Origin of the sequence: Rhodococcus sp. ARP2 (assembly GCF_001029585.1) — a bacterium.
Classification (GTDB): Bacteria; Actinomycetota; Actinomycetes; order Mycobacteriales; family Mycobacteriaceae; genus Rhodococcus_F; species Rhodococcus_F erythropolis.
The window spans coordinates 1-57,671 of record NZ_LEKE01000022.1; the positions used below are offsets into that span (position 1 = coordinate 1).

Annotated in this window: 52 protein-coding genes (1 of these 52 running past the window's edge); 29 read left to right on the plus strand and 23 right to left on the minus strand. The window is 61.8% G+C overall.

Annotation, left to right across the window (positions count from 1 at the left end):
* Positions 1 to 349, plus strand: a 349-nt coding sequence (locus tag ABX74_RS03340; protein ID WP_047888235.1) for a chloride channel protein, incomplete at its 5' end; no start/stop codon positions are given.
* Between the two features lie 165 nt (positions 350 to 514).
* Positions 515 to 661 carry a hypothetical protein gene (locus ABX74_RS30890; RefSeq protein ID WP_411269022.1) on the plus strand — a complete coding sequence of 49 codons (147 nt, stop codon included), beginning with the start codon at positions 515 to 517 and terminating at the stop codon, positions 659 to 661.
* 29 nt (positions 662 to 690) lie between these two features.
* On the opposite strand, the gene ABX74_RS03350 is transcribed toward ABX74_RS30890, so the two are convergent.
* The 3 genes from ABX74_RS03350 to ABX74_RS03360 all read right to left on the minus strand — a co-directional run bounded on the left by ABX74_RS03350 (position 691) and on the right by ABX74_RS03360 (position 4,177).
* Positions 691 to 1,878, minus strand: coding sequence for a 4-hydroxybenzoate 3-monooxygenase (locus ABX74_RS03350; RefSeq protein WP_020971147.1), 1,188 nt, complete (start codon positions 1,876 to 1,878; stop codon positions 691 to 693).
* 99 nt (positions 1,879 to 1,977) lie between these two features.
* Positions 1,978 to 2,730: an IclR family transcriptional regulator gene (locus tag ABX74_RS03355; protein WP_019745792.1), complete on the minus strand. Its 753-nt coding sequence runs from the start codon at positions 2,728 to 2,730 to the stop codon at positions 1,978 to 1,980.
* A gap of 79 nt (positions 2,731 to 2,809) precedes the next feature.
* Positions 2,810 to 4,177 carry an NAD(P)/FAD-dependent oxidoreductase gene (locus ABX74_RS03360; protein ID WP_019745793.1) on the minus strand — a complete coding sequence of 456 codons (1,368 nt, stop codon included), beginning with the start codon at positions 4,175 to 4,177 and terminating at the stop codon, positions 2,810 to 2,812.
* A gap of 123 nt (positions 4,178 to 4,300) precedes the next feature.
* On the opposite strand from ABX74_RS03360, the gene ABX74_RS03365 reads away from it, so the two are divergent.
* The 5 genes from ABX74_RS03365 to ABX74_RS03385 all read left to right on the plus strand — a co-directional run bounded on the left by ABX74_RS03365 (position 4,301) and on the right by ABX74_RS03385 (position 9,454).
* Positions 4,301 to 5,191 carry a LysR family transcriptional regulator gene (locus ABX74_RS03365; RefSeq protein WP_003943104.1) on the plus strand — a complete coding sequence of 297 codons (891 nt, stop codon included), beginning with the start codon at positions 4,301 to 4,303 and terminating at the stop codon, positions 5,189 to 5,191.
* 92 nt (positions 5,192 to 5,283) lie between these two features.
* Positions 5,284 to 6,747, plus strand: a complete 1,464-nt coding sequence (locus ABX74_RS03370) for a benzaldehyde dehydrogenase (protein ID WP_047888275.1) — start codon at positions 5,284 to 5,286, stop codon at positions 6,745 to 6,747.
* A gap of 132 nt (positions 6,748 to 6,879) precedes the next feature.
* The gene (locus ABX74_RS03375; protein ID WP_223257817.1) at positions 6,880 to 8,397 is read left to right on the plus strand and encodes an MFS transporter; all 1,518 of its coding nucleotides are present in this window, start codon (positions 6,880 to 6,882) and stop codon (positions 8,395 to 8,397) included.
* Positions 8,398 to 8,442: 45 nt separating this feature from the next.
* Positions 8,443 to 8,790: a hypothetical protein gene (locus tag ABX74_RS03380; protein ID WP_019745797.1), complete on the plus strand. Its 348-nt coding sequence runs from the start codon at positions 8,443 to 8,445 to the stop codon at positions 8,788 to 8,790.
* Positions 8,783 to 9,454: a Dabb family protein gene (locus ABX74_RS03385; RefSeq protein ID WP_047888237.1), complete on the plus strand. Its 672-nt coding sequence runs from the start codon at positions 8,783 to 8,785 to the stop codon at positions 9,452 to 9,454. Before ABX74_RS03380 ends, ABX74_RS03385 begins: the two co-directional genes overlap by 8 nt.
* Here the strand turns inward: ABX74_RS03385 and ABX74_RS03390 are convergent.
* Positions 9,437 to 10,366: an alpha/beta hydrolase gene (locus ABX74_RS03390; RefSeq protein WP_020971152.1), complete on the minus strand. Its 930-nt coding sequence runs from the start codon at positions 10,364 to 10,366 to the stop codon at positions 9,437 to 9,439. The genes ABX74_RS03385 and ABX74_RS03390 overlap by 18 nt on opposite strands.
* A 176-nt stretch (positions 10,367 to 10,542) precedes the next feature.
* Positions 10,543 to 11,628 (minus strand): TerC family protein, encoded by a 1,086-nt coding sequence (locus ABX74_RS03395; RefSeq protein WP_019745800.1) that lies wholly within the window; start codon positions 11,626 to 11,628, stop codon positions 10,543 to 10,545.
* 225 nt (positions 11,629 to 11,853) lie between these two features.
* Here ABX74_RS03395 and ABX74_RS03400 point away from each other — a divergent pair, with 225 nt between their 5' ends.
* Positions 11,854 to 12,201, plus strand: a complete 348-nt coding sequence (locus ABX74_RS03400; protein WP_047888238.1) for a hypothetical protein — start codon at positions 11,854 to 11,856, stop codon at positions 12,199 to 12,201.
* Positions 12,202 to 12,205: 4 nt separating this feature from the next.
* Here ABX74_RS03400 and ABX74_RS03405 read toward each other — a convergent pair whose 3' ends face one another.
* Positions 12,206 to 13,438 carry a PucR family transcriptional regulator gene (locus ABX74_RS03405; RefSeq protein ID WP_047888239.1) on the minus strand — a complete coding sequence of 411 codons (1,233 nt, stop codon included), beginning with the start codon at positions 13,436 to 13,438 and terminating at the stop codon, positions 12,206 to 12,208.
* A 171-nt stretch (positions 13,439 to 13,609) separates the two neighbouring features.
* On the opposite strand from ABX74_RS03405, the gene ABX74_RS03410 reads away from it, so the two are divergent.
* Positions 13,610 to 14,437: an SDR family oxidoreductase gene (locus ABX74_RS03410; RefSeq protein ID WP_047888240.1), complete on the plus strand. Its 828-nt coding sequence runs from the start codon at positions 13,610 to 13,612 to the stop codon at positions 14,435 to 14,437.
* Here the strand turns inward: ABX74_RS03410 and ABX74_RS03415 are convergent, their stop codons facing one another.
* The 5 genes from ABX74_RS03415 to ABX74_RS03435 form a co-directional block, all read right to left on the minus strand.
* Positions 14,438 to 15,649, minus strand: a complete 1,212-nt coding sequence (locus ABX74_RS03415) for a PucR family transcriptional regulator (protein ID WP_047888241.1) — start codon at positions 15,647 to 15,649, stop codon at positions 14,438 to 14,440. It abuts the gene before it with no gap.
* Between the two features lie 37 nt (positions 15,650 to 15,686).
* Positions 15,687 to 17,240, minus strand: a complete 1,554-nt coding sequence (locus ABX74_RS03420; protein WP_020909516.1) for an acetyl-CoA hydrolase/transferase family protein — start codon at positions 17,238 to 17,240, stop codon at positions 15,687 to 15,689.
* An 82-nt stretch (positions 17,241 to 17,322) separates the two neighbouring features.
* Complete coding sequence (locus ABX74_RS03425) at positions 17,323 to 18,966, minus strand: AMP-binding protein (RefSeq protein ID WP_047888242.1); 1,644 nt, start codon at positions 18,964 to 18,966, stop codon at positions 17,323 to 17,325.
* The gene (locus ABX74_RS03430; protein WP_047888243.1) at positions 18,963 to 19,862 is read right to left on the minus strand and encodes a crotonase/enoyl-CoA hydratase family protein; all 900 of its coding nucleotides are present in this window, start codon (positions 19,860 to 19,862) and stop codon (positions 18,963 to 18,965) included. Before ABX74_RS03430 ends, ABX74_RS03425 begins: the two co-directional genes overlap by 4 nt.
* A 42-nt stretch (positions 19,863 to 19,904) precedes the next feature.
* Positions 19,905 to 20,504 carry a TetR/AcrR family transcriptional regulator gene (locus tag ABX74_RS03435; protein ID WP_223257818.1) on the minus strand — a complete coding sequence of 200 codons (600 nt, stop codon included), beginning with the start codon at positions 20,502 to 20,504 and terminating at the stop codon, positions 19,905 to 19,907.
* A gap of 117 nt (positions 20,505 to 20,621) precedes the next feature.
* On the opposite strand from ABX74_RS03435, the gene ABX74_RS03440 reads away from it, so the two are divergent.
* A complete protein-coding gene (locus tag ABX74_RS03440) occupies positions 20,622 to 21,263 on the plus strand; it encodes a nucleoside/nucleotide kinase family protein (protein WP_047888244.1) in 642 nt (213 codons plus the stop codon).
* Positions 21,264 to 21,440: 177 nt separating this feature from the next.
* Here the strand turns inward: ABX74_RS03440 and ABX74_RS03445 are convergent, their stop codons facing one another.
* The gene (locus tag ABX74_RS03445) at positions 21,441 to 23,075 is read right to left on the minus strand and encodes a N,N-dimethylformamidase beta subunit family domain-containing protein (RefSeq protein ID WP_047888245.1); all 1,635 of its coding nucleotides are present in this window, start codon (positions 23,073 to 23,075) and stop codon (positions 21,441 to 21,443) included.
* A 254-nt stretch (positions 23,076 to 23,329) separates the two neighbouring features.
* Between ABX74_RS03445 and ABX74_RS03450 the strand changes: the two genes are divergently transcribed.
* The 3 genes from ABX74_RS03450 to ABX74_RS03460 all read left to right on the plus strand — a co-directional run bounded on the left by ABX74_RS03450 (position 23,330) and on the right by ABX74_RS03460 (position 26,039).
* Complete coding sequence (locus ABX74_RS03450; protein WP_047888246.1) at positions 23,330 to 24,376, plus strand: LacI family DNA-binding transcriptional regulator; 1,047 nt, start codon at positions 23,330 to 23,332, stop codon at positions 24,374 to 24,376.
* 90 nt (positions 24,377 to 24,466) lie between these two features.
* Positions 24,467 to 25,333 carry an alpha/beta hydrolase family protein gene (locus ABX74_RS03455; RefSeq protein ID WP_047888247.1) on the plus strand — a complete coding sequence of 289 codons (867 nt, stop codon included), beginning with the start codon at positions 24,467 to 24,469 and terminating at the stop codon, positions 25,331 to 25,333.
* A 172-nt stretch (positions 25,334 to 25,505) separates the two neighbouring features.
* Entirely contained in the window at positions 25,506 to 26,039 is a 534-nt protein-coding gene (locus ABX74_RS03460) for an ANTAR domain-containing protein (protein ID WP_223257819.1), read from the plus strand.
* 83 nt (positions 26,040 to 26,122) lie between these two features.
* Here ABX74_RS03460 and ABX74_RS03465 read toward each other — a convergent pair whose 3' ends face one another.
* Positions 26,123 to 27,457 (minus strand): MFS transporter, encoded by a 1,335-nt coding sequence (locus ABX74_RS03465; protein WP_047888248.1) that lies wholly within the window; start codon positions 27,455 to 27,457, stop codon positions 26,123 to 26,125.
* A complete protein-coding gene (locus tag ABX74_RS03470; protein ID WP_047888249.1) occupies positions 27,457 to 29,172 on the minus strand; it encodes an amidohydrolase in 1,716 nt (571 codons plus the stop codon). The genes ABX74_RS03465 and ABX74_RS03470 overlap by 1 nt, the downstream gene beginning before the upstream one ends.
* Positions 29,173 to 29,396: 224 nt before the next feature.
* Between ABX74_RS03470 and ABX74_RS03475 the strand changes: the two genes are divergently transcribed.
* The 7 genes from ABX74_RS03475 to ABX74_RS03505 all read left to right on the plus strand — a co-directional run bounded on the left by ABX74_RS03475 (position 29,397) and on the right by ABX74_RS03505 (position 35,664).
* Positions 29,397 to 30,299, plus strand: a complete 903-nt coding sequence (locus tag ABX74_RS03475) for an Lrp/AsnC family transcriptional regulator (RefSeq protein ID WP_019745816.1) — start codon at positions 29,397 to 29,399, stop codon at positions 30,297 to 30,299.
* 79 nt (positions 30,300 to 30,378) lie between these two features.
* On the plus strand, positions 30,379 to 31,035 hold the full coding sequence (locus ABX74_RS03480) for a FadR/GntR family transcriptional regulator (RefSeq protein WP_019745817.1): 657 nt from the start codon (positions 30,379 to 30,381) through the stop codon (positions 31,033 to 31,035).
* Positions 31,032 to 31,835 carry a class I SAM-dependent methyltransferase gene (locus ABX74_RS03485; protein ID WP_047888250.1) on the plus strand — a complete coding sequence of 268 codons (804 nt, stop codon included), beginning with the start codon at positions 31,032 to 31,034 and terminating at the stop codon, positions 31,833 to 31,835. The genes ABX74_RS03480 and ABX74_RS03485 overlap by 4 nt, the downstream gene beginning before the upstream one ends.
* 125 nt (positions 31,836 to 31,960) lie before the next feature.
* The gene (locus ABX74_RS03490) at positions 31,961 to 32,443 is read left to right on the plus strand and encodes an acyl-CoA thioesterase (RefSeq protein ID WP_029256546.1); all 483 of its coding nucleotides are present in this window, start codon (positions 31,961 to 31,963) and stop codon (positions 32,441 to 32,443) included.
* Positions 32,444 to 32,488: 45 nt separating this feature from the next.
* Entirely contained in the window at positions 32,489 to 33,769 is a 1,281-nt protein-coding gene (locus ABX74_RS03495; protein ID WP_020971174.1) for an NAD(P)/FAD-dependent oxidoreductase, read from the plus strand.
* Between the two features lie 69 nt (positions 33,770 to 33,838).
* Positions 33,839 to 34,162: a DUF6292 family protein gene (locus ABX74_RS03500; RefSeq protein ID WP_019745820.1), complete on the plus strand. Its 324-nt coding sequence runs from the start codon at positions 33,839 to 33,841 to the stop codon at positions 34,160 to 34,162.
* An 80-nt stretch (positions 34,163 to 34,242) separates the two neighbouring features.
* The gene (locus ABX74_RS03505; protein WP_019745821.1) at positions 34,243 to 35,664 is read left to right on the plus strand and encodes a DUF2252 domain-containing protein; all 1,422 of its coding nucleotides are present in this window, start codon (positions 34,243 to 34,245) and stop codon (positions 35,662 to 35,664) included.
* Positions 35,665 to 35,668: 4 nt separating this feature from the next.
* Here ABX74_RS03505 and ABX74_RS03510 read toward each other — a convergent pair whose 3' ends face one another.
* Both ABX74_RS03510 and ABX74_RS03515 read right to left on the minus strand, forming a co-directional pair.
* Positions 35,669 to 35,926: a WhiB family transcriptional regulator gene (locus ABX74_RS03510; protein WP_003943196.1), complete on the minus strand. Its 258-nt coding sequence runs from the start codon at positions 35,924 to 35,926 to the stop codon at positions 35,669 to 35,671.
* 19 nt (positions 35,927 to 35,945) lie between these two features.
* Positions 35,946 to 36,485 carry an HNH endonuclease gene (locus tag ABX74_RS03515; RefSeq protein ID WP_020971175.1) on the minus strand — a complete coding sequence of 180 codons (540 nt, stop codon included), beginning with the start codon at positions 36,483 to 36,485 and terminating at the stop codon, positions 35,946 to 35,948.
* 334 nt (positions 36,486 to 36,819) lie between these two features.
* On the opposite strand from ABX74_RS03515, the gene ABX74_RS03520 reads away from it, so the two are divergent.
* Complete coding sequence (locus tag ABX74_RS03520) at positions 36,820 to 37,830, plus strand: threonine aldolase family protein (protein ID WP_019745824.1); 1,011 nt, start codon at positions 36,820 to 36,822, stop codon at positions 37,828 to 37,830.
* Position 37,831: 1 nt separating this feature from the next.
* Here the strand turns inward: ABX74_RS03520 and ABX74_RS03525 are convergent, their stop codons facing one another.
* Positions 37,832 to 38,686 carry an LLM class flavin-dependent oxidoreductase gene (locus ABX74_RS03525; protein WP_020971177.1) on the minus strand — a complete coding sequence of 285 codons (855 nt, stop codon included), beginning with the start codon at positions 38,684 to 38,686 and terminating at the stop codon, positions 37,832 to 37,834.
* On the minus strand, positions 38,683 to 39,546 hold the full coding sequence (locus tag ABX74_RS03530; RefSeq protein WP_047888251.1) for a patatin-like phospholipase family protein: 864 nt from the start codon (positions 39,544 to 39,546) through the stop codon (positions 38,683 to 38,685). The genes ABX74_RS03525 and ABX74_RS03530 overlap by 4 nt, the downstream gene beginning before the upstream one ends.
* Positions 39,547 to 39,600: 54 nt before the next feature.
* Between ABX74_RS03530 and ABX74_RS03535 the strand changes: the two genes are divergently transcribed.
* Positions 39,601 to 41,286: a dihydroxyacetone kinase family protein gene (locus ABX74_RS03535; RefSeq protein ID WP_047888252.1), complete on the plus strand. Its 1,686-nt coding sequence runs from the start codon at positions 39,601 to 39,603 to the stop codon at positions 41,284 to 41,286.
* Between the two features lie 101 nt (positions 41,287 to 41,387).
* The gene (locus ABX74_RS03540) at positions 41,388 to 43,010 is read left to right on the plus strand and encodes a long-chain fatty acid--CoA ligase (protein ID WP_019745828.1); all 1,623 of its coding nucleotides are present in this window, start codon (positions 41,388 to 41,390) and stop codon (positions 43,008 to 43,010) included.
* An 87-nt stretch (positions 43,011 to 43,097) separates the two neighbouring features.
* Here ABX74_RS03540 and ABX74_RS03545 read toward each other — a convergent pair whose 3' ends face one another.
* From ABX74_RS03545 to ABX74_RS03555, 3 genes are read right to left on the minus strand one after another with little or no spacing between them, the layout of a single operon-like run.
* Positions 43,098 to 43,724 (minus strand): TetR/AcrR family transcriptional regulator, encoded by a 627-nt coding sequence (locus ABX74_RS03545; RefSeq protein WP_047888253.1) that lies wholly within the window; start codon positions 43,722 to 43,724, stop codon positions 43,098 to 43,100.
* A gap of 12 nt (positions 43,725 to 43,736) precedes the next feature.
* On the minus strand, positions 43,737 to 44,498 hold the full coding sequence (locus ABX74_RS03550; protein WP_003942978.1) for a 3-hydroxyacyl-CoA dehydrogenase: 762 nt from the start codon (positions 44,496 to 44,498) through the stop codon (positions 43,737 to 43,739).
* A gap of 28 nt (positions 44,499 to 44,526) precedes the next feature.
* Positions 44,527 to 45,720 carry a thiolase family protein gene (locus tag ABX74_RS03555; RefSeq protein WP_046379506.1) on the minus strand — a complete coding sequence of 398 codons (1,194 nt, stop codon included), beginning with the start codon at positions 45,718 to 45,720 and terminating at the stop codon, positions 44,527 to 44,529.
* Positions 45,721 to 46,086: 366 nt separating this feature from the next.
* On the opposite strand from ABX74_RS03555, the gene lanKC reads away from it, so the two are divergent.
* Positions 46,087 to 48,669, plus strand: coding sequence for a class III lanthionine synthetase LanKC (lanKC, locus tag ABX74_RS03560; RefSeq protein ID WP_047888254.1), 2,583 nt, complete (start codon positions 46,087 to 46,089; stop codon positions 48,667 to 48,669).
* A gap of 943 nt (positions 48,670 to 49,612) precedes the next feature.
* On the opposite strand, the gene ABX74_RS30555 is transcribed toward lanKC, so the two are convergent.
* Positions 49,613 to 49,924, minus strand: coding sequence for a hypothetical protein (locus ABX74_RS30555; protein WP_223257820.1), 312 nt, complete (start codon positions 49,922 to 49,924; stop codon positions 49,613 to 49,615).
* A gap of 1,138 nt (positions 49,925 to 51,062) precedes the next feature.
* Here ABX74_RS30555 and ABX74_RS03575 point away from each other — a divergent pair.
* Positions 51,063 to 52,301, plus strand: a complete 1,239-nt coding sequence (locus ABX74_RS03575) for an HNH endonuclease signature motif containing protein (protein WP_047888256.1) — start codon at positions 51,063 to 51,065, stop codon at positions 52,299 to 52,301.
* 111 nt (positions 52,302 to 52,412) lie between these two features.
* On the opposite strand, the gene ABX74_RS03580 is transcribed toward ABX74_RS03575, so the two are convergent.
* The gene (locus ABX74_RS03580) at positions 52,413 to 53,300 is read right to left on the minus strand and encodes an SDR family oxidoreductase (RefSeq protein WP_082148449.1); all 888 of its coding nucleotides are present in this window, start codon (positions 53,298 to 53,300) and stop codon (positions 52,413 to 52,415) included.
* A gap of 232 nt (positions 53,301 to 53,532) precedes the next feature.
* Between ABX74_RS03580 and ABX74_RS03585 the strand changes: the two genes are divergently transcribed.
* The 4 genes from ABX74_RS03585 to ABX74_RS03600 all read left to right on the plus strand — a co-directional run.
* The gene (locus ABX74_RS03585; RefSeq protein WP_003943163.1) at positions 53,533 to 54,540 is read left to right on the plus strand and encodes an AurF N-oxygenase family protein; all 1,008 of its coding nucleotides are present in this window, start codon (positions 53,533 to 53,535) and stop codon (positions 54,538 to 54,540) included.
* Between the two features lie 33 nt (positions 54,541 to 54,573).
* Positions 54,574 to 56,301 (plus strand): FAD-dependent oxidoreductase, encoded by a 1,728-nt coding sequence (locus ABX74_RS03590; protein WP_047888257.1) that lies wholly within the window; start codon positions 54,574 to 54,576, stop codon positions 56,299 to 56,301.
* A gap of 212 nt (positions 56,302 to 56,513) precedes the next feature.
* On the plus strand, positions 56,514 to 56,990 hold the full coding sequence (locus tag ABX74_RS03595) for a Zn-ribbon domain-containing OB-fold protein (RefSeq protein WP_019745839.1): 477 nt from the start codon (positions 56,514 to 56,516) through the stop codon (positions 56,988 to 56,990).
* Positions 56,987 to 57,671 carry the 5' portion of a lipid-transfer protein gene (locus ABX74_RS03600; protein ID WP_020909545.1) on the plus strand. 506 nt of this gene lie beyond the right edge of the window, so only the first 685 of its 1,191 coding nucleotides appear in the window; it begins with the start codon at positions 56,987 to 56,989; its stop codon lies off the right edge, out of view. The genes ABX74_RS03595 and ABX74_RS03600 overlap by 4 nt, the downstream gene beginning before the upstream one ends.

Genomic DNA, 57,671 nt, shown 5'->3' on the forward strand with positions numbered 1-57,671 from the left:
CTCGTATGCCGCTGGAACCCCCGGCGGACTGTTCGCTCCCTTACTTGCACTCGGTGCACTCTGGGGGTCGATCTTTACCGGACTGTCGAGCTTCGTGCCCGGAGTGGACGCCGGGCTCACGGTCACCATGGCCACCATCGGCATGGCTGCATTCTTCGGCGCTGTAGTGCGCGCACCGTTCACCGGCATCGTGATCGTGGTCGAGATGACAGCGGTGACGTCGACGCTAATTCCGATGCTCGCTGCCACTGCGGCAGCGGTATTCGTCGCCACCGCGGCAGGGTCGGCACCTATCTACGACAGTCTCCGAGAACGGATGTTGGAAACTCGACACCCACCTCTGCGATGATCACGATCGACATCGTGCCCGACCTATGAGTAGGCAGAGGAGCATTCATGACCCCACAAAGTCTTCACCGAGATAGGTGCGTCGGGTAGCGTCCGGGACCTACCGTCGACCGTTGAATCACTGCGAAACGAACCCATCGACGGTGACGGCATCGAAGTTCACAACTTGACCGGTCGAATCATCGACGACGGATACGTCCTGGCACAGTGGGATTCACTCCGTGGCGTGCGTCGTGCGCGGCGCACATCCCTGTGGGGCCGCGCCCCGATCGGATGGCAACTGGTACACCATCAAGGCACCCCGCTCCACTGATTACGCACCGCAAAATCTGCGACAACTCTCTAGATCAAGGGTGTTCCGACGTAGTTCTCGGCGATCAGCGTTCGTCCGGCGACCGAACGCGTGACCATGTCCAACTCGGCCAATTGACGGCGATGCCCGAAACCGCTGTCGTCTGGCAAGCGATGGAGCATCGACGACATCCACCACGAGAAGTGCTGCGTCCGCCACACACGCGGCAGCACCGTTTCGGTGTACCCGTCCAACATCTTTCGGTCGGACGAGGTGAAGAAACTGTCCATTGCCTTCGCCAGAGCGTAAACGTCGGCGATCGCGAGATTCATACCCTTCGCACCGGTCGGCGGCACGGTGTGCGCCGCATCTCCGGCAAGAAACAGGTTGCCGTGCTGCATCGGTTCACAAACGAAGCTGCGGAACTGAAGGATCGATTTCTGAAAGATCCTGCCGTCCTTGATCTCTGCGCCCTCGCCGTCGACGCGCATGTGCAGCTCGTCCCAGATTCTATCGTCGGACCAGTTGTCCACGGAGTCGTCCGGATCGACCTGAAGATAATGACGCTGCACCTCGGGCGTCCGCGTGCTGATCAGTGCAAACCCACGCTCATGGTTGGCGTAGATCAATTCTTCCGATGACGGCGGAGCCTCGGCCAGGATGCCGAACCACGCGAAGGGATACTGGCGGAAATGATCCGTTCGGATCGACGGTTCGGGAATCAGCTTTCGCGTTTGCGTACGTGATCCGTCGCAACCGGCCACCAGGGCGCACTCGAGCTTCTGGTCGTTTCCGTCCGAGTCGACAAAAGTGATGCTCGGGCGATCCGATTCGTGATCGTGCACTTTCGCGTCGGACACTCCGAACCGAATGTCCCCGCCGTCAGCGAGACGTCGCGCGATCAGATCCTTGAGCACCTCGTGCTGCGGATAGACCGTGACGGCGCGCCCGTCGGTCAGTTCGTCGAACGCGATTCGGTGCCCTCGCCCGCCGAATCGCAGCTCGATTCCGTGATGTTCGAGGCCCTCCCGCTTCAGTCGATCACCGAGTCCGGTCTCGACCATGAGATCAACCGTGTTTTGTTCGAGCACGCCGGCACGAATTGTGCCTTCTACCTCTTCACGGGTGCGACATTCCAGGACCACCGAATCGATTCCCTTCAGATGCAACAGATGCGAGAGCATCAACCCGGCGGGACCACCACCGACGATTCCGACCTGGGTGCGCGAAGAAGACATACAGAGAACTCCTGAGGTGAGTGACGATTGCGACCACCATCGACCACGATCACGCCCCTGAACAGCTGCAATTTCACTCAGTGAAAGACCGAATACGAGCTATCCAAGTCCGCCGCCACCGAGCCCGCGTGAAATTCCACGGGCGGCCGCGACCAAGGCCGGCAGTAACGGAGCCGGATCCTGCTCCACCGGAACAACTGTCGAGACCGCTGCGACGACATTGCCGCCGGCTTCGCGGACCGGAGCGGCGACGGCAAGGGTTCCGACGTTCAGATACTCACGGCAGACGACAAATCCGGTGCGTCTGATCTCGTCGAGAGTTGCTCGCAAAATCCGCTCGGACGTAATGGTTTTGGGAGTGAACGACTCGAGACCGGCCTGGAGGACGTCGTCGAGAAGCTCGGTTCCGCCGTGCGCGAGGAGAATCAATCCACCGCTGGACGCGTGCAACGGCAATCTTCCCCCGGCCCGACCGACAACGGTGACAGCACTACGCGAGGACAAGCGCTCGAGGTACAGCGCCTCGGTACCCTCACGAACGACCAACTGCACATTCTCCCGGGTGACCTCGTACAGGTCCTCGAGGAACGGCAACGCCACCTGCCGCAGGCCGTGAGCGCCGGGAGCAAGAGCGCCGATCTCCCACAACCGCACTCCGACCTGGTACTTGCCGTCACTCCGACGCTCGAGTGCGCCCTCAGCCACCAACTGCCCACACAGCCGATGAACGGTGGGCAGAGGTAAACCGCTGCGACGACTGATCTCCGACTGCGTCAACCGCGGCGATTTCGCGTCGAAGGCACCGAGCACGATAAATGCCCGGCCGATCAACGAACGGTCGCCTGATGCCATTCACACAGTGTGACAGGGCAGTGCCACTAAGAATCCACTGTGACTGGCATCAGGCGAAACGTGTTCAGGCGGTGCGGAGCTACGCGGAGTGCGCCAATTCCGGTTCGCGTTCGGTCACCGGCGGCGCGGCCTCGATCTTCATCGGTTCCTGCGCGTAGTGGAAGTGCGGACGACGGTGACCGATGAACGAACCGAACCACGACATCACAGCGACGTACCGGTTGCGGAAGCCCACCAGATACATCACGTGCACGGCCAGCCACATGAACCAGGCGATCGTGCCCTTGAACTCGACCTTGCGGACGCGACATACAGCGCTGAATCTGCTGATGATCGACATGCTGCCCTTGTCGAAGTACTTGAAAGGCGTTCCGGCCTTGACCTTTCCGTTCACAGTCTTCGCGGCGTGACGGCCACCCTGCATCGCAACGGGCGACTGACCGGGCAGACCGTTGAGCGAAGTCATGTCGCCGATGGCAAAGACGTTGGCGAACCCGCCGACGGTCAAGTCCGGATTGATGAGCAGACGACCTGCGCGGTCACTCTCACAACCGGTTGCCTCTCCGAGCACTGCGGCGAAGTCGTTGGCGCGTACACCGGCCGACCAGATGACGGTCTCGGCATCGATGCGCTTCTCTTCCTTGGTCTTTGCCGAAGAAACGGTGACACCGTGCTCGTCGATGGCGGTGACCATGGTGTTGAGGACTACCTCGACACCCGACTTCTCGAGCGAGGCCTGCGTGTACTCACTGAGCTTGCCGCCGAAGGCCGGAAGCGCAACGCCGGCGCCTTCGACCATGGTGACCGTGACCTCGTCGGCACTGATGTTGTTGATGGCCTTCGCAAAGTAGCGACGCGCCAGTTCCTTGATCTGTCCGGCGAGCTCGACGCCGGTCGCGCCGGCACCCACGACAACGAAGCTGAGCAGGTTACGGCGAACCAGCGCGTCGTTGGTGGTGTGCGCTTCCTCGAAGCAACGCAGGATCTGCTTACGCAGTACCTCGGCGTCCTCGACGGTCTTGAGCTTGTAGGTGACCTTTTCGAACTCGTCATGCCCGAAGTACGCCTGCGTGGCACCGGTGGCTGCAATGAGCGAGCGGTACCCGAGCGTGTGGCGGGTGCCCGAGGCTTCGTAGACGACGGTGTTCTCTTCAGCGTTGACCTCGACGACGCGGCCGAGACGGACGTCGGCGTTGGGGTACTTCTGCAGGATCGTGCGGATGGGCGGAGCAACTTCGCCGGCCGACAGGACACCCGTCGCCACCTGGTAGAGCAACGGCTGGAAGAGGTGCTCGGTGGTGGCGGAGATGAGAACGAACGGCGTCTTGGACTTCGCGAGGGTCTTGGCCGCGGCGAGGGCTCCGAATCCCGAACCGACGATCACAACCTGAGTCTTCTCGTGTCCAGTCGCGTCGATGTCGGCGCGACCCGCAGCTGTTCTATCCACAACGAACTCCTCAACCAAATTGAAAGTATGACTATTACGGTATGGACTGATCATGGGTCGGGTCCAGCTAGCTGGAGTATTCGCAAGACTGTTATCTCGATTGCTCATAAGTAAGCTGTCCTCATGGACTTCCGCCAACTCAAGTACTTTCTCGTCGTGAGCGAGGAACTGAGCTTCAGTCGCGCCGCCGAACGCTGCTTCATCTCGCAGTCGGCGATCAGCCATCAGGTCGCACGACTGGAGAAGGAGCTCGGGGCGACACTCTTCGAGCGCTCGACCCGGGCGGTTCGCCTGGCCCCGGCAGGATCGCGACTGGTGCCCATCGCGCAGCAAGTCCTCAGCCTCGAAACGATGGCGTACTCCGTCGCACGAGACCCGAGAGCCCGGATCCGAATCACGGGAAACATGAGCTTTGCCGCTCAGACGCTGGACGCCATCGCACACGTGCGCGAACTTCATCCGGACCTGGACGTCGAGTTCGTCATCAAGAGCTTTGCCCACCGCATGGATGCTGTGGCCTCCGGTGACGCGGACATCGCCCTGATTCGCGGCGGCGTCGACCGCCCCGGACTCGAACCCTTGGACCTCGGCGTCGAAGATCTTCTCGTCGTCATGTCGAGCCGACACCCCCTAGCCGGCCAGCAAAGCGTCGACCTCAATGATCTGGCCGCATATCCCCTGCTCCTGCCGCCGCGCCAAAGTCAGGTGCTCATTCACAAGGTGGTCGAGGACGCATTCCGCGAGATCGATCGACGCGTCCAACTGGGCCCCGCAATTCCGAGCGATCACACAGCCACGCTGGACGTGATCACCAACCCGCGCGCCTGGACCCTGCTCTATTCGATCACCGCAGGCGAATCTCCACGCGCTGGAATCAGCTTCATGCGAGAATCGCACGGCCGCTTGCGCATTCCCGTCTCGGGAGTGACCCGCAGCGGCGCTACCCACTCCACCGAGTTCGCCGATCTGATCCAAGCACTCAAGGACGCCATGAATCCGTCTTTCACTGAGTGAAAGTGTGATGGCGATCGACCCCCTCACAGAGCAACGTGGTGGGCAACCATGTGATGCGGCGCGCGGTTGCATCCCTTTACCGAGGAGCGGCCATGACGCGTTTGCTGAGCGACCCTGTGTGGGAATCGAAGATCTTCGACGGCGAATGGGTTCGCGGTAGCGCCGACGATCGTATTGTCGTCGAGCCGGCCACCGGCAAGCAGTTGACGACGGTCGGCATGGCAACACCCGACGACGTGGCAGCCGCTGCAACAAAAGCTACTGCAGCTCAGAAGGATTGGGCGGCAAGACCATACACTGAACGAGCCGCCGTTCTACGCCGCGCCGGTCAACTGTTCGAGCAGTACGCCGACGAAATCGGCGAATGGGTAATCCGCGAGGCCGGCAGCATCCCGGCCAAGGCCGGGCTGGAAACCCATACAGCTGCCGAAGAGTGCTACAACGCAGCAGCTTTGGCCGCACACCCTGTCGGCGAGGTTCTGCGCTCGGAGCAACCTCGGCTGAGCTTCTCTCGTCGCGTACCCGTCGGAACCGTCGGCGTCATCGCGCCGTTCAACTTCCCCATCATTTTGTCGATCCGTGCAGTCGCTCCCGCACTGGCGCTGGGCAATTCGGTGATTCTCAAGCCTGACCCGCGCACGGCGATCTGCGGCGGTGTGGTTCTCGCTCGCATCTTCGAAGAAGCAGGCTTGCCCGCGGGAGTGTTCAGCATGCTGCCGGGCGGCGCTGACGCCGGTGAGGCAATCGTGGTTCATCCGAGCGTTCGCGTCATCGCATTCACCGGGTCGACCCGAGCTGGACGCGCGGTCGGCGAACTGGCGGGCCGCCATCTCAAGCGCGCTCATCTTGAACTCGGCGGCAACAATGCGCTGATCGTCATGGATGACGTCGACCTCGAAAAGGCCGCATCTGTCGGCGCTTTCGGATCGTTCATGCACCAGGGACAGATCTGCATGACCACCGGCCGCCAACTGGTCCACGAAAGTATCGCCGCCGACTACACCACACTCCTTGCCGAACACGCCGACAAGCTTCCGGTAGGCGACCCGTTCACCGGTCAGGTCGCACTCGGACCCATCATCGACGCCAAACAACGCGACCACATCCACTCTCTGGTCAACGGAAGCATCGCGGCCGGAGCAAAACTGGCTGCCGGCGGCACCTACGAGGATCTCTTCTACCGGCCCACCGTGCTGGCCGACACCCCACTCACCGCGCCTGCCTTCGCCGACGAGGTCTTCGGGCCGGTCGCACCGGTGACCTCCTTCGCCACCGTCGAACAAGCCGTCGCCATAGCCAACGATTCCGAGTACGGGTTGTCGCTGGGCATTCTGACCTCCGACGCGATGCGCGGACTCGAACTCGCCCAACAGATTCCCACCGGCCTGGTCCACATCAACGATCAGACGGTCGGCGACGAAGCAGTCATCCCGTTCGGCGGCATGGCGTCTTCGGGTAACGGCGGCCGTGTCGGCGGTATCGGTGCAAACCTCGATGCCTTCACGGAAACACAATGGGTGACGGCGCAAAGTGCACTCCCGGTCTACCCCTTCTAGAACGAATTCACAGGGCATGTCCCACTCGGTCGCTGACCAGCATTGACGGGATCGATCTCGCGGACTTACCATCCAGAGAAAATTACTTCGCCACATTAAGCATTTTCTCTTGTTGTTCCCGAGAAGGACCCGTTGACGAACACAGTTACGACGAGCAGTGCCGCGAGCCCCAGCGCTACGCCAACTGCCACCGATTCCCCGGACCAGTCCGTAGCAAGATCGCCGCGCCGGGAGGCCGTGATCATCGGCGCTTTGAGCCTGGCAGCGATGATCGTCTCGATGATGCAGACGCTGCCGGTTCCGATCCTGGGACGGATTCAGTCCGACCTCGGAGCCTCGTCCGCCGGCGTCAGTTGGGTGACGACGGCGACCCTGCTTTCCGCTGCCGTCTTCACTCCCCTGCTGGGGCGCTACGGCGATCAGCACGGCAAGAAGCGCACCTTGGTCGGCGTCCTCGTCGTCATGGTGATCGGTTCGATTGTCGCGGCATTGGCGCACAATCTGCCACTGCTGATCCTCGGCCGTGTACTCCAGGGAACAGCCACCGCGATCTTCCCTCTCGCACTCTCTGTCTTGCGCGAAGAGATACGACCACAGAAGCTTCCCGGCGCCATGGCCCTGGTCAGCGGAACTCTCGCATTCGGCAGCGGTCTCGCCCTCGTGGCCACCGGTCTGCTCACATCGGCTCCGGATGCCGACTACCGCAACGCCTTCTGGATGGCCACCGGATTCGCAGTGCTGGCCTTCATTGCCGTCGCCACGCTGGTCCCGCCCACCACGCACAAAAGCGGTGGGCGCGTGGACCTCATCGGTGCGCTGAGTCTGGGCGCGGCACTACTTCTGCTTCTTCTGGCGATTTCTCAAGGCCACCAATGGGGGTGGTTGTCGCCCTTGACCGTCGGTGTTTTTGTGGCCTCGATCGTGATGTTCGCAGTCTGGGTGTGGATCGAGAAGATCGTCGACGAGCCGCTTGTCGACATGCGGATGTTCGTCCACCGCCCGGTGATGATGGCAAATCTTGCCGGCGTCGTGGTGGGCTTCGGCATGTTCGCGAACTTCCTCGGGATCTCGTATCTCGCACAACTTCCCCGCGATCTCACCGGATACGGCTTCGACGCGAGCATTCTGCGTGCGTCGGTCGAATTCCTGCTGCCTGGCGCGATAGTTTCGCTGATCGCCGCCCCGATCGGCGGTCGTCTCATCAGACTCCGTGGGCCGCGATTCGTTCTGGGACTCACTGCGATCCTGGGCGCGGTGCCGTTTGCGTGGCTCGCGTTCGACCACACGCACACCGCGTCGGTCATCGGTGCGGGCATGGTGATCGGCGCCGCCCTCAGCCTCGGCTATGCAGCCATGCCCGCCATCATCATGTCCAATGTGCCGCATCATCAGAGCGGCATCGCCAACGGCATCAACTCGATCTCACGTTCCACCGGCAGCGCCATCGGCAGCGCAGTAGTGACAACGATTCTGGCGTCGATGACAATCGCGAACCTCCCCGAAGGTGTTCCGGCGATGCCAAGCGAATCTGCCTTCACCGTCACGTTCGCGACCGCGGGCGTTGCCTTCGTTCTGGTGGGACTGGTGGGGTGGCTGGGGCTGCGACCGGCGCACTCCCCTTCCGCTTCCGAACAACCTCCCGCTGCGTGAGATCGGTAGTACCGCAGAGACTTAGACGGAACGTAGCCTGCGCACATGGCAGGTGAGACTCTCTACGTGATCGACCGGATCGTCACGAATCCCGGATGCGGGCAGAAGTTCGTCGACGAATGGCGTGCAGGCTACCTGCCGAACGCCCGGCGACGCAGCCTGACCCTCGACAACATACTTGTCAGTCCGCCGTTGTGGTCCGAGTACGAACCCAACGTCGTGACTATCACGTGGACCGTCGACGGAGCCTCCGGTTGGTGGGCAATGACTCGTCTGAGTCGCGGCGACACCACGCTTCGGCAGTGGTGGGATGCCATGGAACCACTCATCTGCGAACGTAGCCGCACCATGGCTGCTGCTGCCGACGACGTCGAGGCACTGGCCGATGTATAACGTCACTAGGGTTGTTTTTGCTCCCGACAGCACGGACTCGGACGGCTGGGCGAATGCGGTGAACACCATTGCAGCAGTGGCAGAATCGTCGGGCGCAGTTCGCCATCTCGTCACCGCTACTCTGCCCGGCGCCATCAACGGCGGAGATCTGATCGTTCATCTTCAGTTCGCGAATGAAGCCGCGTGGCGAGCCGTTAGCGATTCCGTCGACGCAGAACTTCACCACGATGCCATCGAACGCTTTCACGGCGCCGAGTACGTTTCCGGAACCGAGGGTCGCTCGCGCGCCACCGGCCCGAACGGGGTGTACCGAGCGCTGCTGATTCGCGTTGAACCCACTACCTCCGAGGACGAAATCGAACAGTTCGAAAGTGACCTGCTGAAGATGCCCGGGCATATCTCCTCGATCGCTGCCTGGCGACTCAGTCGGGTGAGTGCGGCGACCGGCGCAACACCTGCATGTGACGAAGCACCGTGGACCCATGTGTGGGAGCAGGAGTTCACCGACCTCGAATCACTGCAGACCCAATACCTCGATCATCCGATCCACTGGGGCGTCGTTGATCGATGGTTCGATCCCGAATGCACCGAAGCCATTGTGCGGGAAAGAATCTGCCATACCTTCGGTGAACTGGGCGACGAGATCCTATCGAGCGGCGGCTGATACCTCGCGGATCATCGCCCAAACTTTCTGGCGTGCCGGCTCTGTGAGCGACAATGACGGAATAGTGAGGAACCCGTGAAACAACCCGTCGAAGCGATGATGCTGCACGGGGACGCCGGCCGAGGCAAGCAGTTTCGCGTACTCGTCACCGGACGAGCACGGCGGATCCAGCTCGGCTGTCACGACAACAGCCGCGGGAAGATCGGCGAACGACTCTGTCCGAGTGGGTATCACCCGCACGTCATCTCGGCGTTCGGGAGCATATTGGTCCCAGTACCACTTCATGGCCGTGGTCGTGTTGTAGTGGTCGGTACCGTAGAGACGGTAGGACTCGGTGTCGAAATCGTCGTCGATCACCGGATAGATGAGAACCTGCGCCGCAACCGCCGGCCCCCCACGATCGCGAGCGGCGATGGCTACTGTCGCAGCAAGATTGCCGCCCGCGCTGTCGCCGGCAAGGACTATCTTGCTCGGGTCTGCGCCGTACTGTGCCGCGTGTTTCGTCGCCCACTCCAATGCGGCGTAGACGTCGTCGTGTGCTGCCGGCGCGGGGTACTCAGGGGCCAGACGATAATCGACGGAGACGACGACGGCGCCAACCCCTTCCGCCATGGACCGGCAGAATTCGTCATGGCTGTCCAGGTCACAGAACACGAAGCCTCCGCCATGAGCGAAGACGACCAGCGGTCCGGCGTCGGAGGAAGTGTGCGGGCGGTAGACGCGGATCGCCAGATCTCCACCGGGGCCCTCGATTGCGAGATCTTCGACCGTACGCAAATCGGGAAGCCGCTCCAACGGGGCGCGTCGATTCCGAAGCAGAGCGCGCAACTCCGACGGCTCGAAGCTGGTGACATCCGGAAATGCGGCGTTGAGCGTGGCCAGCATGGTGATGACTTCCGCGTGAATTGTCATGTGCACTCCTGATCTCGGACGTCGGGCATCCGCCAAGGTAGATCGCGCGCGGCCGAGTGAGAACACACCTTCCCGATCAGTGGTCTGTTTGGTTACGAGAAGTCGTGAGAAACGAAAAGGGAGACCACACCTCGTTGTGTGGTCTCCCTTTTCGATTCGGTTCAGCCGATCAGGCGTCAGCTCCTACTGCGAGCATCCACCTTGTCGTCATCGTCGTCGTGCTCGCCGGCAGCAAGCGCGATGTCGGAAGACTCGACGCCCCCATTCGGGCCTGTCTTCTCGAGGTCGACCGGTGCATCACCGGACGCAACCTCTTCGGCCTCAGGCTCTTGCGGTAGCGGTTTCTTGAGGCTCAGGATGATCGAGCCTGCCAAGACCACGATGATCACCGCGAGGCTGACCAGCGAGGGGATCTCGGGGATCGACGTGCTGATCACCTTGTGGCTGGCCTGCATGATCAGCTTCACGCCGATGAAGGCGAGGATGATCGACAGACCCTTGGAGAGGTAGTGGAACTTCTCGAGCAGACCCGAGAGCAGGAAGTACAGGGCACGCAGACCCAGGATCGCAAACGCGTTACTGGAGTACACGATGAACGGGTCGTCGCTCACTGCCAGGACTGCCGGGACGCTGTCGACTGCGAACACGAGGTCGGCGGCTTCGATGGCGACGACGACGGCGAACAGCGGTGTTGCGACGCGCTTTCCGGCTTCCTTGACGAAGAACTTGGTTCCCGCGTATTCCTCGCGAACCGGCATGATCTTGCGCAGCAGACGAACTGCCAGCGACGTACCCGGATCGAAGCTCTCGTCGTCGTCCTTGAGCAGCTTGTAAGCGCTGTAGAGCAGGATGGCGGCGAAGACGAACAGCACGGCCGTGAACTTGCTGACCACGGCAACGCCGGCAGCGAGGAAGATTCCGCGGAAGATCAGGGCGCCGATGACACCGAAGAACAGCACACGGTGCTGGTACTCACGGGGCACCTTGAAGTAACCGAAGATCAGGGCGAACACGAAGAGGTTGTCGACCGAGAGGCTCTTCTCCAACAGCCAGGCTGTTGTGAATTCGACGCCCGAGTTCACCCCCAAGGTCAGGGTGACAACCACCGCGAACACGAGAGACAAACCGACCCAGAGTGCACTCCACCAGGCCGCTTCCTTGAAGCCGATGACATGCGCGCCGCGGTGGGCGAGCAAGTCGATGAGCAACATGACGACGATGACTGCGGCGAACGCGGCCCACGCCCACATGGGAACGTTCATCGCTGACCACCTACCCGAATGGCACTGATGACTGCGGTCACGGGGAGCTCCTTCACTGGGTTCGGACGGCCGTCTCGCCGTCTTCTCCAGTGTTCCTTGCCGACTTCTATCCATCCCCGTCGAAATATCGACGACTTTTGTATCTAAAGTTGCCGAGATCATGCAATCTAAAGGTGTTGCATCCGAAACCGCCGTTGGAAGGCAACTTGTTCTAGCCTGGCAAACATGAGCACCTCGTTGTACTACTCCGCCGTCCGCTCCACACCGCTGACCGACGACGAGAAGGCCGAAGTCGACCGACTCATCGCCGTCCACAACGACGAATTTCCGTTCGACTACGAGGTCCTGGACCTCTACCCGTCGGATATCCCCAACACTCTGCTCAACGGCTCGACCAAGATCTCGAGCGATCCGACCGAGGTGATTCCGTCACTCGTCTACTGGTTCAACGCCCTGACCGAACTCCGGCGAGCGGTGCCCGACGCCGACTGGGACGTTTCACTCGACGACACCCCCGCAGATTGGGATGACAACTCCGGCTACTCGCTCCCCGGTCTCGATGGCATGCAGTAGCGAATCACGGCGCCGGCGCGATGGTGGCTCCGTAGCTCTCCAGTGCGATGAGGGCCAACTCCGTCGGCAGCCGACGCTGGTCGACGCTGCGACCCAGTAGCTTTTCGGCCTGATCGAGTCGATACCGCACGGTGTTCTTGTGCAGGCCGAGGGCTGCGGCAGTAGCGGCCGCGGTGCAGTTGTTCTCGTAGTAGACCCGGACGGTGTCACGGATGCGCGTCGTGACGCCGTCCGCGCCGGCCAAGCCTTTCAGTTCCCGAGCCACCAACTCACGCAGTTCGCCCAGATCTTCGGTGAGCAGACAGGGAACCTGAACATCCTCGTATACGGTGATACCCGGCGAGCCCCCGGAACGGACCGCCACGCGCTGCGCGGCGAGCGCCTCGCGATGACTGCGAGCGAATCCTTCCATTCCGTAACCGCTCGCTCCCACTGCAACGCGAAGATCCGAATGCCGGGCATCAACATGTGACGCCCACTCCCGGCCGTCGAAATGCGCGACCCACGACCACAGCTCACGCGCGCCCGAAGGCAAAGTCAGAACACGCTCGCCATTGGACTCGTCCACAAAGGTACGGGCGTACGAGTCCAACCGCGCCAATACGTCTGCAGCCGGGTCGGTGTCGTCCGTCCAGAGAACAAACGCCGTGTGGTGGCGCCGCATCGGATAGTCCAGGATCCGGGACGCTTCGTCGGAGTGAAGGGCTTCGCCCGCGACAATCGCGTGCACCGTCTCGGACCGACGCGCAAAAGCGCCGCGCGCCAAGCTCTCCCGCTCCTTCGCGTACGTCGCGACCAACAATTCGGTGGTCACTTCCAGCCATCTCATCGCCGAACCCCACACTCGAACGAGAAGTGCGCGTTTGAGTTCCGGACCGATCGGGAGTGCCTCTATCGACTCGTCGACGAAACCCAGCATCGCGAGGCGTCCGGCGCCGTAGATCTTGAGCAGGACCCGAAGATCCATACCGCGCCGAGCGACGGTGAGTGCAAGCGCAACCGACTCCGCCGGCGGCGTGACCTCCTGGGAACCGCCCGCGATCGCCGCCACGATGACGCGGAGCTGCGCCGCGGTGCTCGCATCCACATCGCGTCGTAGCTCCCGATCAGCCGCTACCTCGGGATTGGCCTCGGCAATGGCGTCGTCGATGCGTTGGACGAAACCGTCGATCACCTCCGGCTGGAGATAGATGGGCGCGAGATTCGCAATCCAGCCGTCCAACTCCGATGTTTCCATGACGCCTCCCCGAATTGTGACTTAGTCATAAATCTATCGCCTTGGTTCGGCCAACAAGCCCTATCTACCCAACTTCAACTGGTCCACAATCACATCTCACTGCAGTTTCACGTCGCTGCAGATTTACGTCACTGCTATCCCATCCCTCTAGTTTTTGGAGACGCTCGCGATATGAACAAGCCTTTCGACGGTCAGGTAGTGGTCATCACCGGTGGCGCCAGGGGCATCGGATACGCCACCGCGAAACGGCTCATCAGCCTGGGCGCGAGGGTCGCGATCGGCGACATCGACGAAGCCACTCTCGCGCAGGCTGCAAAAGATTTGGGCATCCGTACGTTCGGGCGTCTCGACGTCACCGACCCCGCGTCGTTCTTCGACTTCCTCGACGCCGTCGAAGGTGAACTCGGCCCGATCGACGTACTGGTCAACAATGCGGGCATCATGCCGGTCGGACGGATCGTCGACGAGGACGACACCGTGACCAGACGAATCATCGAGATCGACGTCCTCGGCGTGATCACGGGAACCAAACTCGCACTGCGACGGATGCTTCCACGCGGACGTGGACACGTCATCAACATCGCTTCGCTTGCCGGCGAACTCCCGTGCCCCGGTTTGTCGACGTACTGCGGCGCCAAGCATGCGGTGTTGGGCTTCACCGATTCTGTCCGCAAGGAAGTTCGTGGCACCGGAGTGAACGTCTCGTCCGTACTGCCGACGCTCACCAACACCCAACTCACTTCCGGGACTTCGGGAATGAAGGGTTTCCGTGAGGTTCAGCCGGAGGAAATCGCCGAAGCAATCGTCGGCTTGATCACCAAACCTCGACCACGCGTGCGCATTACGCGAGTGTCCGGACTGCTTGTCCAGGCACAGGGTTTCGTACCCCGACGGCCTTACGAGGCATTGAGCCGACTGTTCGGCGTCGAGACGCAGTTTCTCGGCGACGTCGACACCGCGGCCCGTGCTGCCTACGAGGAACGGGCGCGCACCAGCTGATCAGGCCAGCTCCGTGGCCGGCCAGTCGAGCAACTTCGCGCCCAACACGGCAGCGTGGAGCGCGAAGCTGTCGTTGGGGTCGTTGACGTTCTGGCCGGTGAGTTCACGGATACGGTCCAAGCGGTACGTGACCGCCCGGACCGACAAATGCAGGTCTCGGGCGGTCTTTGCCGTATTGCCGCCGGCGGAGAAGTACGCGAGCAGGGTGTCGATCATCGGCCCAGCGCCGCCGCGTGCCTCGAGCAGCGGGGTGAGCAGGGTGTGGATCAGGTCGGTGACCGCCGGCCTGTCGTTGACCAGAACGCGGTAGACCAGCAGGTCACGAGCATCGATGATCGGTGCGGTCAACGACAGGCGCTGCGCCAGGTCCAGTGCGTCGAGCGCCTCCCGGTACGACGCCACGACGCCCGAAGCAGTGGTACGAGGGCGCCCGACACCGATCTGCCAGGTGCCGTCCAAAGCACGCCGCTGCAACTGAACTCGCCCGTCGTCATCGGTTCCCGGTCCGAGAGCCGACCGAATACCCGCCAGCACGTGGTCGACGGCATCACGGTCCGGCGCCGCGAAAACGACGACCAGTTTGCCGCTCTTGCTGGCAACCAGCGCGTCGGCGTCACCCTTGCTGCCGAGCACGGCACGTTCGACGGCCCGCACCAAGGGATTGTCGTCGGTGAACTCGCGCGTCGCGGTCACCACCGCGACGGCATGCGGACCGCTGAGGTGGAGCCCGAATCCCGAAGCACGACCTAACAATCCGACGACATCGGCTCCACCGGTCAACAGGTCGTCGACGAACTCACGGCGTGCCGATACCTGCGAGCGGACCAGAGAACGCCTGGCCAACTGGAATCCTTCGGCCAGTTCGGCGACGGCATCGTCGACGGCGCGGAGCATGACTTCGCCGGCCGAGACGACGGCAGTCGGATCCGATTGTGCCGCAATAACAGCGGGGAGCTCACGCCACAGGCGCCAAGCCGAGGAGAGATACAGATCGAGCAGGGCTCGCAGGGCAACACCCTGCTGCGCCGCTTCTTCACCGCGGGCACGGAAACGATGCAGCTGACGACGCTGCAGCGGCTTCCCCTCGCATACGGCGACACTGAGTACGTCCAGGAAATCACCCAGCAGCTCGACGGGTAGGCCACCGGCGTCGTCCGCCCCTGCCGCGGCAACCCGGCGGATGGCGTCGTCAGGTACCCCGGTTCGGCTCACCCTCGCATTCTCTCACTGTCAGCGGAATTGCCCGGCGTCAGGAAAGGCGCATCGAACCCGTGTCGATGTACCGCTGATGGAACGAGAATGCCTCGCCCAGGATGTGCGGCGTCTGCCCCGCGCCCGGCTGAGCGTCGGCGCGAGCGATGTAATCGCGGAGCAGTGGCCGGAACTCCGGGTGAGCACAGTTGTCGACGATCAGGCGCGCGCGTCGCCGCGGAGACAGACCGCGCAGATCGGCCAACCCCTGCTCGGTGACCAACACCTGCGTGTCGTGCTCGGTGTGGTCGACGTGCGGAACCATCGGCACGATCGCCGAGATCTCACCCCCGCGGGCCGTCGACGGACTCAAGAACATGGACACGTAGCCGTTACGAGCGAAGTCTCCCGAGCCGCCGATTCCGTTCATGATCTTCGTCCCCATGACGTGCGTCGAGTTCACGTTGCCGTAGATGTCGGCCTCGAGCATGCCGTTCATGGCGATGATTCCGAGTCTGCGCACCACCTCTGGGTGGTTGCTGATTTCCTGCGGGCGGAGCGTGATGTGGTTGCGGTAGAAGTCGATGTTCGCGGTCAGTTCTTCGATGCCCTCGTCGGTGAGCGCCAAAGCCGTCGACGACGCATGCGCGACGGTTCCGTCCTTGATCAGCTTGAGCATCCCGTCCTGGATGACCTCGGAGTAGCAGGTCAGGCCGCGGTACGGCCCCCGATCGAGACCGCCGAGGACCGCATTGGCAACATTGCCGATGCCTGCCTGCAGCGGAAGCAAGGTATCCGCCGGCATCCGTCCGGCGCGCACCTCGAAGTCGAAGAATTCCAGGACGTGGCCGGCGATCGCCTCACTGACGGCGTCGGGTGCAGTGAGAGGGCTCGCGCTGTCTCGGCAGTCCGTCTCGACAACGGCCACAACCTTCGCGGGATCCACTCGGAATGTCGTCTGGCCGATCCGGTCTTCGACGCGGGTGATCTCGAGAGGCTTGCGATGCGGCGGCAACGCGGTGCCGTAGTAGACGTCGTGGATGCCTTCCATCGCCTCGGGCACCCAGGAGTTGACTTCGAGAATGACCTTGTCTGCGACGTCGAGCCACGTCTTGTTGTTGCCGATCGACGCGGAGGGAATCAGTTCACCTGATTCGGTGATACCGGCGACTTCGACGACCGCGACGTCGACGTTGCCGTAGTAGCCCTCCCACACCTGCTGAGCAACGTGGGAGAGATGGATGTCGACGTAGTCCATGCGACCGTCGTTGATGCGGCGACGCGCGGTGGCCTCGGACTGATACGGCATACGCAGCGCGATTCCGTCGACCTCGGCGAGCAGCCTTTCGGTCTCGGTGGACACCGACGCGCCGGTCAGGAGATTGATCGTGAAGTTCGATCCGTTGCCCCGGGTGTGGTGAATGCGCTCGGCCAGCGCCGGAATGATGACCTTGGGAGTACCGGCACTTGCGAAACCGCTGATCGCGACCGTGTCGCCGGGGTGAATGAACTTCACAGCGTCGGACGCGGCCATCACCTTCGACGCAAAGGCTGTGGCGCGAATGCGGCTGGAGGTGGCTTTGTGTCCGGTTTCACCGAAGGTTGAACTCACGACACCAGGATAAACAGGGCACGTCGAAGCGATTTACGGGGATAACCCAGACAGAATCGCTCCGACGTGCTAGGGGCTCGGGTCAGCTGACGACGCCGTAGGCGCCCTCGCCGACCAGGCTCGCAATTCGATATTTCTGAATCTTGCCCGAGCCGGTCAGAGGAAATGCTTCTGCACTGAACCACTCCTTGGGTGCTTTGTGGCGTGCCAGTCGCTCGGTGCAGAACTCGACCAGTTCGGCTGCGGTCGGCTGGTCGGACTCGTCTTTCCACCTGATGACGGCAACCACCCGCTCGCCCCATACCTCGTCAGGCACACCCACGACCGCCACATCGAGGATCTTCGGATGTGTGAAGATCACGGACTCGACCTCTCGCGGATAGATGTTCTCCCCGCCGCGGATGATCATGTCCTTGAGCCGGCCGGTCACCCGGACGTATCCACGCTGATCCATCGTCCCCAAGTCGCCGGTATGTAACCAACCGTCCTTGTCCACGGTGGCGGCCGAAGCCTCCGGGTTGCGGAAGTATTCGGTCATGACGAGGTACCCGCGCGCGCAGATCTCACCTTGTTCGCCGAGTGGCACGCTGTCCCCGGTCACCACGTCGGAGATCTTCACCTCGACCTGCGGCAACGCGAGACCGACCGTCTCCGATTTGTCTTCAGGGGTGTCGGCGGGGCTGGTCTGCGTGATCACGGGGCTCGCCTCGGTTTGTCCGTAGACGATGCTGAACCCCGCACCGAAGGCCGATTCCACCGTGCTCACGAGTTCGGGCGGGACCGACGACCCACCCGACACGACCACCGAACAGGCCGAGAAATCGCGGCTCGCGAAGCTGGCGTCGTTGATCATCGCGATCAGCATAGTCGGAACTCCACTGACCACGTCGGCCCGAAAGCGTTCCGCCGCATCGAGAACCGCAGTCGGGTCGAAATACTGGATCAGACCGATGGACATTCTTCGCTGTGCGGCGCCGAGGACCAGGATGCCGCACCCAGCGGTGTGGAAGAGCGGCATCGCCGAGACCACCGAACCCCGTTCGGGGAATTGACCTCTCCGACTGACGAAATCGGCATTGTTGACCAGTCCTCGGTGATGCAGCAGCGCACCTTTGGGGACACCGGTGGTTCCCGACGTGTACTGGATCTGCGCATTGTCGTCAGGAGAGACTTCCGGGAGTGCGCCCCGCTCGCCCGTCCAACCTCGAACCTGACGATCCCAGTCTTCGAAGTTGACCGCCAGAACTTCCACTCCCGCAATAGAGATCGCCTCGGATGCCACCGCCGCCATGTCACCGCCGCGGAACTTTCCGGTGTGGAACAACCCGCGGGACTGGGACTGCGACAGGACGTACGCCAACTCCTCGGCGCCCAACGCCGGATTGGCAGTCACCAGAACCATTCCGGCGAGCGCGGCGCCGTACTGCAGAATCATCCACTCCGGAATGTTCGGAGCCCAGACCGTTATCCGGTCGCCGCGGTCGAACTGCGACAAGAGGTAGTGCGCGCACCCCTCCGCTTCACCCAGGAGTTCCGCAAAGGTCCAGGTGCGATCCGTTTCGGAGGCACCGGACAACGAATGCGATTGCGTCGGAACCACTTCTCGGATTGCAATCAGGTTCGGCGAGTCCGCGGCGCACTCTCGGAGCAGCCCGCCGACCGTTTGTTCCACTATCGGGTCCGACACGTCCGCGGGGAAGTACGACGTTTCGAGAACACTGCTCATCTCACATCCACTTTCTTTTCGGAAGGGGTGTCGGATTCGGGGAGCGGTCCGCCTCCGTCTGGAATCTTGCGGCCGGAATCGCGGTACTGCACCGCGGCGTGAAATCCGTCGCGTTCGGCAAAATCCTTGAACCAGCGCCCTTCCGGCGAGTGACGCGTAATTCCGTCGAACAGGGTTGCCAGCACCTGGGTGCCCTGCAACCCCATGTTGTCGTACGCCTGATTGATCATCATCTTCTGCATTGCCAATTGATTGAGCGGGACACCGGCGATGCGATCCGCCAACGCCTCCACCGCAGCGTCCAGTTCGTCGGCCGGCACCGATTCGAGCGCCAATCCCCAATCGGCGGCGGTGGCACCGTCAATGGTGTCTCCCGTCAACAACATTCGCTTGGCGCGTTGCGCCCCGAGGCGGTACACCCACATAGCTGTGGTCGGGCAACCCCAGACGCGAGCAGGCGGGTATCCGATGCGGGCGTCGTCAGCCATGATCAGCATGTCGCAGGACAGCGCAATATCGCTTCCGCCTGCGACTGCATGACCCTGAACTTTGCAGATGGTCGGCTTGAGCGATCGCCAGAGGGTGAAGAAGTCGTCGGTGTTCTGCTTCATGCCCCGAAAGTCCTTGATGGGGTCCCACACCGGGCCTTGATTCCACTTTCCGTCGAGATCTCCTTCGGCGAACTTCTTGAGGTCGTACCCGGCGCAAAACGCCTTGCCTGCGCCTTGCAAGATGATCACGCGAACGTCGTCGTCGTCATTGGCCGCCGCAACTGCATTTCGGATGTCCGACGGCATCCGATCGTCGATTGCGTTGAGCCGATCGGGGCGGTTCAGGGTGATGTACGCCTTACCACCAGAGGTCTCGTATTTCAGGGTCGCAAAATCTGTCATCATCGGTCCTGTCGATCGAGCGCATCTCGAACGAAACGAGTTGCGCTAGTTCTGGGTGAGCAGCAGGCGAACGACGCCCGCCCATTGACTGATCGAACGACGCGCAGAGGCATCGCTCTTGTGTACCGCCCGGGACAACGCCAAACCACGGAGCATCAGCACGGTTAGATCTGCAATTTGCGAATAGTTCTCGGAAGCAACAATTTCAGGCCCGAACGCGTCATGGACAACTCGCTGCAAATCCCGCCCGGCGACGCGCTCCGATTCGCGGAGAACCTCCGCCAACACCGGATCCGTCCGAGCCGCCGACCACAGTTCGAGTTCCGCTTGGAACGGCGGCTGAGTCAACGCCGAATACAAAGCGGAGATCGAGTTCTCGATCGTATCCACCGACGGGTCTTGTCGAGACATCGCCGACCTCACCGCCGCCTCGTTCCGCACGACGATATTCGACACCAACGCGGCAGTGAGCTCCTGCATATTCGGAAAGTGGTGCAGGAGAGCGCCCCGACTGACTCCGGCAGCCGTTTGAACCGACTGCGTCGTCAACGACGAATACCCTTCCGCTATCAGTAAATCCGTTGCCGCATCGAGAATCCGATGGCGCGTGGCTTCGCGCTGCGCGTCACGCAGGGTCACGGTCACACCTCCAGCCTCTCGAGTGGCATGGCTCACAGTTTCACAGTCCATTCAGACTGTCAATGGTCGAAGGCCGCCGGCGTACCCTCGATCCACCGGACCTCGGACTGATCGGAGCAACAAGTGAGGACCTCACCGCCGACCGTCTCGCTGACGCTCGATCAACTTGCCTCACGCGCCGCTTCACTGATCACCGACAGCGGCCGACACATTCTCGGCATCGCGGGAGCCCCTGGAGCCGGGAAATCGACGGCTTCACAGGCAATTGCGCAGAAACTGGACTCACTCTGCACCGTCGTCGAGATGGACGGCTTTCACCTTGCCAATCGGGAACTCGACCGACTCGGCAGGCGTGGACAAAAAGGCGCTCCGGAAACTTTCGACGCCGACGGATACGCGGCGCTTCTACACCGCCTCCGATCGGCAGACTCCATTGTGTACGCGCCCGTCTTCGATCGCGAGATCGACGAATCAATCGGCAGCGCAACCGCTGTCGAGCCTCGAACACCGTTGATCGTCACCGAGGGAAACTACCTCCTCCTACCAAACGGCAGCTGGCCACAAGTACGAGCGGCGATCGACACCGTCTGGTACCTCGAGGTTCCGGAGGCGACACGCACGCAGCGGTTGGTGAAACGCCACAGCCGCTTCGGGAGGAGTTCCGAAGCGGCCGCGGACTGGGTGAGACGGGTGGAACAACCGAACGCCGACGTAATCGCAGCGGCCAGGTCACGTGCGGATCTGATCGTGGAGATCCGCACGTGACTGCCGAAGTTCGGCAACTCCCCACACCCACCCGTCATCCAAATGAACGGCGAAGACTACGGTAGTTTGGATTAAAAACCCTGGTCAAGTCGATTTCATATCTCCATACATACGTACGTATGGATCCTCTTTCGGCCATCATCCTCGGGCAACAAACTCTACCGCTGGTCGCCGCCGTCAGTCTGGCTCCTCAGTGAAACTCGACAGTTGCGCAGCAAACAGATTCAGTACGTTTGCGGTTATTCGTTCGGTGAAAGGATCCCGGTGAATCAGTCCACTGACCCACTCGGTCGTCCCGGCATTGAAAACGGTTCCGAGACCGCGCTGATGTGTTGCCACCATTCCCGAACCGTATTCGAACTCGCGCAGATGCTCGGGGAGTTCTCTCCCATAGGCACTTTCGAAGATTCCCGACACCTCGGCGAAGGGCACACCAATCGGAGCGGTGCCGTTCCAGTTGTCCCGTGACCCCGATACTGCCGGCGCCATTGCGATGATTTCCAGATCCTCTGGTGCACCGTCGACACCGGTGGCGTACGGCAGACCCTTCCTGAACGTGTAGTCCGCACCGTCCATTGCGAAAGCAGCAGTACAGACCGGCGCGATTCCGAAGTTGTCACCGTAATACAGGTCGGTTCCGTTCAATGCCCAATGATCGGGCCGGTATACGGTAAAGCCGCCGGATGACCTCGGAGCTGTTGCACCGTAACGGTTGTACACCCCCGCCATCGCGGTCAAACCCATCGTCCACGCGCCCGGCCGATCAATCTCGGGGGAATCCCATGCCGTGGTGACGCGGGTGGGGTCTACTTCTCGTATGGGATCGTCGAAGGGGTTCTTGTAACAAATCTGCGCGTCACCTTCGATGCGTACCTGCCACAGGAAGTTCCCGCCGAATCGCGCCAGGCCGCCTCCTCCTTCGACAAATGCGTCGAGACGATCACGCATTTCCCACGACCAGTACTCGTCGTGACCGACGACGACTGCACACGAATATCCGCGCAGCGCTGAAGGATCCTCATGTAGGTCGTGCTGGGTGATGTGGTGTACGAGAAACGCTTGCTCCTCCGCCCACACCGTGAACGGGCGTTCGTACGTCGCCCAGAATGCGTCGGCGTGATGGCGCGAGTATCCGTTCACCCAGGCCCATTCGTACGGCGGGTGCCGCGGAACCCATCCGATTCCCGGCATATCGGTGTGAATGTTTCGCGCTGCACCTTCGGGTTTGCGCAACATCCCGCGCGCGATGGGACGCTGCGTCGACGAAATCGGTGTCGCCACGTCGCCGAAACCGTCCGGGGCACCACGGAAATTGTTGGCTCCGCCCCAGTCGTTGTAGGCCAACATCGTGCTCGTGGTGTGGATGAGGACCATGTCAGCGTGCTCGGGTTCACGTGCCTTGACAATGAAGAAGCCCTCACGTTCGACGACCACACCTTCGTGGCGCATTCGAACCAGGATCAGGTACATCCCCGAAGCCCAATTCGGTGCAACGGTGAAGGCAACGGATTCCGACCAATCACACCCGGTCGCATAGGCGTCGTCGGGCGTCGACTGTTGTTTGCCTGGTAGCCCGATGTACTTGACGATGCTCTGTGGGCGCGCGCCGTCACGGACCACCTCGATGTCGTATTCGTCAGCGGTGGTGTGCACGCGCACCGAGACGGTATCGCCGGCGAAGTAGGAGAACTTGTCTGCGTAGACCCAGATCTCGGGTGCTCCCGGAATCATTCCCGGCCGTTCGACCAAACCACCAGTGGCCGACCACGCGGCAGCAGCACCCGCGCGACGTGGACGGGTTTTCTCTCTCATGGGTAACTCCGTGGATCGTCGTATTTAGGCGCATGGACTGGGAATGAGGGTGCCCGAGGTCGACCGAATTTCACTCGAAGTTGTCCCGGTGTTCTACGAGAGTGCCGAAACGTTTCGGCATAGTCAATAGCTCTGATGAAACGATTCGGCGCAATTTCTTCGACTGAACAATCGTCCGCCAGGTTCCCCCTGCCGAAACGATTGGGCGTTACTCTTGAGTAGAAACCGCCCAGCAACTAGAGGACGCGACCCCGATGATCACGCCGAACGTCCCGACGCTTCGCGATGTCGCGACAGCCGCCGGCGTCGCCGTGTCCACAGTTTCCTACGCACTCAACGGCAAGGGCAGAGTCGACTCTGCCACCCGGGCGCGTGTTCAAGAGGTTGCGGATCGCTTGGGTTACCGAGCCAATCGGTCGGCACAAAACCTTCGCTCGGGTCGAACCGCCACCCTCGGGTTGATGCTCCCGGCCCCGGACGAGCCTTCCTCGGCCGAGTGCCTCAACTTCGACTGGTACGGCCGTGTGGCGACCGCCGCCACACAGGCAGCGTTCCACGCCGATCACTCACTCCTGTTGTTGCCGTCGACGAAAGACCCGAACGGACTGCGTCGCATCGAGATGGACGGTGTGATCGTCGTCGACCCGATGATGCACGACCCTCGCGTCGACATCTTGAAGAAACTCGGAATACCTTCTGTCGTAGTGGGTCCCGGCAACCCTGAGCAATTCGGATGGAGTATTTCGCCGGATCTCTTCGCCACGACCGAAACGCTCTTGAACCACCTCACCGAACAGGGCGCAACGGATATCCTTGTCCTCAATCCCGGAATGGATTCGGCATGGACTCGCGCAACGACCATCGCTTACCTCGAATGGTGCCGCATCCACGGCGTGTCGCCCCGAGCCACCGACGACCTGGCGTCGTTCGAGGGCGTCAATTCCGTCGAACAACTCGTCGCCGCGGCATACGCGGCGACTCACAAAGCACTGACATCCGAGAATCCCCCTGACGCGATTCTCTCGGTCATCCTCGGTTGCGCCCCCGCCGCTGCACGAGCGGCGCTCGATCTCGGCCTGTCAATTCCCGGAAGTATCTTGATCGCCCAGGACAGTGACGAGCCCGCTCTACTGATCTCCGATCCCCCGATCACCGCCGTCGACTTCTTCCCCGAAGAACAAGCAGCTTTGGCGGTGGAGGCACTTCTTGCACTGATCGACGGTGACGAACCCTCTGCGCCGACCCACACGCGTAGCGAACTACGCATACGAGCAAGCACCGCAAATTCGCTCACCCCATGAATTCACTCGGCACCGATAGACTGATTTCCTGACAATCGTCCGTCGCAGACCGAGAGGAATCAAGCCATCGCGCACCGCTCCCGCGACCGCTTGGCCAGGTACCTCGCCGTAGCGCTCGTCTGCATCTTCACGCTCGTGATCTCGGTCGCCAGCGCCTCCGGTCTCGACCGCGATGTCCCTCCGGTGCGCATCGCTTACGCCGCTGCCGCAGATACTTTCGGCGATCTGTATCTCCCACCCGGATCGGACGGCGACCTGCCAGTCGTCGTATTGATCCACGGCGGCGGCTGGGCGCAGAAGAGCAATCTCGAGTACGCGGGTGCGTGGGCAAAAACGCTGACCCCCTACGGAATTGCGGTCTGGAACATCGAATACAGACGTATAGGTGGGCAGGGCGGTTGGCCGACTACTCTCTCCGATACCGTTGCGGCGACCAACGCGCTTGCCGGCATCGTTCAGGAAAAGGCCTCCGGGCGACTGGATTTGGGCCGCGTGCACATCGCCGGATACTCCGCGGGCGGACAACTGGCCGCGTGGGTCGCGTCGCGACCACAACAGGACACGGATGCTCCCGCGCCTGACCTCAACGTGCCGATTCGTTCGGCGACGATCATGGCCGGCGTCTTCGACATGACACTCGCCGCAACCGCGGGCAAAGATCGATTTGTTCGAAATCTTCTGGGCGGCATGCCGGTCGATCATCCTGACCGTTACCGCATCGCGTCACCGATCGAACATCTCCCCACCGGGCTCCCCGTCACGGCGATCCACGGACTCGGCGACAAGGTCGTGTCGGTCGAACAGAGCCGGCGCTATGCCCGTGCCGCACGAGCAGCAGGCGACGTGGTCGATCTGATCGAACTTCCCGGCGTCGGCCACGGCGACTTCGGAAACCCGACAACCAACGCCTGGGCTATCACCAAGCAAGCAATAATCGATCACGTAAACACTCCTTGAGCAGGTGAAACCGCCTACTGTGAGCATGATCGCCCGCAAAAGGATTAGCTGAAACCAACTCCATGACGTACGGTGGGGTTATCAGAGGGCAGCCGTCAGTCAGGCAGCCGGTCGCTTCGCCCGGAACGACAGTTCCAATATTCGTTCGTTCCAGGGGCAGACTTCCAGTTCGGTGCAAATCCGCGCCTTTGATCACTACGCACTTTCATCAGTCCCGCAGATTGTTGACCAGGCCGAAGGCTCCGACAGAGTCCGCCGCCAATCGCGTACCGACTGCACCAGTATCAACATGCGCTACACACCGCACGGGTCCAAAACCCATGTGGTTCAAAGGAATACCTTGTACAACACCATGATTCACCCCGACGACACGAACAACCAGACGAACAGTGTCCCGACAAACGGACTACGGATCCCGACCAATTCGGGCCGTCTCCGCGAACGGGCTCTCGAAATTGTCTGCACGCTCTACCGCTGCAGCACAGACGAAGCCGCTGACCTGCTGGTACGACATTCTCAGACCAACAATCTCAAGGTCACCAGCCTGATCAAGGCGCTTGTCGCCTTGATCGACGAGGACACCTCCGGCACCGGCTATGGCAACAACAATGCGCTGGCGTCTCACTTCTGGCTTCGCGAGATCAGGAATCTCAGCCAGGCCCACCGACGCAGCGATCACTTTCACCGCCATCTCGTCGGCGCGTAACAGTCGCTGAACGACAACTGACCTGAAACGACAGCTGGGGCAGTACACGGAAATCGTGTACTGCCCCAGCTTCGTTTCGGTAGTCAGGCGGAAGCCGATTCCTTGTTCAGGTCCTGCCGGACGTCGTCGGTATCCGTCGCCTCGTCCACATGCTGCGGAGCGAAGAGCAGGCAGACGATGCTCAGGATGCACATGCCGATCAGCAGTGCGATGACCGGCCAGATGCTGCCCGTTGCCTTGTACATCAGCGTCGAGATCAGCGGAGACAATCCGCCGAAGATCGCGCCGGCACCCTGGTACGCCAACGAGATACTTGTGTAACGAGCCTGCGGCTTGAACATCTGCGAGAGAACGGCGGCGATCGGACCATACGTGGCAGCAAGCACCAGTCGCATGACCGCAAACGTCAGGAAGATCAGGAACACGGATCCGGACTTCAGCACCAGGAACTGCGGCGCTGCGAGTATTGCGACCGCAGCAAGACCCCAGATGACCACGCGGACGCGCCCCACCTTGTCGCCGAGCCACGCAACTCCCAGGGTCGCGATCAACTCGACCACTGCAGCGACACTGAGCGCGTTGAGAATCAGCGTCTCTGACAAGCCGACGTCGGGGTCGGTTGCGTATGCCGTGATGAAGGTCGTCACGAGGTAGTAGCCGCCGACTGCGACCGGCAGAATGCCGATACCGAGGATGATCGGACGCCAGTTGGTCACCAGCGCGTACTTGAGCGGCAGCATCTCCGGAACGTCCGCGGACTTCACCTCGGACTCGAAGACCGGGGACTCCTCGACCTTCAGGCGAACGACCAAGCCGACCAGAATCAGCAGTGCCGAGCAGAGGAACGGCAGACGCCAAGCCCACTCGCGCAGAGCGTCGTCGCCGAAGGTGGAGAGAATGCTGAAGAAACCGGTGGCAAGAAGGGCGCCGGCCGGGTTGCCCAGCTGAGCGAATCCGCCGTAGAAGGTCTTCTTGTCCTCGGGAGCATGCTCGACGGCCATCAGGACTGCGCCACCCCATTCGCCGCCAACGGCGAAGCCCTGGACGAAGCGGAGCACGACCAGCAGTAGCGGCGCCCAGAACCCGATCGACGCGTACGTGGGCAACATGCCGATGAGGAATGTTCCTGCACCCATCAGCGTCAGGGTGACAACAAGAGCGGTGCGTCGGCCCATCTTGTCACCGACATGGCCGAACACGATTCCACCAAGGGGGCGGGCGAAAAACCCGACGGCGTACGTCGCGAACGCCGCCGCAACGCCGGTCAGGCGATCGGTTCCGGGCGGGAAGAAGATGTCACCGAACACCAGGGCGGCTGCCGTGGCATAGACGTAGAAGTCGTACCACTCGATGGTTGTACCGACGAAGGCTGCAAATCCCGCCTTGCGGGCCTTCACGATCTGTTGCTCTCGGTTCATTACTTTTCCTCGGTGGTCGAAGTGCTCGACAATAGGTGGTTATGACCTGAATGTGCGAGTTCGCCGTCGATCCAGGTCTCCCGGACCTCGATCTGCGCAATCGCGTCGGCCGGAACCTCGAGGAGATCCGCGCCCAGAATCACGAAGTCGGCCCGCTTGCCGACCGAGATGCTGCCAAGTTCCGCTTCACGGCCCAGCGCACGCGCGCCGTTGAGCGTGTGAGCCTGCAGTGCCTGGTCGGCGGAGATGCGGAGTGCATCGGAGCCGAGCTGATGGCCCTGACGTGTCACACGAGTGACTGCCGCCTGAATGGCCTCGAGCGGCTTGGGCTCTGCGACCGGGGCGTCGGAGCTGATGGTCACGGGAACCTCGGCAGCGATGAACTCCCCGAGCGGGTTGAACCGCTCGCCCGGAGTGCCGATCGCCGCGGTGACGCCCTCACCCCAGTTGTAATAGTGCTGCGGCTGGTTCACCGGGTAGACACCGGCCAGGTTCATCCGGGCGATCTGCTCGGCCGTCGGGAGTCCGCAATGCTCGATGCGGTGACGCGCGTCGGCGTCGGGGTGAGCCTTCTGCGCTGCTTCGATGGCGTCGAGCACCATGTCGATGGCGGTCGGCGACTGTGCGTGCGTGGCGGTCTGCAGACCCACGGAGTGTGCCTTGGCAATGAGCTCCGAGTAGTCCGCCGGCTCATGGTAGAGCTGCCCGGTGCGGCACGGGTCGCCCACGTAGCCGTCGGGGAAGTATGCGGTCCAGCCTCCGAGAGTGCCGTCGGCGTAGAACTTGATGCCGCCGAACGCGAGCCGCGAATTGCCGAAGGCGCCATGCATTCCCGTGTCGATGACGTGATCGAGGAGATGGCTGAGCATGTACATGCTGACGCGCGTCTTGAGCTGATCCTGCTCGGCCAGACGCAGGTACATGTCGAATTCACGACGCGTCACCTGGCAGTCGCCGATGGTGGTGACGCCGCCGGCCAGGAACTTGTCCTGAGCGACCGACAGCTGGCGAAGGTGCTCTTCCGGCTCGTCCTCGAGATGGAAGTTGGGTCCGTGATGGCCGACCTTCACACCGTTGACACCGGTGAGGATGTTGCACGCGGCGTCGGACAGCTCGCCCGTCAACTCGCCGTCTGCGTCTCGGAAGAACTCGCCACCGGCCGGGTTCTCAGTGCTCGCATCGATGCCGTGCTTGTCGAAAGTGAAGGAGTTGACGACGCCGCCGTGACCGCTCGCGTTCATGAGGTAGACCTCGCGATCGGTGGCCACCTGATCGAGCTCTTCCTTGAGCGGATGACGCCCTTCGATCAGGTTGCGGTGCTCATAGCCGTATCCGCGAATCGGGACACCTGCAGGAGCTGTGAGTGCCGCTTCCTGAAGCAGGGCAATGATTCCGGGAATCGAGTGCGCCTTCTCCGGCCCGCAGTCCACCCAGCTGAGCATCTGTCCGTACATCAACGGGTGCGCGTGCGGATCGACGAATCCGGGGACGACGGTGGCGCCGTCGAGTTCGACCACCGCGGTCGTGCGAGTGCTCAGGCGTCGCGCCTCCGTGCGGCATTCCTCGAGTGTCCCCACCGCGGCAAAGCGGTTTCCGAACACCAGGAACGCTTCGGCTCCCGCCGTGCTGTCGTCAACGGTGTGGATCTTGGCGCCGGTGAAGATCGTGGCGGTGGCGTCGAGCGGCGAGGCTTCGTGCGTGTGCAACTTGCGCATGGTGGTCCTTCGTCGAGATGGTGGTGCAGGTCACTGCGTGTTGAGCGAAAACTACGCCCCGACCTGGAGCTATGCAATGCATCAAAGTTTCAGACCAGGTGGCCCACAACTTTTTTGTACAAGTTTCCGAGCATTTCTGCACTTATCCACATCATCTATGCCCACATGCGACTGTTCTAATAGGAAGCTCATACAGAAAAATCTCTGGAAAAGTTGGGGCATCCATGACGGTCGATCTCGATTCCAAGCTCATCGCTGCTCTTCAACGCAATGGGCGAGCGACGTACCGCGAACTGTCCGTGGCCGTCGATGCCCCACGCGCGGCAGTGTCCACCAGGGTGCAGGCACTACTCGACTCGGGAACGGTGTCCGTGGTTGCCGTCGCACACCCCGAACTTCTCGGCCTGAAGGCACTCGCACACGTGTCGATCGCCGTGTCCGGACCGATGACCCCGGTACTGGACGCGTTGATCGAATCCGAGGCTGCGGTCTACATCTCGGCAGTCAGCGGGCAGTACAACGTGATCGCGGAACTTCGGGTGTCCAGCCACGACGATCTGTACCGCGCTATCGCCGAACTCCGCTCACAGCGTGGCGTCAGATCCGTGAGCACGCTGGTCTACGTCGACGTCATCAAGGGAATCTTCATGCCCGAGACCGCTTTACAAGCCGACATCCGACTCGATTCGACTGACGTCACCTTGATCGAACTGCTCGAACGCAACGGGCGCATGCCATTTCTCGAGCTGGCCGAACACACCGGCCTGTCGCCGAGCGCTGTGCGCAATCGCGTCAATCACCTGATCGCGAGCACGGCACTGCGCGTCGGCGCTGTCGTCAAGCGGCGAGGTGGTGGCCGGACGCTGGCGATGGGCATCGGCGTCAATCTGGGCTCACGGGACGACAACGCGGTATCGGAGATCGAGTCCCTGCCCGGAATCGAATTCCTCGCGCGGACCCTCGGACGGTACGACGTGATCGCGACGGTCGCCGCCAACTCGTCCAACGACCTCCATGCCCTGTCCGAGCGAATCCGGGGCATCGACGGTGTCAGCGGCTTGGAATCGTGGGCGCATCTCGAGGTTTTCAAGGAGCACTACGCCCGCAGCCTGGACGTACGCGGATAATTCCCAAGTCATTGACCCACTCGTGAGAGCACGCTAACCTCGGACAAAGTCATTGACTCACTTACCCGAGGTGGCACACATGTCCGACTCCGGACGCAAGGTAGACATCGTCGCTGCGGCGATCGAGGACGCGATATCGACCGGCCGATGGCCCGTCGGATCGAAACTCCCGCCGGAGACCGCACTGGTCGAGGAATTGGGAGTCGCCCGAAACACCATGCGCGAAGCGGTACGGGCGCTTGCACACGCCGGAGTTCTGTCCGTTCGTCACGGTGGCGGCGTGTACGTCATGGCGGCGTCGCCGGTCGAAGGACTACTCGGGCGCAGGCTCGCCAGAGGTGACGTTCTCGACGTACTGAGCCTGCGACGCGGACTCGAGGTCGAAGCCGCGCGACTTGCAGCGCAGCGCCATACCCCCGAAGATCTCGCGCGGATACATGCAGCCTGGAATGCCCACCCCGGTCACGTCGGCGGCTTCACTGTCGAAGCCGGCATGGCCCTGCACCTTTCGATCGTCGAGGCGTCCCACAATTCCGCACTGATCGACGTCTACCGGGGAGTCCTTGCCGCCGTGACGGATTCGCTGTCCGCAGTCAGTGTCGGTCCAGGTTTCCACGTCGACGAGCACCGACCCTTGATCGCAGCCATCGAGGAACGCAACCCCGACGAAGCAGCGCACGCGGCGGGCGCAGCGCTCGATACGGTCATCGACGCAGTCGAAAGGAGCTTGGCGTGAATCAGGGAAACTGGAACGGTACGACGTATTCGCCTCTTGCCGAGCAACTCTCACCGGCATCGACGGAGGCACTGCGCACGATCGGGCATGTGAGCACGGTGTACGACGTCTGCGCCGGAACCGGGAACTTTGCGCTCCCGGCAGCTCAGTCAGGCATGACGGTCCACGCACTCGACCTCTCCGCCAGCCAGCTCGAGGTCGCACGCGAACGCTGGATTCCCCACCCCGGCACTACCCAACCTACCTTCACGATCGGCGATGCGCAGTCTTTACCCTGGCCGCATTCGAGTGCCGACGCCTGCGTCAGCATCTTCGGGATCATCTTCTGCCCCGACCCCTCGATTGCCCTCGCAGAGATGATGCGGGTGAGCCGGCCAGGCGGAAAGATCTGCGTCGCAACGTGGTCGGAGAACGGGTGGGCAGCAGCACTCCGCCGGGAGGCCGCCTCGGCATGGAATGGCATCACACCACTACCGACGACATGGTCGAGCTCGAGCGAATTCGAGAAGGCGGCAGCCGGATTGGAGTCGGTGAGCTCGGCCTCCCACCTGCTCGAGTGGGAACTACCAGCCGGATCAGATCCCGTCGAGGAACTGTGCGACCAGGCACCGGCGTTGAAGAACTTTCGCGAGGCCGTTCGAAGCACCGGGAATTGGGCTTCGATGTCAGCGCACCTCCGCTCGACGCTCGAGCCCTATCTCAGGTCGAGCGCGGCCGGCCCCGTCGCCACCAGCGAATACATCCTCCACGTTGGCACTGTCCCGAACTCTGACACCGCGCTCTTCCGAACGCGCGGGTAACCCTTTTGGCCGGATACGGTCTCTTCACCGTCCACCGACCCGAAGAGGCCCGCTCGATGTCCGAATCGAACTCCCTGCCCGAATTGAAGCAAGCATCGCAGCAAGCATCGAAACAAACGTTGTCCATGACCGTCCTCATGACGCCGGACATGTCCAATTTCTCGGGCAACGTTCACGGCGGAACGATTCTGAAGTTTCTCGACCAGGTCGCCTATGCGTGCGCGAGTCGATACGCCCAGACGTACGTCGTGACCCTGTCGGTGGATCGTGTGGTGTTCCGCGAACCGGTGCATGTCGGAGAACTCGTCACGTTCAGCGCTTCCGTCAATTACACCGGGCGCACCTCGATGGAAATCGGAATACGCGTCGAAACCGAAGACATTCTTCTCGGAAAATCTCGACACACCAATAGTTGCTACTTCACGATGGTCGCAATGGGCAGCGACGGAAAACCGGCCGAGGTACCCCAACTCCGGCCGACCGGAACAATCGCGAGGCAGCGATTCGAGGCCGGTCGTCGGCGTCGTGAACTGCGCAGAGAGAACGAGCTTCGTGAACAGTCCATCCGGGCTGCAGTTCGGGACTTAACGCCCGAACACGATGACTAAATCCAGTAAAATTTAAGTTATAACCTTATGCATTAAACTGATCGAGTGACTTCGAAGGCACGGGAAAACTATGACGTTGTGATTGTCGGCGCGAGCATCGCGGGATGCGCGGCCGCAATCATGTACGCCCAGCAAGGTCTGCGGATAGCGCTTCTCGACGCTCGCTCCGACATCCGGGCGCACAAAGTCCTGTGCACTCACCACCTACAACCCTGCGGTGCCCCGATCTTGCAACGACTCGGCGCCACGGAAAAACTGCTCGCCCTGGGAATGGTGGAAACCGTTCCGAAATTCTGGACCCCGTGGGGAATGATCACCCCTGATGCTGCAGAGAACTCACCGCCGCCTGGATTCAACGTCCGAAGGGAAACTCTCGACCCCCTCCTGCGCCAACTCGCGAACGACTACCAGAACGTCGACCTTCTTCTCGGACATCGTGTTTCCGGACTACTGACCAAGAACGGCACTACTGCAGGCGTCTACGGCACCGAACAGGGTTCGGCCTTCACTGTCGAAGCACGATTGACCGTCGGAGCAGACGGCAAGGATTCGACCGTCGCACGATCCGCGCGTTGCGACTCGGTGAGTGCGTCCAACGGGCGCTTCAGCTACTTCGCTCAACTCTCCGGACTCGAACGACCCGACGGAGAATCTTCATTGTCGTGGTTCATGGATCCCGACGTCGCCTATCTGCTCCCCAACGACGGCGGAATCAGCGTGCTGGTCGTCTTCCCTGCCCTCGACAAGCTCGGCCCGTTCACTGACGACCTGTCTACTGCTTTCCTCGCGTACGCCAACGCATTACCCGGCGCTCCGCCCGTTCGCCGAGAGCACATCGTCGGGAAGATCGTTGGTACCAAACACTTCTCCACAATCCTCACCGACCCGGTAGGTAACGGGTTCGCACTCATCGGCGACGCCGCGGCAACCAACGACCCGTTATGGGGCATCGGATGCTCGTGGGCACTGGAGACCGCTCAGATGCTGGTCGACGCGACCGCCCAAATGCTGACGGAGACGACGTCACACACACTCGACTCGCATCGGAACGTGAACGCTGCCTTGGCCGAATACCGCAGTGCCAGAGCGAGTATGACGAAACACATCGATTACATGAGCGGTTACGCCGGTGGGCGAAAGTTCACCGCGATCGAACGTCTGCTCATCTCCGCGGCCACACATGACCACGACGAAGCCCAAAGGTTCTACTTGTTCGGTTCCCGGTTGATACCCGCCGAGCAGTATCTCTCGACTCGCTCGGTCGCGCGGGCAGCACAAAAACATCTCAGACACCGTCTGCGTCGTAGATCTGTGGCCGGGACGTAATCTGCCAAGCGTTTTTTCGGCGCCGGCAACGGGGAACCCTCCGATCGCAACCGAGCCGGAGGAGCGACCATGCGTGCACACATCGCCATTCCGAGTGAATCGACTTGTCACAGGTACGTAGTCGCCGTCGCCAGCTCCACCTTCGCCGAATCGGTCATCTGGTGCGACGGCCCCGCGTTCGACGCAGTACTCGTTCTGGGCAGCGAGATTCCGCAGCACAGTGGCCACCGAGCCGTACTCGCCTGGAATCACTACTTCGGGTGGGCGCTCGGCGTGGAAACGACACCGGATACGTCGTTCGCCGTTGTCGAATGCCTCGGTATCGGGAGAATGCCGGACCCGGAACTGTGCGCCGACCGCGCTGTCGAGTTGATTGCCCAGGCGGGTAGTTAAGGAACTCGTCGCGCGGCGCGCAATCCAGCGGGCATAGGATCGAGCGCGAGTTTCGCACGCCCGACGAAAGAGAGCCCGACATGGACCCGGTGAACAGGCCTGCCGGTCAGCTGGCTCTCGAGAACGAACCGGACGGCAGGGCGACTTTGCGGGCGCGTCAGACGCCCCGCAGTGAGCGTCGCAAAATCGGGAAGGGCCTGCGCAAGCGAGTAGCACGATCGTCGCTTGGTGATTGGACGCCCCCGCCCAACCGACGCGATCCGGTCGATCAGGTCAACACGGCACACGAGGGAAGACTCGACTGGTTGGTTCCGATTCGTGTAGGACGCATGGTCGCTTCACCGTACGGTTTCCTGCGCGGTACCGCCGGCTTGATGGCAGAGGACATGGCGCAGCTCCCGTCCACCGGCATCACTCCCGTCATCTGCGGGGATGCGCACGTCGGAAACTTCGGGTTCTACGGGTCCCCGGAACGTGAACTTGTCATAGACCTCAACGATTTCGACGAAGCACATCCGGGCCCCTGGGAATGGGACCTGAGAAGGTTGGCTGCGAGCATCTGGGTGGCCGGGCGGCAGAACGGTCTCACCGAAGCTCAATGCGAAACAGCGACAACCTCGTGTGTGTCCGCATATCGCCTCCACTTGGCAAAGCTTTCCGAGCGTCCACTGTTCGATCGCTCCTTCGACCGGGTCGATCTCGACGGACTGACCGACCACGTCACTGATCCCGGGTTGCTGGCCGAGATCCGCCGCGCCGCGGAGCGGGCACGACGGCGTACGAGCGATCACGCGGTTCCTCGGTTCACTGTCGAGGATCACGGACGGCGCCAGTTGGTCGAAAACCCGCCGCTCACAACACGACTCACGCCGCAGGACACCGACTTCCTCCTGGAGGGTCTGGACGAGTATCTCGAAACCCTTGCACCACACTGGCGCCGAGTCGTCTCGGGATACAACGTCATCGACGTTGCGCACCGGGTTGTCGGAGTCGGAAGCGTCGCTCTGCGTGCATACGTCGCCTTGTGCGAAGGGAGCATCCCGGACGACGTCATCTTCTTGCAGCTCAAGCAGGCTCGCCGATCCGTCGTCGCCCCCTTCGTGCACGGCGACTCGGCCTGGCACGACCATCAAGGACGACGCGTCGCGGAATACCAGCAGGCTCTCCAGACAGTCAGCGATCCACTGCTCGGGTGGTGCACCGTGGACGACCGCCAGTACTACGTCCGTCAGTTCCGGAACATGAAAGGTTCTGTGGACCTGAACAATATCGATGCAGCAGCCTTGACCGACTATGTCGCGATCTGCGGTCGCCTACTGGCCAAAGGACACGCACGAACCAGTGGCGCGTCACTGATTTCCGGTTACCTGGGAACCTCGGACACGGTCGACACCGCCCTCACCCGGTTTGCTCGGCTCTACGCCGATCAAACCGAACGTGACCACGACGCTCTGTGCCGGGCGGTATCGGCCGGTACGATCGCCGCGGAGCCGGGAATCTGATCCCTCACGCCGCGACGATCCTGCCCTGCTCGAACTTCACTCCTCCCCAGATTCCGGTCTGGCCAGTGGCAGAGGCGAATTCGCGACACGATTCCGCAATCGGGCACCTGTTGCACACGTCGGTCGCGTAGTCGTATCCTTCGGACGGAAAGGGAAACCAGCGGTCCGGCTCGGGGTCTCCTCGACATTCCGCCTGCCACCAGGTTCGGTCGTCCGAGATCGGCAGAAGCTCAGCCAGATTCGAGATTTCGTCAGCGCACATCACTTACTCCTTTCGACCGTCACGTCCGACTCAATTCACGCCAGATCTTCTGCTGCACTTTCTCGATGCGTCGAGGCGCCTTCGGTTCCCACAGCAACCGCATGCCGGCCTCCGCCGGTGTGCGATCCGCTTTGCGCTGATTGCAGGAACTGCAGCACGCCACCAGATTCCCCCACGTGTTGGGCCCGTTGCGGCTTCGCGGCTGGACGTGGTCGATGGTCGTTGCTCTGGCGGCGCAGTACGCACATTGACGACCGTCCCGGTCGAAGATGCCGGCGAAGGTCGCTCGGCTGGAATCGGTGACCGTAACCCGGTGGGCGACATACACGTACTCGGCAAGCAGGATCGTCCGAGGCAGTGGTATCTCGACGTGCTTGGAGCGCACCGGAAGTATCGGGATCACGTCTTCGGTGGACTGCGCGGAACCGGTGGCGATCAGGACGATCGCACGATCGGCGCTCACTTCACCGAGGTACTCGTACGTTGCGTTGAGTACCCGGACGGACCGGTTCATCCAACTGTGAGAAGCGGCGGTAGATGCGCGGTTCGGGTTCCGCATGAGACGTCTCAGTTCATGTCGAGGAGTGGAACTCCTGGACGTGAAGACGGCTCAGGAGCAAATGCAAGAAACGGGGAACGGCATATATCCAGCGCCACTCTGTTCCCCGAATGCAGGAAGGGAAATGCCGCGGGGTGAGTGCCCGCGCAGGTGCAACGCTTGCTTCGAGTCGCGCATGCCTGTCCCTTCCACTTCTTGTTCTCTTCACCGACGATTGCCGGCGCCCATCATCACACGGAAGGCATCCTCATCGATATTGATTTATCAGGCCGGAATAGCCGTCCAGCAAAGGCCGCGGTTTGACGCCGGAACACGCGGCTTGATCGAATGAGCCATGACTTCGTCGTACATCGACCTACGCTCGGACACCGTCACCAAGCCTGATGCGGAGATGCGGAAGGCGATGGCTGACGCCGAGGTCGGTGACGACGTCCTCGATCACGACCCGACCATGGCGGCGCTCGAGGAAGAGGTCGCACATACTCTGGGCTTTCCGGCGGCCTTGTGGGTACCGAGCGGATCGATGGGCAACCTGATTGCGCTGATGCTGCACCTTCGCCGCGGCGATCAGTTCCTCGCACCGGAACACTCTCACGTCTTGGGGTCAGAGTTGGGCACCGCTGCTTGGCTCGCACAGGGAATGCCGATGGCGCTGCCGCACGACGGCGGACCCGGACGTCCCAGTCCCGAGACCGTCGTGAAGGCGGCGGGCTCCCCCGGCCCGTACTTCACGTTGAACACCACGCTGCTCTGTCTCGAGAACACCCACAATTTCGCCGGCGGCGCCGTCATGAATCCGACGGAGTGGACGAAACTGGTCGACGCGGCGAGATCACGCGGCTTGAAGATTCATCTCGACGGCGCCCGCCTCTGGAATGCCGCTGCTGCACTCGATGTTTCGCCCACCGAACTGACTTCCGGCGCCGATACCGTCCAGGTGTGCCTGAGCAAGGGACTCGGTGCGCCGGTCGGCTCGATTCTGGCCGCATCACCTGAATTGATCACCGAAGCCCGAAGGATCCGCAAGATGCTCGGCGGCGGCGTTCGTCAGGGCGGGGTGCTTGCCGCAGCCGGCATCGTCGCGCTTCGCTCACAAGCTCGCCTGTCCGACGATCACGACAATGCGCAACGCCTGGCATCGGGCCTTCGTGAACGCGGTTGGGCTGTCGACGAACCCGCAACCAACATCGTTCTCGCCGCCACAGCCGATCCGTCGGCCACCGTTGCTCAGCTCGCCGCTGTCGACGTCGGTGCAGTCACCGTCGCCGGGAAGGTTCGGTTCGTGACACATCGAGACGTGAGCACTGCCGACATCGACGAAGTTCTGTCCCGACTAGCCGCCTGAGCTACACCATCAGCGGTTGAACCTCCTGCGCGACAAGGCGAATGAACTCGCGGACGTCCGGCTCGTCAACGGTCGGTTGGAGTACCACGGTGGTTGCACCCGCGTCCACCCATCGCACTGCTGCGGCCGCAACGTCGGCCGCGGTCCCCACGGCAATCGCTTCCTCCGGCGACTCGCACCCTGACGCTGCGGCCTCGGCAAGGGCGCGCTCACGACCGCTGGAACCAAATGCACAGATGACGTAAACGACCACCTCGAGATCCTGCGCTCCGATATGAGCGATCGCCCGGCGAACGCCTTCCGGGGTCGTCCCACCCGAGAGCACGGTGCCCTGCGCCAACTCACCACTGAGCGCCAAAGTCTTTGGCCCCGTGGCACCGACGAGCAACTGCGGCACCTTCTCGGGCGGCCACGCCAGCTTGACGTCCGTGAGATTCACGTATCGACCGGATACCGTCACCGACTCACCGCGCAGTAATCGCTCGAGTGCTCCGAACTGCTCCCGGAGGAGGGTCAACGGCGATTCGACCTTGGCGCCGATCTGCCGCATCCAACTCTGAACGCCGTGACCGAAGCCAACCCGCAGTCGATCCGGATGAACTCTGGCCAGCGCCGAAATCTCCATCGCCGTGATCGCGGTGTTGCGCATCGGAGTCGGCAGCACACCGATCGCTACTCCCAGGCGCGTGGTTTCGGCCAATACAGTTGCAGCAGTGGCTATTCCTCCGCCGAAGAAGCAGTCCTCCCACAGCCAGACCTCATCGATACCGACTTCGTCGGCATACCCCGCATGCCGAACCAGATCTTCCGGGGATTGCTCCGGGCGCAGGACCACGGCAATCCGTGCGGCGCTCATGCCGTCACCAGAAACGCAGCGATCTCGTCAGCTGTTCGGCGACCCTGTTCGCGTCCCAGTTCGGCTGCCGGGCGCCTTGTCGCCGGCGAGAGAGAGTTGGTTCCGATCGCTTCCACGACGGCGTCGTCGGCGAAGATCGCCAGTACCCGTGACTGCGTCATCGCGTCGATTTCCTCTCGTAGGCTGCCGCCCAGCAGATTCGGGGCGGGATCGGCAGCAGGTGAAAGAACCACGACCACATCGCAGTCGGCAGCCAAATGAACATTCGAGCCACTTGCCATTCCGCTGTCCATGTACCGGTCGCCCTCGATCATGACTACCGGCCACACCCCTGGTACGGCGCAACTTGCTCCGACTGCGTCGATCAGTTCTACGCCGTCAGCACTGCCGAACACCCTCAACTCACCGGTTTGTGCGTTGATCGCCGGGATGCGCAACTCCCGCTCGGGCCACAACCGATTGGGCAGCCTTGCCTCGATGACCGCACGACGCACGGCGGGTTCGACGGTGTCGGCGGCCATCGCTGCCTCGCCGAGCGCACGAAGTTGTTCGGACCGATCCGCGGAGCCCGCGATCGCGTCGACGAACATCTGACCGAGGACCTCGACATCTACCTCCGGATCGATCTCACCGGTCGCAGCGGCCGTTTGTGCGTCGAAAAGCTCCTGAAGTGTCGCGCCGCCCGCAATCTGAGCAGTCACGGTGGAACCTGCAGAAGTGCCGATCAATACGTCCGCTGCCAGCAGCGCTGCGGCAGCGTCCGGCGATTTGTCCTGAACGCCCAACAGAAAACCGGTTTCCCAGGCGATTCCCGCAACGCCGCCACCGGCAAGTACCAACCCCAATTTCACGCCGTCCACCTCTCGTCGATCACGATCCGTGCCCGAACTCGACGTTAGACCTACTCTGAAGTGATGTTCATGCGCAGCGCAAAGACATTTGTTCCCGACGCACTCCGCGGGTTGATCGCATCCACCGACGACATCGCGTGGAACCCCGATCCCGGATACCTCACTCGTGCACAGCCCCTTCCACGCGGGCGAGTCGCGCTCGTCTCCGGCGGCGGCTCGGGTCACGAACCCATGCACGCCGGATTCATCGGCGAAGGAATGCTCACGGCCGTCTGTCCCGGGTTGATCTTCAGCTCACCCAACGCACTGCAGATCCATGAAGGATCCAAAGCTGCCGACGCCGGTGGCGGCGTCCTGCACATCGTGAAGAACTACACCGGCGACGTGATGAATTTCGGTATCGCACGGGAACTACTCCGCGAGGACAAGATCGACACGGACGTCGTCTTGGTCGACGACGACGTCGCGACCGAACGCGCAGACGGTAGCGGCCCAGGGCGACGCGGCACTGCGGCAACGATCGTGGTGGAGAAGGTCTGCGGCGCGTCGGCCGCCCGCGGTGACGACCTGGCCGAGGTGACCCGGATCGGACAACACGTCGCGCACTCGGCTCGCAGCATGGCCGTCGCTCTTCGCCCATGCACCTTGCCGGGGGCTGACGAGCCGTCGTTCGACCTACCGGACGGGCAGATGGAACTTGGTATCGGAATCCACGGCGAACGCGGCACAGAACGCGTGGACGCCCTGCCCGCACCGGAATTGGTGCGACGGCTGACGGATCCGATCATCGAGTCCCTGAGTCTCGCCGAAGGTGATCACGTCATTACGGTCGTCAACGGGCTGGGGGCCACCCACCCAATGGAGCTGCAACTACTGTTCGCCGAACTCGGAGATTATCTGGCCGACCAGGGAATTCACATCGAGCGGACGCTGATCGGAACGTTCGTCACTGCATTGAACATGGCCGGAGCATCCATCACCCTTGTTCGCACAAACAAAGAAATCCTCGAATTATGGGACGCACCAACAAAAGCGCCCGCCTGGCCGAATGCTATGGCACGTGAGTACAGCGGCATGGGCAAGCGTGAATCATTCGGTCCCACATTCACACCCGACACCTCACGCACTGCCGAAAGCAGCTTCGTCGGCGGCTGGATTGCGGACTGGGCCGCGAAGGTACTGGAGCAGGAACCTGCCCTGACCGATCTCGACCGACGAGCAGGAGACGGCGACTTCGGGACCAACATGGTGGCCGCACTGGATCAGCTCGACATCTCAGCGATCCGTGACACCTATTCCACTGCAACGATATTCGATGCAGTCTCCCAGGCGTACCTCGGTCACGCCGGCGGTACGTCCGGCGCGTTGTTCGGCATCTGGTTCCGGCATTTCTTCCGCGTCGCCGCAGAATCAGCGGACTCCGAACTCGACCTCGGTGCGATCGCGACTGCAGCACGGGCGGGGCTCGACAACATCACCTCGCTCGGCGGCGCACGCGTCGGCGACAAGACGATGGTCGACGCGATAGTTCCGGCGGTCGAGTCGTTGGAGCAATCCGTGAACTCGGGAGCCGATCGGGACGCCGCTCTGGCCAGCGCAGCGGCAGCGGCGGCGGCCGGCGCGGAGTCGACCGAAACCATGCTCGCGAACCGCGGACGTGCAAGTTATGTGGGCGAAGCCGCTCGCGGAGTGGTCGATCCGGGAGCGCTACTCATAGCGTGGTTCTTCGCTAGTGCAGTGGGTCACTAGCGAGCACTTCGGAGCTGTGACTAATCTGGCAGCCACAGCACATCGTTTGTGAGGGCCCGTGGGCAAAAGCACCGGTCTCACACACCACACAGGAGCAGCCCATGCTGAGCACCATGCAAGACGCCCCCCTCTCCATTGCTCAACTTCTCCGCCACGGTGCCTCCGTTCACGGCGCTTCCGAGGTTGTCACGTGGACCGAGTCCGGCCCGCGCCGTGTGTCATACGCAGACGTCGGCAAGCGCTGCGCACAGCTTGCGCACGCCCTGCGCGGACTCGGTGTCGAGGGTGACGAGCGAGTCGCCACGTTCATGTGGAACAACTCCGAGCACCTCGAGGCGTACCTGACGATCCCCTCGATGGGCGCTGTGCTCCACACGCTGAACATTCGTCTGTTCCCCGAGCAGTTGATCCACGTCGCCAATCACGCCGAGGACCGCGTGATCATCGTCGATCCGTCCCTGATTCCGCTTCTCTCTCCGCAGCTTCCGTCGCTGACAACCGTCAAGCACATCATCGTCACCGGCTCCTCCACTGCGGGACTCGAAGCTCCCGAGGGCGTGCAGGTTCACACATACGAGGGCTTGATCGCCGATCAGCCAACCGAGTTCGACTGGCCCGAGGTCGACGAACTCAGCGCTGCCGCAATGTGTTACACGTCCGGCACCACGGGCGACCCCAAGGGCGTCGTCTACTCCCACCGTTCGATCTACCTGCACTCCATGCAGGTCTGCATGAGCGACGGCCCCAACCTCGCGCAGGGAGATCGTGCACTCGCCGTAGTGCCTCAGTTCCACGCCATGTCGTGGGGACTTCCCTACGCCGCGTTCATGATCGGCGCCTCGCTGATCATGCCCGATCGCTTCCTCCAGCCTGCTCCGTTGGCTGCGATCATCGCCAGCGAGAAGCCGACGTTCGCCGCGGCCGTACCCACCATCTGGCAGGGCCTGCACCTCTACCTCGAGCAGAACCCACAGGACATCTCCTCGATGCGTGAGGTTCTGATCGGCGGCTCCGCGGTACCGCCCGCCCTCATGCACGCATTCGAAGCCGACCACAACGTCTCCGTCCTGCACGCCTGGGGCATGACCGAAACCTCCCCACTCGGATCCGTTGCCCGCCCGCCGGCCGGTGTCACCGGCGACGCGATGTGGAAGTACCGCTACTCTCAGGGCCGCTTCCCGGCATCCGTCGAGGCACGTCTCATCGACGATGACGGCAAAGTTGTTGCACACGACGGCGTTTCCGTCGGCGAGCTCGAAGTGCGCGGCCCCTGGATCACCGGGTCGTACTACGGCGTCGATGCGGAAGACAAGTTCAACGACGGCTGGCTCAAGACCGGCGACGTCGGATCCATCACGGCCGACGGCTTCCTGAGCCTGTCAGACCGCTCCAAGGACATCATCAAGTCCGGCGGCGAATGGATCTCATCGGTCGACCTCGAGAACGCCGTCATGGGCCACCCTGACGTCACCGAAGCTGCCGTCATCGGCGTGCCGGACGAGAAGTGGGACGAGCGCCCGTTGGTCGCGGTTGTTCTGCGCGCCGGATCCGAGACCACGATGTCCGAACTCCAGCAATATCTTTCGGACAAGGTCGCCAAGTGGCAGCTCCCCGAGAACTGGGCTGTGGTTCAGGAAGTTCCGAAGACGAGCGTCGGCAAGTTCGACAAGAAGCGCCTGAGGGCCGACTACCACGAAGGCGGACTCGAAGTCACTCGCCTCTGATACGGAGTGAATGCTGAAGCATGAATACTGAAGGTGGGCAACAGGTTTTCACTCTGTTGCCCACCTTCGTTTAACGAGCAATGCACTTTACGGACGATAACCGACCGTGTGAAAAGCGATGTCGACGTACTTCTGCGCCAATTGCGTCGGCGACATCGGCCCGCCGGTCTGGAACCAACGCGGCAGTGACTGCGCCATACCGAGTATGGCCCGGACGGTCTCTTCGGTGTCGGTGACCGCGAAATCTCCCGATGCCACACCGTCGTCGACGATCCTGCGCATGAGCAACTCGAGCCGCTTACGACTGGCGGCGTATCGACTTCGGCTTTCCGGTGAGACATGCCGAATCTCGGTGTCCAACGCAGCATGCCGCGACCGGTGGGTCATGTAGAGAACAATCGCCTCCACCACCAAGGCGAAGCGTCGTACCGGATCTTCGCCGGCTTCCACCTCTGCCGCTTCGGTTCTGGTATTCAGCTCACTCATCGAGATCTCGAACAGAGCGACGAGGACTGCCTCTTTGTTCGCGTGGTGATAGTAGAGCGCGGGAACGGTTACCCCGACACGGTTGGCAATCTGCCGCACCGTCGTGCCGTGGTAACCGTTCTCGTCGAACAGCTCGAGCGAAGCCATCAGGATGTCGGTCATCACCAGCGGCGGGAAAGTCCTCCAGTCCACTGCCACCGAATTCACCGGCTCCACCTCGCGAGTCATGAATAGCCGAAATTACCGCGGTGCCATACGGATTGCACCGTCGAGGCGGATCGTCTCACCGTTGAGCATAGGGTTGGAGACGATATGCGCAGCAAGCGCGCCGTACTCGCTGGGATCGCCCAGGCGAGAGGGGTGAGGCACCTGCTGACCCAGCGACGCCTGAGCGGCTTCAGGCAGTCCGGCCAGCAACGGGGTCTTGAACAGGCCGGGAGCGATGGTGTTGACGCGGATCAGCAGCGACGCGAGGTCACGGGCGATGGGGAGCGTCATACCGACGACGCCACCCTTCGACGCGGAGTACGCAGCCTGCCCGATCTGACCGTCATAGGCTGCGACGGAGGCGGTGTTGATGATGACGCCGCGTTCACCGTCGATGGGTTCGGTCTTCGAAATACGTTCCGCAGCAAGACGAAGAACGTTGAAGGTGCCGATCAGGTTGACGTCGATGACCTTCTTGAATGCGTCGAGCGGGAAAGCACCCTTCTTGCTGACCGTCTTGACTGCGTTGCCGATTCCGGCGCAGTTGACTGCCACGCGCAGGGGTCCGAGGGACTCGGCCACGTCGAGTGCCGCGGTGACCGCAGCCTCGTCGGTGACGTCTGCAGCCGCGAAGCGGACCCGGTCGCCAAGTTCCTTGGCGATGGCTTCACCGTTGGACGACGGAAGGTCGATGATGACGACGCTGGCACCGTCGGCAAGAAGGGCTTTGGTCGTAGCTAGGCCGAGGCCGGATGCTCCACCGGTGACGACGGCGACGCTGTCGTTGACGATCATGAGAGTTCCTTTCGAAAGGTTATGTGTTTCAGATGCGTTCGATGATGGTGGCGTTGGCCATGCCGGCGCCCTCGCACATGGTCTGCAATCCGTAGCGTCCGCCGGTGGCCTCGAGGTGGTTGACCATCGTGGTCAACAGTCGAGTACCCGAGGACCCCAGGGCATGGCCGAGTGCAATCGCGCCGCCCCACGGGTTGAGCTTTGCCGGATCGGCGCCGAACTCGTGAGCCCAGGCGAGTGGAACGGGAGCGAAGGCTTCGTTGACCTCGTAGGTGTCGATGTCGTCGATGCTCAAACCCGCGCGAGCGAGCACCTTGTGGGTGGCTGGGATGGGTGCGGTGAGCATGAAGATCGGGTCGTCGCCCGCAACGGAGAAGGAATGGAAACGAGCTCGCGGGGTCAGCCCCAGCTTCGACGCCATTTCTTCGCTCATGATCAGTGCTGCGGACGCGCCATCGGTGAGCGGCGACGAGTTACCGGGAGTGATCGACCACTGCGCTTCGGGGAAGCGCTGCGCGTACTTCTCCGAGTAGAACGACGGCTTCAAGCCGGCGAGTCCCTCGGCGGTAGTAGACGCGCGAACCGTCTCATCGACGGTATGCGAGACGGTCTCACCGGCGGCGTTGGTCACCGAGATCGGCAGAATCTCCTTGTCGAAGAGCCCCTGCGCCGCAGCCTCTGCTGCCCGCTGGTGGGACTGCGCAGCGAATGCGTCGAGAGCCTCGCGGTCAAGCTTCCACTTCGCGGTGATCAACTCCGCGGAGATGCCCTGATTGACCAGGCCTTCGGGGTAGCGAGCCGCGATGCCCGGACCGGAAGCATCCTTCCCCATCGTCGCGGTACCCATCGGGACACGACTCATGGATTCGACGCCTGCCGCGATAACGATGTCGTAGGCCCCGGCGATCACGCCTTGAGCCGCAAAGTGCGCAGCTTGCTGACTTGATCCGCACTGGCGATCGATCGTGGTGGCGGGTACCGACTCGGGGAACCCTGCCGACAGGACCGCGCTGCGGGTGATGTTGAGCGCCTGCTCACCGGCCTGGCCGACGCAACCGCCGATCACGTCGTCCACCAGGGCGGGGTCGAGGCCGTTTCGATCGACGATGGAACGTAGAACGTGCGCCATCAGTTCGACAGGGTGCGTCCCGGACAGTGCTCCGCCCGGCTTTCCCTTGCCAGACGCGATCCGGACTACATCGACGATCACTGCCTTGGTCATCTTCGTTCCCTTCGAGGACGTGCATTGCTGGGGCGGTCCGGCACCCGAGTTCGTGGCACCGGATGCCGAACCGAGATCGTGAGAGCACCCTGACTTAGCGCTCGCTAAACAATTACCACCGAGTCGGACCGTCCGTCAAGAGAGGGCTACCGAACTCGAAGCCGATGTGGGCAGATGAAAAGTTGGGCGATCAGGAACCCCTGACCCACGCCCTTCATTAGTACTTTCGAATGATAGGTTTTCAATCTTCGCCCGAAATGTCCGGAATCGGATAACCTTCCGCCACAAGCAATCCAAGCCACAGGGGATTCGGGGCGTGGCACCAATCGATGACAAACCGCAGGGGGACTGACCCGGAGGTAGAGCGTGGACCTGCGATACGTTGCATTCACACGTGCCGACTCGCATTTCTACGACCGAATCAGAACGGCCACTCGACCTGACGCACCGACTGACCAGCACTTTAAGCCTGCAAAGTCGGTGGACTGGTCACTCTGGCGACGCGGTCCCCAAAGCGGACCGTGGAACTACTTCCAACCGCCTGACAGCGTGCTGCCAGAACAGGGATGGAAGATTCACTGCTCCGCTACCCAAGCCAACGCGCAGGAGCTGCTCGATACCGTCTCCGAGTATTGCGGCCACAATCTGGTGCCTTTCAAATTTCTTCGGACGGCAGCAGACCTCATGTTCTCCAACAGCAAGCAGGCCAATCGAACATCCAGCGGAAAATTCATCACGATCTATCCGGCGGATAGCGTTGCCACACAACGTGTCATCACCGAACTGGACGAGCTTGTCACGGCTGCCGACGGGCCATACATCCTCAGCGATGTGCGATGGAACCGGGGACCACTCTACTTACGGTACGGCGCGTACCTGCCCATGCACACCAACGATTCATTCGGCGATCGCGTCCCGGCAATACGGCGCCCTGACGGATCGCTCGAACCCGATCTGCGCGGCACTTCCTTCAGAACTCCAGACTGGGTACAAATCCCGGACTTCGTTCGCGCGCAGCAAGACAAGCTGAAATCACGCGACGCCTTCCCCTATTCGATCACTGAAGCCCTGCACTTCAGCAACAGCGGGGGGATCTACTCCGCGCTGGACGACGCCGGCATCAATCTGGTCATCAAAGAGGGTCGACCCTTCACCGCCCCGGACGCCAACGGCCGGTACGCAATCGACCGCATCCGCAACGAGTACGACACGCTGACTCACCTTGCCGACAACCCGTACTCACCTTCCGCGCTCAACTTGTTCGAGCGCGAAGGACACCACTTTCTTGTCACCGAGCGCGCTCCCGGCGCTCCCCTGAATCAGGAGATTGCGGTCCGCTATCCGCTGATACGTGCGGATCAGACACTCAGCTCCCGAACGGAATACAGAACCTGGGCGCTCGGTATTGCACAACAGCTGACTACCGCAGTCGAGAGCTTCCACCACGCCGGAATCGTTCATGCCGATCTTCACCCCGGCAACGTGATGTGCTCACCGTCGGGTATTCGGATCATCGATTTCGAGATGGCCCACAGCATCGACGAGCAACCGCCCCGGTCCACCGGGGCTCCCGGGTACACCGCACCGCAACAGTTGACAGGAATCGAGGCAGATCGATACTCCTTGGGATGCATCGAGCTGGGACTCTTTGTCCCACTTACTACATTGCTCCCCCTCGATCGCAACAAGATTCCCGAACTCATCGACTACGCGGTGTCTCGATTCGATCTTCCTCGTGCCTTCTGCGCCTCGCTCTATTCGATGCTCGACGCACAGCCGCCGGAACCGGCGGATCACCCGCATCGTTGGGACACGTCGTCGAGGAAAACCTTGCAACGTATGGACGCTCGATTGCGCTGCGGCATCCTCACCACACTTGATCTCTCCCGCGCTGATCGACTCTTTCCCGGTGACATCGCCCAGTTCGAAGTGAACGGTTACGGCATTGCTCACGGCTCGTGCGGAAACCTACTCGCCGATGATCTTCCCACCGACACCTTGGAGACAGTTCTGGAATGGACTGAACATCAAGTTGATTCGGATACGCAACCACGGTTCGGTTTCTTCGACGGGCTCGCAGGTGCGGTGCATACCTTTCGGCAACTAGGACGACACTCGACTGCCGACAGGTGGGCCGAGACTTTGCGTCGAGCCCCACTCGACGCGCTCGACTCCAGCCTCTTCGGCGGCCTTTCCGGAATCGGGTGCCTTCTACTCGAGGAATCGGAGTCATGTCCGGCGGCATCGTCAACTCTCGCTCTCGTCACCGAAACTCTGCGGGATCGCCTTTCGGCTGCTCGCGCACACGTCCGCTTCACCGGCGGAACATCCTGGGCGACAACGGGTTGTGGAGGCTTGATGAGAGGGCCGAGCGGGCAAGCACTGTTCTGGACTCGCCACTACGAACGGACCGGCGATCCTCGATCGCTGGAACACGCGCGACAGCTTGTCGACATCGACCTGTCCGTGATGCAGATGTGCCCTGACGGTTCGATGCAGCTGAGAGAGGAGCGCCGGACAATGCCGTACCTCGGATCGGGATCCGTCGGCGTGGGCCTGGTACTTCTTCAACTTGTTCGACATGTCGACGAGCCGCACTACGCGTCTGCGCTACTTGCCATAGCCCGCGCTGCCGCCGTCGAATTCACTGCCCAAGCCGGACTACTCAACGGGCGAGCCGGGCTGATTCTCTTTCTCGGCGAACTCTCCAAGAGTCCATATGCCGGCGCCGATTGTGAGCAGACGCTTGCCCAGCAGTTCCAGCTTCTGGGCTTACACAGCCTCAATCACGCAGGAGGACTGCACTTTCCAGGTGAACAGAACCTGAGACTCTCGACAGACTGGGCAACCGGATCTGCAGGAATACTGGCGTCGCTCCGACATACCGGATCGGCAACTGCCCGACAGTCGTTTCCACTGATGTGCGCGTCGAACTGCCACATCGCCTAATTGTTCGGAAGTTATCACCCACGGCAGATTGGAGCACAGAAGTACCAGGCGAAAAACCTGGAATTAAATCAACACCGCAAGCAAACTCGATCGATCAAATCCATCGGCAAGAACGCCGATCAACAAAGGAAATGACAATGGACGCTATTCTCTCCCTTCAAGATCTGTCAGTCGCCGCCGGCAACGTCGGAGACGCAGGCCAACTCGAGCAGAACGCGGCAATCAGTTCGCTCAGTTTCTTCTGCCTCTGACCTCAGGCCGATACCTCGGGCAAAGCTCCGGGGTATCGGCTTTCGGAATCCGTGCGGATAACCAGAAGAACAGTATTGTTTCATCATGAGACGCATCCACGCTTCACCGAGCTGCATTCGCCGATGACTTGAGCGACCTGGCGGCAATGCCGAGGGCAGATCGGATGGTCATCGGCGGTGATATTCCTTCTGATCCTGACAACGGCGATTTCAGGTTGGTTCGTTCAGCGTTCGGGCGAGGGTTGGAACTTCGGGGCCGTCTGCTCGCGCTGGTACGACGGAGGTGGCAGTTGCCGCACCGACACCGCCTTGACCTTCACGACGCTTTTCGTACTCCTACTTCCCTTCGCCTCCGGAATGCTGGTCTGGTGGTTTGAGGATCAATACGTGTCAACGACGAGATGAGGGAATCGGTACCATCCGCCCCCGATGTCTTCCAACTGGAGCTGATTGAAGGTCTTGTCGGACACGCCATCGGGTGCGTACACCCAGCCTGGATTGTCCAAGATGTCCAATCCATCTCGTGCGTCATAGAAATAGACGTGGCCTTCACTGCTGACGTTGGCATAGGAGATATCGAATCTGCCGATTCGTAGATCACGATGATACCCATCGGAATAGGGATCGTCAGGTTCTTGAAGTAGTTGCTGTGCAACGGTTTCGAAGTCTGCCCGATACTGATCGAAATGTGGCTACCCCGCGGCCGCGATCCCGAGCGCGATCACCACGAGAACCGGAACAGCGACAACCGACCACAACCATCGGCGTCGCTGCCACCAGCACACTCCGAGCAGCACGATTGCAACAGTCGCGGTGAGGACCCAGAGAACGATCGCACCGGCGATCGAGAGTGCACTATCCCCAGGTTCGGGCCAGGTGAGATGGCATTTCGCTGCGACATACATCGCCGACGCCGACGCTGCGATAAGTGCGTTTACCAAACCAACCCAACGAAGAGCACCGGACCTTCTCGTTGCCTGCGAGTTCGACACTGCCTGATCCATTCGATGAGAATAGCGAGCTGTTTGTCGCGGACTAGCAGTAACCACTTCCCCGATCTCACGATCGATTGTTTCTCGGCACGGAGAAAGTGTCCACGGTGCTATCTTTGCTGACTATGGGAGGCAGGGCTGCGAGGATGGTCGATTTGAACTACCGATGTCAGGAGAGTTCGGCGACTCCCAAAGTCGACAGGTCAATTTTGAGCACGGCCGGATTCGGTGGATCGCAGCAACCAATACCATCGTCACCTCATGATGACGTGACTGTTGCGGGCGAGTCGTGAAGATTCGATTATTACGAGCAAGCCAAGCGTCTTTAGCAATATCGCTGATCGCACTAACCTTGGTCTATTTGTTGGACGCATTTTCTTTGCGCCTCCAACATCAGCCCAGCTGGTGCATTGATCACTATGGAATCCCATCACGATTCAATAATCTCCTTCCCGACCGGGCGGAGAGGGTAGCGGCAGGAATTACAGACTTCTGGGGATGGTTCCCTCCAGGCATAAGCTGTACATTCACTGATGCAGTGACCAAAGAAAGCGAAACGGTGGCACCGGCCGCGGACAGGTCGTACATCGTCGTCGTTCTTGTGGCGCTGATCATGATCTCGGCTGTCGGCGTATTGTTCGGCCGCCGGAAGCGCTGAAGATTGGTTCTGGCTCGGGACTGCAGATGCGCACTCGACACCAGACCGATGAGTAACAAATCGGTGTCCGTCGTATCCGGCGCTTCCACTACTCGTCGATCTTCGCGAATCCGCCGGCCGTGTTCGAGGGTATTTCTTGCGGTCCTGGTGGTCTTCGTTCCCATCACGCTGGCGATGACACTCCTGGGCCTGGTGCTCGGCTGGACCCATACGCTTGCCGGGGACAGACAACTGCCTTCGAGAACAGGGAATCGATCACTATGCCGTGGTCTATCACCCGCAGAGCCGGTACTGGCATTTTCAGTTCATCGAGACCGCCGTGATGCTGTTGCGCTCCGGGTTGATGGTGGCGCTCGCACTCGTCGGCGCACGTGGACTACGTCGGCGACCCGCCTATAACCGAATGTCCGAAATGTCGAAATCGATTTAATAGCAGCAATTTTCGATCCACATTCTCTTGTGTTCGAAACTTTGTTCGATTAAACTTTCGGCATGGACAGTCGGGATGCGTGGCAGCTGGATGGCGAGGGCCTCAAGTGTGAGGTTCTGGATCTGGTGCGTGTCCGGCACGAGTTGCAGTCGCGGTTGGTGTTGCTGATCGTGGAGATGTTTTCCCGGGAGGTTCTCGGTGGGAAGGGTTTTCGGGCGATCGCGCAGTGGTTGCACGGTTCGACGAATCTGGAGATTGGCGAGTGCAGTCTGCTGGTCGGTTTGGCGCGGTTGTTGATGCTCGAACCTGTTGTGGCGGATGCGTTTCATCGTGGTGACGTGGATGCGTTGAAGGCGCGTCAGGTGGCGTCGTTTTGTCAGCATCCGCCCAAGAACATGACCCTGGCGGATGTGGACAAGGCTCGCGGGATTCTGCTTGGCCTGGCGTCGAAGAACATCGCGGACTGTGATGCGGTGCGGGCGGCGATCCGCCGAATCGAGAAGCAGTACGGCAAGCGTGAGGACGGTGTTCCGGTCGGCGAGGATTCGGAGCGCAACGAGTTCTACGCCTCGAAAGGCTTGTACGGGCGGGTCACGGTGAAGGGTGATCTGGATGCGGTCAACGGGGCCCGTCTGATCACGTTGTTGTCGAGTCTGTCGGCTCCGACGCCGGAGAAGGACGGTGTCAAGGACACGCGTACTCCGGCGCTACGGCGTGCGGACGGGTTTTGCGAGTTGCTGCGCCGGTATGAGCGGGCGGGGTTGGGTCCGATCGAAGGCGGCGTGAAACCACACATCACGGTGACTGCGTCGGCGAAAGACATGACCGACCTCAAAGCATTGAAAGACCTCCTGCCGTCCACCGAAGAACTCGGATTTGCGTGGGCCGATTGGGTGGGCCCGATCAGTATCGATACCGCGCGGATGCTGGCGTGCGACTGCACGATCACGCGGATTTTGTTGGATGAGAACGGGGTTCCGCTCGACTGCGGTAAGGAAGCGAGAACAGCAACGGTGCCGCAGCGGCGGGCGTTGGCGGTTCGGGATGGTGGGTGTGCGTTCCCAGGGTGCGGGACTCCGTCGGGGTGGTGCGATGCTCATCATATTGTTCACTGGAATGATGGTGGCCCAACAGATCTCGACAATCTGATCTTGTTGTGCGGTCATCACCACCGGACGATGCACCACACCGAATGGCGGGTGGAGATCGGTCCGGATCGGAAGTCGGTGTTCTATCCGCCGATGTCGATCGATCCGTATCAACAGCCGATCGGCGGGAACAGCCCACCCACAGCAGCCTGAACCGCGACAATCGAATACATCAGCACCGGGGACGAACCATGCCCCGGTGCTGGTGCACGTTTCTGGTCAGATCCCAACCCCTCAGATCCCTGCCCCACAAATCCCAGCCCCTCAGATCCCGGCCCTTCGCACGAGAGCGTCAGTGACAGAAGGGGATACAACGTCAATCGCTCGTAACAGCCCCGCGTACCGCGGATACAGCTCGACGGGACGCGTATTGATCGCCCTCAAGATCCACGATGCAGCTTGATCGGCCGTCAGCGCCGGCTGGCTCACGTAATCCGCCGTCGGCGCGATCATCGGTGTTCGTATGAGTGGGAATTGCACTGTGGTGACATCGACACCGGTGCCGTGACATTCCGCGCCGAGGCTTCGGCCGAAGGCACTGAGAGCAGACTTCGACGCGTGGTAGGCACTGAACCTCGGCATCACGCCGGCAGTGACTCCCCAAGTTCCGACGTTGATGATGTGTCCGGACTTCGCCTCGAGCATCGCGGGCAGCAGACGCAACGTCAGTCGTGTAGGTCCGAAGTAGTCGAGTGCCATAGTGCGCTCGTAGTCGTGGAATCGGTCGACCGAATCCAACGCGGTACGCCGGATCGAGCGACCCGCATTGTTGACGAGGATGTCGACCGACCCGAATCGATCCGCGATCGTCTCCGCGAGTTCGTCGACGGCTTCACCGCGGGAGAGGTCCGCAGGCACGATGTGCGCCCACCCTCCCCTGCGGTGGATTTCGTCCCGTACGTGTTCGAGGTTTTCCTCACCGCGAGCGACCAGGATCATCTCGGCTCCCCGACGAGCCAAGAGATGAGCTGTCGCCTCGCCGATCCCCGAGGAAGCTCCTGTCAGAACGATCGTCTTGTCGGAGAGCGTGACACCGCGTGACGGAACAAGAGAGCGCAGACGCGTCGGCGGACTCAAGGCAATATTGCTGAGCAGCGTTCTGATCACATCGGCCTCGGTTCGATCTTCGCGTGCGTTTCGGTGCGAACCCATCCCTGAACAGCCAACTTCGAGCGCACCGCGGAAATTACTCAAAAGTAAGTTATGGCGCCGTTTCGACCGTGTCAAGAATTCGTCGAGATCCAGGAGTATCTGCCACTAGCTTTTCCTGATACCTCGGGTTACATTAAACCCAGACCGAGTGCCAGCGATCACACAACCGGCCCTCGATTCCACCGAACACCGCGAGAAATACCAGCGGTGACCGAAACGAAGAGGAGACGCCATGACGCTCACATCGCCGCTCGACAAGCGCGGAGAAGCATCCGACGACTCGTACAACGAGACGCTTCGACTCCTGTCCGAGGGCTCGGTGCACAAGCACTTCGACCCGTACCTCGACATCGACTGGGACTCCCCCGAGTTTGCCGTCGTCCCGAACGATCGCCGCTGGATCCTCCCGGCCGAGACAGACCCGCTGGGTGCTCACCCCTGGTACCAGTCGCAGTCCGAGGCCAGGCAGATCGAAATCGGCATGTGGCGCCAGGCCAATGTCGCGAAGGTCGGTCTCCAGTTCGAGAACATTCTGATCCGCGGCATGATGCAGTACGTCTTCTCGCTGCCCAACGATTCGGCCGAGGCGCGCTACTGCACGCACGAGTCGGTCGAAGAGTGCAACCACACGATGATGTTCCAGGAGATGGTCAACCGCATCGGTGCCGACGCTCCCGGCATGAGCCGTCCGATGAAGATGCTTGCACCCTTCATCCCCCTCGCTGCGGGTCCGTTCCCCGAACTGTTCTTCGTCGGTGTCCTCGCCGGTGAAGAGCCGATCGACCACATTCAGAAGAGCATCCTGCGCGCCGGCGGCCAGATCCACCCGATCATGCAGTCGGTCATGGCCATCCACGTAGCCGAGGAAGCGCGTCACATCTCGTTCGCGCACAAGCTTCTGAGCCGTCGCATCCCGCTGATGTCACGCCCGAACCGGTTCGTCCTCTCGCTGCTGTTCCCGATCGTCATGCGCATTCTCTGTGACGCCATCGTCATCCCGCCGAAGTCCTTCTGGAAGCAGTTCGACATCCCGAAGTCCGTGAAGAAGGACCTGTTCTGGGATCTGCCCGAGTCACGCCAGACCCTGCGCAACTACTTCGGTGACGTCCGCATGCTGGCCACCGACACCGGCCTGATGAACCGTGCCTCGCGCCTGGTGTGGAAGGCCTGCAAGATGGACGGCCGCGCATCACGTTTCCGTAGCGAACCTCACCGCAGCTCGCACAACGCCGCCGCGTAGCTCCCGGACAGTCGAGATCGGACTCATAGCGCCATGCCACACGTAGTCACGCAGTCCTGTTGCAGCGACGCCTCGTGCGTCTACGCCTGCCCGGTCAACTGCATCCATCCGACGCCGGACGAGCCGGACTTCCTCACCGCCGAGATGCTGCACATCGATCCGCAGGCCTGCGTCGACTGCGGCGCATGCGTCTCGGCCTGCCCGGTCGACGCCATCGTCCCCGAGTCGAAGCTGACCGACCCGCAGCGAGTCTTCCTGTCCATCAATGCGGACTTCTACAAGGAAGAGCGGCCCAGGCCGCTTCTCGCCAAGGTCATTCCGGCAGCCCACGTCGACAAGGGCCGACCGCCGTTGCGCGTTGCGATCGTCGGTTCCGGACCGTCGGCGATGTACGCCGCGGACGAGTTACTGACTCAGCCTGACGTGCAGGTCAACGTCTTCGATCGCCTTCCTGTGCCTTACGGCCTGGTTCGCGCCGGCGTTGCTCCGGACCATCAGAAGACCAAGCAGGTCACTCGCTTGTTCGACAAGATCGCCGCACAAAAGGGTTTCGAGTTCTACCTCAACGTCGAGATCGGCAAGCACATCTCGCACAGCGAACTGCTCGAAAATCACCATGCGGTGCTCTACGCAGTCGGCGCTTCGTCCGACCGTGGTCTCGGCATTCCGGGTGCTGATCTGCCTGGCACGGCATCGGCCACCGACTTCGTGGCCTGGTACAACGGCCACCCCGATCACGCCGACGACGTCTTCGATCTCTCGCATCGCCGCGCGGTCATCATCGGAAACGGAAACGTCGCGCTCGACGTCGCTCGCATTCTGACGGCCGATCCCGAGAAGTTGGCGGGCACTGACATCTCCGCTCACGCACTCGCCGCTCTGCGGAAGAGTCGCGTCGAAGAAGTTGTCATCGTGGGTCGACGCGGAATCGCGCAGTCCGCGTTCACAGTCCCCGAGTTCACCGGCCTGATGGCACTGCCGGACATCGAACTCTCTGTCGGATCCGACGACGTGGTTCTCGACTCGGCCACCGAAGAACTGGCAAAACGCGGCGAGCTTCCGCATGCCGTCGAGCAGAAGTTGCGTCTACTCGAAGCCCTGAAGAACCGCGATCACGTCGACGTCGGCAACAAGCGCATCACGTTGCGCTACCTGCTCACGCCGACGTCGATCACCGGCGACGATCAGGTCAGTGGAATCGAGTTCGCTCGCAACGCCCTGGTCGACGCCAACGGAACCGTGCAGATCGAGGCGACGGGCGATACCGAGACCATCGATGCCGGCTTGGTCCTCACCTCGATCGGCTACCGCGGAGTGCCCATCACCGGCGTCCCGTTCGACGAGCGTGCTTCGGTCATTCCGAATGAGAACGGCCGCGTCCTCGAAGCTCCGAACGGCGATCCCGCAACCGGCGTCTACGCGACCGGTTGGATCAAGCGCGGACCGAGTGGGTTCATCGGCACCAACAAGTCCTGCGCGCAGGAAACGATCAGGATGCTCGTCGACGACTTCAACGACGGACGCCTGACCAACCCGGTCGCCGACGACTCCGCAGTCGATCGTCTGGTCCGGGCGCGACAGTCCGACGTAGTCGACCGCGAGGGCTGGCACGCCATCGACAAGGCGGAACTGGAACGCGGCGCTGCGCACGACCGTGTCCGCGAAAAGGTTCTGGATCAGGTCGAGATCACCTCCATCCTCGACGCTGCGGCCCGGGTGAAACCGGCGCGTCGATTCGGTCGACCCGTTCGCGCTCGCTGATCCGCTACAGGTAAACAGCTACTTTCACGCACACGGCCCCGCCTGCAGACTCGTCTGCCCGGCGGGGCCGTCTGCGTTCCGGCAGCGTCCCACTCAGCGAAAATTTTTGCCCGTCAGCGGCCAAAATCGTGTAATACTGCAACCTGTTCCAGTAAGCGGCACAGCGGGCCCACGATCCCCCGGATCAGGCTCGCCAACCAGATGAGGATTGCATGAGCGAGACTGCAACGCCGGCGCCGAACGGGAGTGTGACACCTGCAGTAGAGGGTTGGTTCACCACCGGCGACGAACCTGCTCTGATCGGCACGAAGTGCCAATCCTGCGGCACCATTTCCTTCCCTCGTGAGGCGACGTTCTGCAAGAACCCGAGCTGCTTCAGCGAGGAGTTCGACGACGTGGAACTCTCCCGCCGCGGCACTGTCTGGTCGTACACCGACGCGCAGTACCAGCCCCCGCCGCCGTACATCCCGCGCTCGGATCCGTACGAGCCTTTTGCTCTCGCAGCAGTCGAGCTGCCCGAGGGGATCGTCATCCTCGGCCAGGTGGCCGACGGATTCGGCGTCGACGATCTCAAGGTCGGCAATACCGTCGAATTGGTTGTCGAGCCGCTGTACACCGACGAAACCGGAGTACGTACGACGTGGCGCTGGAAGCCTGTCGCCGCAGCTGATCAGGAGTCGCAGTCATGAGCAAGGACGTCGCAGTACTCGGTGTCGGTATGCACCCCTGGGGCAAGTGGGGCCAGTCGTTCGTGAAATACGGCGTTGCCGCCGCTCGCGCCGCGCTCGCCGATTCGGGCGTGAATTGGCAGGACGTCGACTTCATCGTCGGCGGCGAGACAGTCCGCAACGGTTACGGCGGATACGTCGCCGGAGCCACCTTCGCACAGGCACTCGGCTGGAACGGCGCTCGCGTCGCCACGTCGTACGCAGCGTGCGCGACGGGAGCCCAGGCACTCGACACCGCTCGCGCACGAATTCTGGCCGGCCTCAGCGAAGTTGCCCTGGTCGTCGGCGCCGACACCACCCCCAAGGGTTTCCTCGCTCCCGTCGCCGGTGAGCGTTGGGACGACCCGGACTGGTTGCGCTTCCGCCTCATGGGTATGACCAACCCGGCGTACTTCGCGCTCAACGCGCGTCGTCGCATCGACCTCTACGGCGCCACCGCGGAGGACTTCGCCAACGTGAAGGTCAAGAACGCCAAGCACGGACTCAATAATCCGAATGCGCGCTACCGCAAGGAAGTCACCGTCGAGAACGTGCTGGCATCCCCCGTGGTGTCCAATCCCCTGCATTTGCTCGACATCTGCGCGACGTCCGACGGCGGCGCCGCAATCTTGCTGACTTCGATGGAATACGCCCGAAAGATGG

Excerpts from the sequence above, each read along its gene's own strand:
- ABX74_RS03350 (WP_020971147.1), bottom strand. The coding sequence starts at position 1,878 with ATGTCTTCTTCGCGCACCCAGGTCGGAATCGTCGGTGGTGGTCCCGCC.
- ABX74_RS03355 (WP_019745792.1), bottom strand. The coding sequence starts at position 2,730 with ATGGCATCAGGCGACCGTTCGTTGATCGGCCGGGCATTTATCGTGCTC.
- ABX74_RS03365 (WP_003943104.1), top strand. The coding sequence starts at position 4,301 with ATGGACTTCCGCCAACTCAAGTACTTTCTCGTCGTGAGCGAGGAACTG.
- ABX74_RS03370 (WP_047888275.1), top strand. The coding sequence starts at position 5,284 with ATGACGCGTTTGCTGAGCGACCCTGTGTGGGAATCGAAGATCTTCGAC.
- ABX74_RS03380 (WP_019745797.1), top strand. The coding sequence starts at position 8,443 with ATGGCAGGTGAGACTCTCTACGTGATCGACCGGATCGTCACGAATCCC.
- ABX74_RS03385 (WP_047888237.1), top strand. The coding sequence starts at position 8,783 with ATGTATAACGTCACTAGGGTTGTTTTTGCTCCCGACAGCACGGACTCG.
- ABX74_RS03390 (WP_020971152.1), bottom strand. The coding sequence starts at position 10,366 with ATGACAATTCACGCGGAAGTCATCACCATGCTGGCCACGCTCAACGCC.
- ABX74_RS03395 (WP_019745800.1), bottom strand. The coding sequence starts at position 11,628 with ATGAACGTTCCCATGTGGGCGTGGGCCGCGTTCGCCGCAGTCATCGTC.
- ABX74_RS03400 (WP_047888238.1), top strand. The coding sequence starts at position 11,854 with ATGAGCACCTCGTTGTACTACTCCGCCGTCCGCTCCACACCGCTGACC.
- ABX74_RS03405 (WP_047888239.1), bottom strand. The coding sequence starts at position 13,438 with ATGGAAACATCGGAGTTGGACGGCTGGATTGCGAATCTCGCGCCCATC.
- ABX74_RS03410 (WP_047888240.1), top strand. The coding sequence starts at position 13,610 with ATGAACAAGCCTTTCGACGGTCAGGTAGTGGTCATCACCGGTGGCGCC.
- ABX74_RS03425 (WP_047888242.1), bottom strand. The coding sequence starts at position 18,966 with ATGAGCAGTGTTCTCGAAACGTCGTACTTCCCCGCGGACGTGTCGGAC.
- ABX74_RS03430 (WP_047888243.1), bottom strand. The coding sequence starts at position 19,862 with ATGATGACAGATTTTGCGACCCTGAAATACGAGACCTCTGGTGGTAAG.
- ABX74_RS03445 (WP_047888245.1), bottom strand. The coding sequence starts at position 23,075 with ATGAGAGAGAAAACCCGTCCACGTCGCGCGGGTGCTGCTGCCGCGTGG.
- ABX74_RS03450 (WP_047888246.1), top strand. The coding sequence starts at position 23,330 with ATGATCACGCCGAACGTCCCGACGCTTCGCGATGTCGCGACAGCCGCC.
- ABX74_RS03465 (WP_047888248.1), bottom strand. The coding sequence starts at position 27,457 with ATGAACCGAGAGCAACAGATCGTGAAGGCCCGCAAGGCGGGATTTGCA.
- ABX74_RS03470 (WP_047888249.1), bottom strand. The coding sequence starts at position 29,172 with ATGCGCAAGTTGCACACGCACGAAGCCTCGCCGCTCGACGCCACCGCC.
- ABX74_RS03475 (WP_019745816.1), top strand. The coding sequence starts at position 29,397 with ATGACGGTCGATCTCGATTCCAAGCTCATCGCTGCTCTTCAACGCAAT.
- ABX74_RS03480 (WP_019745817.1), top strand. The coding sequence starts at position 30,379 with ATGTCCGACTCCGGACGCAAGGTAGACATCGTCGCTGCGGCGATCGAG.
- ABX74_RS03490 (WP_029256546.1), top strand. The coding sequence starts at position 31,961 with ATGACCGTCCTCATGACGCCGGACATGTCCAATTTCTCGGGCAACGTT.
- ABX74_RS03500 (WP_019745820.1), top strand. The coding sequence starts at position 33,839 with ATGCGTGCACACATCGCCATTCCGAGTGAATCGACTTGTCACAGGTAC.
- ABX74_RS03505 (WP_019745821.1), top strand. The coding sequence starts at position 34,243 with ATGGACCCGGTGAACAGGCCTGCCGGTCAGCTGGCTCTCGAGAACGAA.
- ABX74_RS03510 (WP_003943196.1), bottom strand. The coding sequence starts at position 35,926 with ATGTGCGCTGACGAAATCTCGAATCTGGCTGAGCTTCTGCCGATCTCG.
- ABX74_RS03515 (WP_020971175.1), bottom strand. The coding sequence starts at position 36,485 with ATGCGGAACCCGAACCGCGCATCTACCGCCGCTTCTCACAGTTGGATG.
- ABX74_RS03520 (WP_019745824.1), top strand. The coding sequence starts at position 36,820 with ATGACTTCGTCGTACATCGACCTACGCTCGGACACCGTCACCAAGCCT.
- ABX74_RS03525 (WP_020971177.1), bottom strand. The coding sequence starts at position 38,686 with ATGAGCGCCGCACGGATTGCCGTGGTCCTGCGCCCGGAGCAATCCCCG.
- ABX74_RS03535 (WP_047888252.1), top strand. The coding sequence starts at position 39,601 with ATGTTCATGCGCAGCGCAAAGACATTTGTTCCCGACGCACTCCGCGGG.
- ABX74_RS03540 (WP_019745828.1), top strand. The coding sequence starts at position 41,388 with ATGCTGAGCACCATGCAAGACGCCCCCCTCTCCATTGCTCAACTTCTC.
- ABX74_RS03545 (WP_047888253.1), bottom strand. The coding sequence starts at position 43,724 with ATGACTCGCGAGGTGGAGCCGGTGAATTCGGTGGCAGTGGACTGGAGG.
- ABX74_RS03550 (WP_003942978.1), bottom strand. The coding sequence starts at position 44,498 with ATGATCGTCAACGACAGCGTCGCCGTCGTCACCGGTGGAGCATCCGGC.
- ABX74_RS03555 (WP_046379506.1), bottom strand. The coding sequence starts at position 45,720 with ATGACCAAGGCAGTGATCGTCGATGTAGTCCGGATCGCGTCTGGCAAG.
- ABX74_RS30555 (WP_223257820.1), bottom strand. The coding sequence starts at position 49,924 with ATGGATCAGGCAGTGTCGAACTCGCAGGCAACGAGAAGGTCCGGTGCT.
- ABX74_RS03575 (WP_047888256.1), top strand. The coding sequence starts at position 51,063 with ATGGACAGTCGGGATGCGTGGCAGCTGGATGGCGAGGGCCTCAAGTGT.
- ABX74_RS03580 (WP_082148449.1), bottom strand. The coding sequence starts at position 53,300 with ATGGGTTCGCACCGAAACGCACGCGAAGATCGAACCGAGGCCGATGTG.
- ABX74_RS03585 (WP_003943163.1), top strand. The coding sequence starts at position 53,533 with ATGACGCTCACATCGCCGCTCGACAAGCGCGGAGAAGCATCCGACGAC.
- ABX74_RS03590 (WP_047888257.1), top strand. The coding sequence starts at position 54,574 with ATGCCACACGTAGTCACGCAGTCCTGTTGCAGCGACGCCTCGTGCGTC.
- ABX74_RS03595 (WP_019745839.1), top strand. The coding sequence starts at position 56,514 with ATGAGCGAGACTGCAACGCCGGCGCCGAACGGGAGTGTGACACCTGCA.